This is a genomic window from Rivularia sp. UHCC 0363 (assembly GCF_034931125.1).
In the GTDB taxonomy this organism is placed as follows: domain Bacteria; phylum Cyanobacteriota; class Cyanobacteriia; order Cyanobacteriales; family Nostocaceae; genus Rivularia.
Window position 1 is genome coordinate 17038 of sequence record NZ_JAYGHM010000015.1, and the last position, 57671, is coordinate 74708.

44 protein-coding genes and 1 pseudogene (1 of these 45 running past the window's edge) are annotated in these 57671 nt (G+C 41.9%); 32 read left to right on the forward strand and 13 right to left on the reverse strand.

Annotated features, from left to right (window positions below; genetic code table 11):
- Positions 1-235 precede the first annotated feature (235 nt).
- On the forward strand, positions 236-3871 hold the full coding sequence (locus VB797_RS10700) for an ATP-binding protein (RefSeq protein ID WP_323237659.1): 3636 nt from the start codon (positions 236-238) through the stop codon (positions 3869-3871).
- Positions 3872-4192: 321 nt separating this feature from the next.
- On the opposite strand, the gene trpE is transcribed toward VB797_RS10700, so the two are convergent.
- Both trpE and VB797_RS10710 read right to left on the reverse strand, forming a co-directional pair.
- Entirely contained in the window at positions 4193-5737 is a 1545-nt protein-coding gene (trpE, locus tag VB797_RS10705; RefSeq protein WP_323237660.1) for an anthranilate synthase component I, read from the reverse strand.
- Positions 5738-5852: 115 nt separating this feature from the next.
- Positions 5853-6281, reverse strand: a complete 429-nt coding sequence (locus tag VB797_RS10710; protein ID WP_323237661.1) for a photosystem I reaction center subunit II PsaD — start codon at positions 6279-6281, stop codon at positions 5853-5855.
- Positions 6282-6287: 6 nt separating this feature from the next.
- Between VB797_RS10710 and VB797_RS10715 the strand changes: the two genes are divergently transcribed.
- Positions 6288-6449: a hypothetical protein gene (locus VB797_RS10715; RefSeq protein WP_323237662.1), complete on the forward strand. Its 162-nt coding sequence runs from the start codon at positions 6288-6290 to the stop codon at positions 6447-6449.
- Between the two features lie 81 nt (positions 6450-6530).
- Here VB797_RS10715 and VB797_RS10720 read toward each other — a convergent pair whose 3' ends face one another.
- Positions 6531-8537, reverse strand: coding sequence for a DICT sensory domain-containing protein (locus VB797_RS10720; protein ID WP_323237663.1), 2007 nt, complete (start codon positions 8535-8537; stop codon positions 6531-6533).
- 1602 nt (positions 8538-10139) lie between these two features.
- Between VB797_RS10720 and VB797_RS10725 the strand changes: the two genes are divergently transcribed.
- On the forward strand, positions 10140-11183 hold the full coding sequence (locus VB797_RS10725; protein WP_323237664.1) for a glycosyltransferase family 4 protein: 1044 nt from the start codon (positions 10140-10142) through the stop codon (positions 11181-11183).
- Positions 11184-12121: 938 nt separating this feature from the next.
- Positions 12122-14401 carry an amylo-alpha-1,6-glucosidase gene (locus tag VB797_RS10730; protein ID WP_323237665.1) on the forward strand — a complete coding sequence of 760 codons (2280 nt, stop codon included), beginning with the start codon at positions 12122-12124 and terminating at the stop codon, positions 14399-14401.
- A 156-nt stretch (positions 14402-14557) separates the two neighbouring features.
- On the opposite strand, the gene VB797_RS10735 is transcribed toward VB797_RS10730, so the two are convergent.
- On the reverse strand, positions 14558-14902 hold the full coding sequence (locus VB797_RS10735) for a DUF2973 domain-containing protein (protein WP_323237666.1): 345 nt from the start codon (positions 14900-14902) through the stop codon (positions 14558-14560).
- Positions 14903-15132: 230 nt separating this feature from the next.
- Complete coding sequence (locus VB797_RS10740) at positions 15133-15456, reverse strand: DUF2605 domain-containing protein (protein ID WP_323237667.1); 324 nt, start codon at positions 15454-15456, stop codon at positions 15133-15135.
- 446 nt (positions 15457-15902) lie between these two features.
- Between VB797_RS10740 and thrS the strand changes: the two genes are divergently transcribed.
- The 3 genes from thrS to VB797_RS10755 all read left to right on the forward strand — a co-directional run bounded on the left by thrS (position 15903) and on the right by VB797_RS10755 (position 18290).
- Complete coding sequence (gene thrS / locus VB797_RS10745; RefSeq protein WP_323237668.1) at positions 15903-17747, forward strand: threonine--tRNA ligase; 1845 nt, start codon at positions 15903-15905, stop codon at positions 17745-17747.
- Between the two features lie 70 nt (positions 17748-17817).
- Positions 17818-18006, forward strand: a complete 189-nt coding sequence (locus tag VB797_RS10750) for a hypothetical protein (RefSeq protein WP_323237669.1) — start codon at positions 17818-17820, stop codon at positions 18004-18006.
- Complete coding sequence (locus VB797_RS10755) at positions 17991-18290, forward strand: type II toxin-antitoxin system RelE/ParE family toxin (RefSeq protein ID WP_323237670.1); 300 nt, start codon at positions 17991-17993, stop codon at positions 18288-18290. Before VB797_RS10750 ends, VB797_RS10755 begins: the two co-directional genes overlap by 16 nt.
- A 453-nt stretch (positions 18291-18743) precedes the next feature.
- On the opposite strand, the gene VB797_RS10760 is transcribed toward VB797_RS10755, so the two are convergent.
- The 3 genes from VB797_RS10760 to thrB all read right to left on the reverse strand — a co-directional run bounded on the left by VB797_RS10760 (position 18744) and on the right by thrB (position 22171).
- Complete coding sequence (locus VB797_RS10760; RefSeq protein WP_323237671.1) at positions 18744-20348, reverse strand: NAD(P)H-quinone oxidoreductase subunit 4; 1605 nt, start codon at positions 20346-20348, stop codon at positions 18744-18746.
- 293 nt (positions 20349-20641) lie between these two features.
- Positions 20642-21157 carry a hypothetical protein gene (locus tag VB797_RS10765; protein ID WP_323237672.1) on the reverse strand — a complete coding sequence of 172 codons (516 nt, stop codon included), beginning with the start codon at positions 21155-21157 and terminating at the stop codon, positions 20642-20644.
- 93 nt (positions 21158-21250) lie between these two features.
- Positions 21251-22171 carry a homoserine kinase gene (gene thrB / locus VB797_RS10770; protein ID WP_323237673.1) on the reverse strand — a complete coding sequence of 307 codons (921 nt, stop codon included), beginning with the start codon at positions 22169-22171 and terminating at the stop codon, positions 21251-21253.
- A gap of 272 nt (positions 22172-22443) precedes the next feature.
- Here thrB and VB797_RS10775 point away from each other — a divergent pair.
- The 16 genes and pseudogenes from VB797_RS10775 to VB797_RS10850 all read left to right on the forward strand — a co-directional run.
- Positions 22444-24744, forward strand: a pseudogene (locus VB797_RS10775) (PAS domain S-box protein); the annotation flags it as partial.
- A 7-nt stretch (positions 24745-24751) separates the two neighbouring features.
- On the forward strand, positions 24752-25381 hold the full coding sequence (locus VB797_RS10780; RefSeq protein WP_323237674.1) for a response regulator transcription factor: 630 nt from the start codon (positions 24752-24754) through the stop codon (positions 25379-25381).
- A gap of 184 nt (positions 25382-25565) precedes the next feature.
- Positions 25566-25940 (forward strand): peptidoglycan-binding domain-containing protein, encoded by a 375-nt coding sequence (locus VB797_RS10785; RefSeq protein WP_323237675.1) that lies wholly within the window; start codon positions 25566-25568, stop codon positions 25938-25940.
- 253 nt (positions 25941-26193) lie between these two features.
- Complete coding sequence (locus VB797_RS10790) at positions 26194-26751, forward strand: DsbA family protein (RefSeq protein ID WP_323237676.1); 558 nt, start codon at positions 26194-26196, stop codon at positions 26749-26751.
- 133 nt (positions 26752-26884) lie between these two features.
- On the forward strand, positions 26885-27157 hold the full coding sequence (locus tag VB797_RS10795; protein WP_323237677.1) for a hypothetical protein: 273 nt from the start codon (positions 26885-26887) through the stop codon (positions 27155-27157).
- A 69-nt stretch (positions 27158-27226) separates the two neighbouring features.
- Complete coding sequence (locus VB797_RS10800) at positions 27227-27445, forward strand: hypothetical protein (protein WP_323237678.1); 219 nt, start codon at positions 27227-27229, stop codon at positions 27443-27445.
- Positions 27446-27847: 402 nt separating this feature from the next.
- The gene (locus VB797_RS10805) at positions 27848-28525 is read left to right on the forward strand and encodes a hypothetical protein (protein WP_323237679.1); all 678 of its coding nucleotides are present in this window, start codon (positions 27848-27850) and stop codon (positions 28523-28525) included.
- The gene (locus tag VB797_RS10810) at positions 28494-30086 is read left to right on the forward strand and encodes a GMC family oxidoreductase (protein WP_416350856.1); all 1593 of its coding nucleotides are present in this window, start codon (positions 28494-28496) and stop codon (positions 30084-30086) included. The genes VB797_RS10805 and VB797_RS10810 overlap by 32 nt, the downstream gene beginning before the upstream one ends.
- A 25-nt stretch (positions 30087-30111) precedes the next feature.
- Positions 30112-31140 carry an AraC family transcriptional regulator gene (locus VB797_RS10815; protein WP_323237680.1) on the forward strand — a complete coding sequence of 343 codons (1029 nt, stop codon included), beginning with the start codon at positions 30112-30114 and terminating at the stop codon, positions 31138-31140.
- A gap of 166 nt (positions 31141-31306) precedes the next feature.
- On the forward strand, positions 31307-32026 hold the full coding sequence (locus VB797_RS10820) for a nuclear transport factor 2 family protein (protein ID WP_323237681.1): 720 nt from the start codon (positions 31307-31309) through the stop codon (positions 32024-32026).
- Positions 32027-32119: 93 nt separating this feature from the next.
- Positions 32120-32854, forward strand: coding sequence for an SDR family oxidoreductase (locus tag VB797_RS10825; RefSeq protein WP_323237682.1), 735 nt, complete (start codon positions 32120-32122; stop codon positions 32852-32854).
- Positions 32855-33068: 214 nt separating this feature from the next.
- The gene (locus tag VB797_RS10830) at positions 33069-33803 is read left to right on the forward strand and encodes a CPBP family intramembrane glutamic endopeptidase (RefSeq protein WP_323237683.1); all 735 of its coding nucleotides are present in this window, start codon (positions 33069-33071) and stop codon (positions 33801-33803) included.
- A gap of 74 nt (positions 33804-33877) precedes the next feature.
- Positions 33878-34531, forward strand: coding sequence for a GOLPH3/VPS74 family protein (locus VB797_RS10835; protein WP_323237684.1), 654 nt, complete (start codon positions 33878-33880; stop codon positions 34529-34531).
- 119 nt (positions 34532-34650) lie between these two features.
- A complete protein-coding gene (locus tag VB797_RS10840; RefSeq protein ID WP_323237685.1) occupies positions 34651-35505 on the forward strand; it encodes an SDR family oxidoreductase in 855 nt (284 codons plus the stop codon).
- 148 nt (positions 35506-35653) lie between these two features.
- Positions 35654-35941, forward strand: a complete 288-nt coding sequence (locus VB797_RS10845) for a hypothetical protein (RefSeq protein WP_323237686.1) — start codon at positions 35654-35656, stop codon at positions 35939-35941.
- 308 nt (positions 35942-36249) lie between these two features.
- Positions 36250-38463: a prolyl oligopeptidase family serine peptidase gene (locus tag VB797_RS10850; protein ID WP_323237687.1), complete on the forward strand. Its 2214-nt coding sequence runs from the start codon at positions 36250-36252 to the stop codon at positions 38461-38463.
- Between the two features lie 564 nt (positions 38464-39027).
- Here VB797_RS10850 and VB797_RS10855 read toward each other — a convergent pair.
- From VB797_RS10855 to VB797_RS10865, 3 genes are all read right to left on the reverse strand, one after another.
- On the reverse strand, positions 39028-39378 hold the full coding sequence (locus VB797_RS10855) for a DUF1257 domain-containing protein (RefSeq protein WP_323237688.1): 351 nt from the start codon (positions 39376-39378) through the stop codon (positions 39028-39030).
- A 139-nt stretch (positions 39379-39517) separates the two neighbouring features.
- The gene (locus VB797_RS10860) at positions 39518-41029 is read right to left on the reverse strand and encodes an AAA family ATPase (protein WP_323237689.1); all 1512 of its coding nucleotides are present in this window, start codon (positions 41027-41029) and stop codon (positions 39518-39520) included.
- Between the two features lie 95 nt (positions 41030-41124).
- Positions 41125-41466, reverse strand: a complete 342-nt coding sequence (locus tag VB797_RS10865; protein ID WP_323237690.1) for a hypothetical protein — start codon at positions 41464-41466, stop codon at positions 41125-41127.
- Between the two features lie 357 nt (positions 41467-41823).
- Between VB797_RS10865 and VB797_RS10870 the strand changes: the two genes are divergently transcribed.
- From VB797_RS10870 to VB797_RS10880, 3 genes are all read left to right on the forward strand, one after another.
- Positions 41824-42978 (forward strand): NAD-dependent epimerase/dehydratase family protein, encoded by a 1155-nt coding sequence (locus tag VB797_RS10870; RefSeq protein ID WP_323237691.1) that lies wholly within the window; start codon positions 41824-41826, stop codon positions 42976-42978.
- 273 nt (positions 42979-43251) lie between these two features.
- Positions 43252-44385, forward strand: coding sequence for a glycosyltransferase family 1 protein (locus VB797_RS10875; protein ID WP_323237692.1), 1134 nt, complete (start codon positions 43252-43254; stop codon positions 44383-44385).
- A gap of 707 nt (positions 44386-45092) precedes the next feature.
- Positions 45093-47657 carry a GAF domain-containing protein gene (locus VB797_RS10880; RefSeq protein WP_323237693.1) on the forward strand — a complete coding sequence of 855 codons (2565 nt, stop codon included), beginning with the start codon at positions 45093-45095 and terminating at the stop codon, positions 47655-47657.
- Positions 47658-47679: 22 nt separating this feature from the next.
- Here the strand turns inward: VB797_RS10880 and VB797_RS10885 are convergent, their stop codons facing one another.
- Positions 47680-47934 (reverse strand): hypothetical protein, encoded by a 255-nt coding sequence (locus VB797_RS10885; RefSeq protein ID WP_323237694.1) that lies wholly within the window; start codon positions 47932-47934, stop codon positions 47680-47682.
- Between the two features lie 615 nt (positions 47935-48549).
- Here VB797_RS10885 and purC point away from each other — a divergent pair.
- The 6 genes from purC (at position 48550) to lpxB (ending at position 56716) form a co-directional block, all read left to right on the forward strand.
- A complete protein-coding gene (gene purC / locus VB797_RS10890) occupies positions 48550-49290 on the forward strand; it encodes a phosphoribosylaminoimidazolesuccinocarboxamide synthase (protein ID WP_323237695.1) in 741 nt (246 codons plus the stop codon).
- A 107-nt stretch (positions 49291-49397) separates the two neighbouring features.
- Positions 49398-51761, forward strand: coding sequence for a BamA/TamA family outer membrane protein (locus VB797_RS10895; RefSeq protein WP_416350857.1), 2364 nt, complete (start codon positions 49398-49400; stop codon positions 51759-51761).
- 570 nt (positions 51762-52331) lie between these two features.
- Positions 52332-53189: a UDP-3-O-acyl-N-acetylglucosamine deacetylase gene (lpxC, locus tag VB797_RS10900; protein ID WP_323237696.1), complete on the forward strand. Its 858-nt coding sequence runs from the start codon at positions 52332-52334 to the stop codon at positions 53187-53189.
- 193 nt (positions 53190-53382) lie between these two features.
- Positions 53383-53907 carry a 3-hydroxyacyl-ACP dehydratase FabZ gene (gene fabZ, locus VB797_RS10905; RefSeq protein WP_323237697.1) on the forward strand — a complete coding sequence of 175 codons (525 nt, stop codon included), beginning with the start codon at positions 53383-53385 and terminating at the stop codon, positions 53905-53907.
- Positions 53908-54123: 216 nt separating this feature from the next.
- Complete coding sequence (gene lpxA, locus VB797_RS10910) at positions 54124-54939, forward strand: acyl-ACP--UDP-N-acetylglucosamine O-acyltransferase (RefSeq protein ID WP_323237698.1); 816 nt, start codon at positions 54124-54126, stop codon at positions 54937-54939.
- A gap of 607 nt (positions 54940-55546) precedes the next feature.
- Positions 55547-56716: a lipid-A-disaccharide synthase gene (gene lpxB, locus VB797_RS10915; RefSeq protein WP_323237699.1), complete on the forward strand. Its 1170-nt coding sequence runs from the start codon at positions 55547-55549 to the stop codon at positions 56714-56716.
- Positions 56717-56985: 269 nt separating this feature from the next.
- Here the strand turns inward: lpxB and VB797_RS10920 are convergent, their stop codons facing one another.
- Positions 56986-57671, reverse strand: the 3' portion of a protein-coding gene (locus tag VB797_RS10920) for an aldo/keto reductase (RefSeq protein WP_323237700.1). Its footprint extends 280 nt past the window's final position; 686 of the gene's 966 nt are visible here — the last part of the coding sequence; its start codon lies beyond the right edge, outside the window; it ends in the stop codon at positions 56986-56988.

The window sequence follows — 57671 nt, forward strand, 5'->3', positions numbered from 1 at the left end:
AAAAGAATCTTGCTCGCTCGATAACAGCATCTTGCTCGCTCGATAAAAGAATCTTGCTCGCTCGATAAAAGAATCTTGCTCGATAAAAGAATCTTGCTCGATAAAAGAATCTTGCTCGCTCGATAAAAGAATCTTGCTCGCTCGATAACAGCATCTTGCTCGATAACAGCATCTTGCGATCTTGTCTTATACAAATTAAATGCATAACAACTTATAAATCATAAATTAAATCAAGATGTCATCTAAAGTTGCGGAAGAATTAGGACGTTTATTTGAAGTCGGTTTCAATATCGGAATTCTGGCTTATATCAAAGAGAAGCAGATAACGCATCGTTTTGATAATTTATATCTTGAGGAATTGCAGCAATTAAAGTTTCCTCAAATGCTTAAGCGTATCGTTAGTCAGGTTATTAGTACTCTTGAAAGAGAGATGGTACAAAAGTGGAGTACGTTTTATCTCCAAAAAGGTTTTTTCTGTGGATTAAATTTTTTTGCCGAATATTTACAGTCTATCGGTTGGAACGAACCACGTAGAATCGGAAAGGTAGAAATTTTATATTATCAATGTCAATTTTGTGGCGATAATAGTATTGGAACTTATGAAGGTAAAAATAACGTAGGGTGGTTTAAAGAACTTTTATCTCAGTTAAATATTACTTCCGATGAAGTTGAACGTTATAGCGAAGAATATTTTAGGAAAGATTTAGATTTAGGTAAAAAAGGCGAGTTTGTCAATGCAGATACTTTAATGCTGTTACGGTGTCGCAAGGAAGTAAGAATTCTCTGTGTAGACTTATCCGTGTTTTCTATAAAATCCGATCAAGAAGTTAAAAATCTGGATTTTGTCGAAATTTTAAGAAATTTATTAATTAGAGATATCAGTTATTTACGCTCGAAAAGTGTTTTTTCACAGCTTCGTATCGATACTCAGTCTTTAGGTTTCGAGTTTAACGACGATTTGAAGAGTTATTTTACCGCATTTAAATATAAGGATAAGGAAAGCGCTAAGTTAATCCAAGCTGGTGGTTACGCTTATAGTTTTTATAATTTTCTCAAAGATAACAATATTATTAATCATGAATCAATAACCTTTAATGCGGTGGGATATAGCGATCGCGGTGTAAGTGCTATGTCTGTAAAGCCGGAGAATTTAGCCGTGTTGAAAAATTGCTATGAAATCTATACTGATGATTCTAGCAGTAAGGATATAAATGAAGCTCGTAAAAAGGTTTTATATCGTGTTAGACGCAGTGCTTATAGTAGTTTTATCAAAGGAAAGAATTTTGTTGATGCTCTCTTAGATATTCCTTTTAACAATACGACTACTGTAACTCATCAAGAAAGAGTTGAAGGTTTTTTCAATTCTGTAGGTCAAGTTCCACAATATTTAATGGATAAATTAGAATTAACTGGAACTTTAGATTTACGAAATGCTCATGCAGAACTAATTAAAAGAGAACTGATTTCTGACTCTAATTATATCTTTTTAACTGGGAATCCTGGTATTGGGAAAACAACCGCGATCGCCAATTTTCTCAAAAGTCATGTTGATGAAGGTTTTCTATTCTTTTATGTTAGCCCTCGCAAGCAAGTAAATTTAGATATTATCGAAAAATTTAAGGATAAAACTTCAAATAAATTATGCGATGACAGAATTTTAGCTATTAATTCTTATAGTAATTTAATTAACGATAATCAAGGAGAATACACCGTTCAGTATTTATCCAATCAGCGTCAGGGAGATTTTAGATCGCAGTCAGTACACTTTTGTGACAGTCGCAATGTTGAATTGCGTTTACGACGTAGCGATAAACTTAATAGAAAAAATTATGATACCATTCAAGATGCCGAGAAGAGCAGTAAAGGTGTTTTAAATAGTATTTGTGAAGCAATTTCCACAGTTATAGAGCGTCAAACATCTCATAATATTATCGCTACAGCTTCAATTCAATCTCTTAAAAAAAGCTTTGATGGTACAGATACTTTAAAACACTTTGAGAAAATTTTTAGAAATGCTTACAACGATAGAGAAGGTATTGTTATACCCGAACGAATGCAAGCTATATCTAACAAAATTAAGCATTTATTCATTATGATAGATGAAATAACTGGTGATGATAGCGGTGTAGAATTTTTGCACGGTATCCATCAGATTTTATCTAAATATAAACTAACCGATTCTCAACATGGTTTTAATCTAAAGGTAATTATTGCTGATGCTTCGATAGTCGATAAAAACGTCATAAATCAACATCTTGCCGATAAAACAGCGGAACCAGATAAAATCTACTTTCGTAGAACGGACGATACATCTGAACCTCTTTCCATCGAGCATTTTACGTTTAAAGACTTACCATCTACTGTCATCAACACTAATTCTTACCCAGCTAAAAGTTTAACTATTACATACAAAGCGATCGTTGAATCTCAACTATATATAGATCAGCTTAAAGATAAAAATAGTTTAACTAAAAGCTTACAAAAAGAGATTCTTCAAGATATACAAGCATTATTAAATCGTTCCGAAGTCGAACAAATTATAGTTTATATTCAAGATAAACAAAGATTAGGCGAATTAATTGAAAAAATTGAACGGCAAAGAGAATTTAAACCTTTTAAAGATTATATCGAAATTCACGCCAATATATCCGAATCAGAAAAAGAACAAATTAATCAATGTAAAAATGATGTCAAAATCGTTTTTATGACAGCTTCCGGAAGTAGAGGTTTATCTTTTCCTCAAGCAAAACATCTTTTAGTGGAAATTCCTGGATTTCAAATTGAGAAAAACCTCATGGAAGTGATTCAGGTAATATATAGAGGTCGCGGAGATGATAAAATTGATAATCAAGATAAAGAACTAATATTTTACCTAGCTCAAAAGTCAGTTTACTATCAAGATGACCTTGAAAATCAACAATTAGCTATCCAAGAAAGCGTACTATCGTTATTAAATATACTATTAATTTTAAAAGCTTCCATCAATACCAGAATATTTGGTCATGGAAATATAGGTAGAGAAAAATTTATTATCATTCCTATCGGTGGTAAATCTATTTTTACCGCTGGTGGAACATTTTCGGCTCAGATAGCAAACCTGATCAAACAGTTAAAACAAGAACATCGTCGAAATAAAAGCGATATTTTAGTAGAACAAGTTTATACAAATTTAGAAAAACTATTAGGTACGGCAGATTTTACCGTCAGAGATAGCACAGATTTTAATTATCTCGATTTATTCAAAACTTTTAACAACAGCTTTGCCAAAATTTGTAGTAGTTTAGATAAATTATTAGATTTCGGCAATCTTGAACTAGCTTATATCAGCGGAAGTTTATTAATAGTACCAATTCCAAATAATGCTTTAGAAGAAAATTACCAAATGCGAGTACTAGATATAGCTACTTACGCAAACGAACAATTATGGCAAAATATGCAAATAATTAGTCGTCGTAAAACCTATCCCGAAAATTTACGTTTTGCTATTAAAGATGGCATAGAATTAATTAATAAACTCCAAGAAGAAGTTAATAAAACCCAAAATCTCGAACAATTGAGCCAAAATTCCGACCAATATTATGCCTTACCATTGTTTACATTTATCAGTGGTGAAGTGCTAAAAGAATATTTTACCAACGAACCAGAAGAACCTGAAGATGGGCGTTTCCGCGATATTCTCGCCACTTATATCCGCTCGCTGTATCCCGTTAATAATATTTTACCGATTGGTGATGGGTACAGAGAATTCCCATTTGTGCTTTTTAGAAGTTACAGTTTAGCAGAAATTAGAAAAAAGAGTTTTACAGACAAGTATTTGTTAACTTCTAATGAATTAAACGTATTAAATTTGATTTTGTCTAAACAACCTTAGTTTACACCTGCGATTACTCCAGTAATTACCAATATTCTTCACTGTTTGAAACACGGAGCTAAAATAGGTTGGTTAATTGACCCAACCGAGCGTTTAATATTAGTATTTCTACCAGGTCATTAGTTAATTTAACTTTTGTATAAACTGCTCCCATATCGGTTTTTTTCATGCCTAATTTTTATGAAAGTATAAATTTTTAATATTCTATGAATTCAAATAATTACCAGAAAAAATGGTGCGTGACGGCATCCGTCTTCTTATTTCGTTATGCTCGATAAATTATTTGAGCCGTCACAGCACCCTACAAGATAAAAGTCATTATTAATAATTCTTTAAACAACGTATCGCTTCTAACAAACCCCGCGCTTTATTCAAAGTCTCCTCATATTCTTTCTCCGGCTCCGAATCGGCAACCAATCCCGCACCTGCTTGCACCATCACCGTATTATCGCGGACTACCATCGTGCGAATTGCGATCGCGCTATTCAATTGTCCTTCAAAGTCATAATATCCATAAACCCCCGAATATACCCCGCGCCGACTCGGTTCTAATTCGTGGATAATTTCCATAGCTCGTATTTTCGGCGCTCCGCTAACGGTACCCGCAGGAAAGCAAGCTTTGAGTAAATCCCAAGCGTTCTTACCTGGTGCTAATTTACCCACCACATTACTAACAATATGCATAACGTGAGAGTAACGCTCAATTTTCATTAAATCATCAACTGTAACGCTACCATTTATGCAAACACGTCCTAAATCGTTACGTCCCAAATCTACTAACATGACGTGTTCGGCGATTTCTTTGGGATCTTTGAGCAAATCTTCCGCAAATTCTGCATCTTCCCGCACAGTTTTACCACGCGGACGAGTTCCGGCGATCGGACGTACCGTTGCAACAATTCCATCCCCATCGCTTTGGGCTTTCACCATCACTTCTGGACTCGAACCAATAATTTGCCAATCCTTAAAGTGGAAGTAACACATATAAGGTGAAGGATTTATCTGACGCAGGGAACGGTAAAGCGCAAAAGGTTCCCCATTATATGCAGTTGATAATCGCTGGGAAACAACAACTTGAAAAATATCTCCCGCTTTAATATATTCCTTTGCTTTGACAACGCTGGCACAAAATTCTGCTTTCGTAAAATTACTTTTATATTCTTCTGCAACATTTACATTTCTGATTCCCGGTGGAGTCCATTCCATGATGGTTTTTTCTGGTGGTAAAGGTTCGGAGAGCTTGTTCACCATCCCAGATACCATACCGCTTGCAAGCGAATAAGCCGCTTTTAAATCCACATTGGGACTGCGTAAATCCGCATAAGCAACCGCCCAAATTTTCCGCTTCATCTGGTCAAAAATCAACAGGTGATCCACCTGCATCCACAATCCATCGGGAATATTTCGCTCATCTTGCGGATGCACCTTTACCCGTGGTTCAATCCAGCGAATTAATTCATAACCCCAAAAACCAAACAAACCATTAATTCCCGGCGGTAATTGAGGTAAATTAACTGGTTGCAAAGCCGTCAAACATTCAGTTAAAGCGTTAAAAGGGTCGCCTTCAAAAATGATTCGCTTTCCATCGCGGAAAGTTTGAATCGTTTGATATCCATCAGTTTTATTTTCTTGATTTTCACCCGTAGCTTCTAAAATCCATAAAGGGTCGCAACCCACCCAACTATAACGTCCTAATTTCTCCCCACCTTCCACCGACTCCAGCAAAAAACTATAAGTTTGACCCGCACATACCTTATACCAAGCCGAAACAGGAGTATCTAAATCCGCCACCCACTCTTGATACACCGGGACAAAATTACCTTGTTTTGCTAACTCGCAGAATTCAGAAAAATCAGGAAAAATCACAGCATTACATATTAATTAAGAAATAAATAGTCGGGTTGGGGTATAGGTCAAAGGTTAAAGGTCAAAGTTAATATTCCTATGCCCGATGCCCAATGCCCCATGCCCCATGCTCTAATTAAGGATTAGGAGCGTCATAAGGTGTTACGCCACTAAACTTGAGTTTTGCAGCACTAGGATTTTCGCCTATTCTACGGTTAACCAAACGTATTTTTTCGCGACCTTCGTTGACCTTCTCAGGGAAGACACCATCAGCCGGATGTAAATACTGAGTTTCACCGCTGGGATAAATCCGGTAAATTTTGTAATCAGTAATTTTCATTTTCCGGAATTGAGCGCCCAAAGCAATGCCGTACTCTTTACGAGCAATTTCCAGCTTATTTTCGCCTTGATGCATCACCGCAGCGCCGCCAGTAGGCATTTCAAATACCTGTTCCTTGGGACTAGTCCAAGTAATCGCGTACTTTTCCTCTTCTTCCGCCTTTTTGAGCAAGCCGCCAGTGCTGCCACCAAACTTCGGAATCTGTCCGCTTAGTGTTTCTGCCATAAAAAAATGTTCTCTCAACGTTTTTACGGCATCGTAACATTGCAACCGGGGTCATATTGCGATCGCGTTAGGAAGTTTAACAGTTCTTATGAAAAATGGTCATTGGTCATTGGGCATTGGGCATTGGGAATTGGGAATTGGGAATTGGGAATTGGTCATTGGGCATAGCTCACGGAGTTAGGAGTAGTGCGAGCGTCTCGCTCGCTATCAGTCCCCCCATCTCCCCATCTCCCCATCCCCCCATCCCCCTTACTTCTTCCCAACCACCGACAATCTCTCCTCCTGGCTTCCTTCAATGCTGGGTAAGGTGAAATGAAATTTGGAACCTTTATCTTTACCTGATGATTCTGCCCAAATTTCTCCTCCCCAACCAATGACTATTTGACGACAAATTGCTAATCCTAAACCCGTTCCCCCAGTGCTGCGTCTTAAAGCTCCTTCTTCTTGATAAAAGCGGTCAAAAACTATTTCTAAACGATTGGGTTCTATTCCTCGTCCCGTGTCGGAAACGGTAACTTCAACCATTTTATTGCCGCGACGAGTCGCTTTGATGGTAATTTTTCCTTCGGGGGGTGTGAATTTACAAGCGTTATCAAGAAGTTTTGCTAGCACTTCGACTAACCAATCCCCATCTGCTCTGACTAAAGGCAAATTTTCTGATATTTTGACGGAAACTTTGGGCAAGTTTTCGGTTTTGCTGCGAGTGTTAATTCTGCTAATTGATAAATCTACACATTCTTGTAAAGTCAAAGTTTCTGGATGCCATTCGATTCGACCGCTTTCTAAATTGGAAAGGGTTAAGAAATCTTGAATCAGTTTCCGCATTCTTTCTGAGTCGGAAAGTGCCGTACTCAGCATTACTTCGCGCAATTCTAAAGGCATATCCGGTTCGGTAGCAAGGCTTTCTAAACACACCTGAATGGTGGAAAGTGGAGTCCGCAGTTCGTGTCCGGTAATGGCTATTAGGTTGCTGCGGGTACGGTCTAGTGCTTCTAATTGTTGGTTAAAATCTTCTAGGTTCGCGTAGGCTTCGGCTTGAATTAAAGCGGCTCCGATGGAAATGGCTATGGCTTTGACTAAATCTAGTTCGCCAGCTTCCCATTCATGGGGTTCATCGTCACAATATTGCAACTCTACCATGCCCAACATTCGCCCCTGAAACCACACGGGTTCCATTAACCAAGACCGAATCGCAAACTTTTTCACAAATTTTGCGACTGCGATCGCGTTTTGAATGCGAAAGTCATTAAGAGTGTCGGAAATACAAACACCGTCGCCTTTTTGGACTATTTCTTGAAATAATGGATTATTTTGTAAATCTCTGGTTTGTCCTAAAAGCGAAGAAATACCGGGACTCAAAAATTCGTGTTCGATCGTCGCACTCTTATCAGCCGCTTGAGTGCGGTAAATTAAACAGCGACTAGCCCCTAAGTTTTGTCCTAGTTCCTGTACGGCAACTTCTAATACTGATTGCGGATTTAGCGATCGCCGAATTGCTGTACTAATTGAGTTGACTAAACGTTCTTTACGTGCTTGAGCGGCAATTGACCGATAAGCTTTGTGGAGTTTATATTGACTAGCTTGTAAATAGGTAACTAAACGCTGCACAAAAGGGTTAGTATCTATGTCGCAAGCATATTCGTTGGCTTCGTCTATAATCTTCTGAGTGTGATCGTCCCCAATACGAAAGCGTTGACGCGCTTGCTCAATTTTTGAGGCTAGTTCTGGACGATAAATAAGTATTTTATCTAATAACAAATCGGCAGCTTTTAAGCTAACTCCTCTTTCTGCCGTCCAGATTCCCTCAAATCTCCGCGCAGTGTCCATATCAATACTGGGAATCAATTCCGGAAAGTCTTTTTTTACTACGGAAGTACGATATTCCCGGCAAACTAAGCAAGTAGCATAATTATAAGCAATCACCACCAAATGCCATTCTTGAGCAAGAGCATCTTTTGACCCAAAAGCGATCTTTTCGTAATGTTCCGAACTGTTGCTAAAATCTGTTTCTGGTGCAGATAAAACATACACTTGATTACTTATTTGCGCCAACCGCTGATAGCGATGAGCTTCTTGACGGTAAAATCTTTCCCTTTGAAAGCTCGCAATCACCAAAGGCTGCTCCATTGTCGCAGCCAAAACTTGATCTTCCATTGCGTGGGAGAGCGCTGTCAATGAAGCTTTAAAGTATATTTGGGGTCGCAGGTAAGGTAGTACCTGTATCAAATCACTCAGCACGGAAGTCGAAATGCTCATGAATGTCGTTAAGAAGCCACAATCTGGATTGAAATCCACGTCACAGCTGCATTGTACAAACTACAACGGAGTCTCAGGTCAAACAAACAGTTGCAATTTGTAAAGAATATTTTCATGGCTTTAAAGAGCCATATTATGTATATCTCTTTAATCGCAGCTAAAAATCTTATTTACTTGTCGCACTCTTGTCTGCAAACACGCTTATTCAGATAATAAAGCTTATTTGTCTGTCCTGACTAACCATATCGCAACATCAAACAAGCAGGTCGATGAAAGCCTATTTACATTCTGTAACATAGTAAGATTTATTTCTGCCGACTTACTTAACAAATCTATACTGTCTATGGGGCTTCGTGTCAGATCGAATGCTGTTTCCCGCGATTATCACTTATCTAAAAACCTATTTATAACTATTTTTTAGGCGTTGAACAATGCTATCATCGCTACCGTTTTACATTTAATTCAATCGCATTTGACAATAATGTAATTGTTTTTAATTTTAATAATTATTGTTTGCTTAGATTTCCAATTAATCAGCCGCTCGTTTTGTTTGTTATACCAATAACAAGATAAAATATTTGTTTTTTTATTACATAATGGCTGTACAATAATATACACACCTAATCTTTTTTCTATATATTATGGTATTTAAATAATTAGTTTTAGATAAAATTAACTATGTATTGAATAAACAACAAAATACTCGCACGATCGCGCTTTCAATAAATAAATATATACATCATTTCTGTTTGATTGCTTATAAGATATTTGCGATCAAACAGCATCTTTTGATTTATGAGCTAAAAACTGGTTAAATACGCAAATTCACAGTTTTTCTCTAGTTGATATCCATTTATCCCTGCTTTACTTCTCTATAACACATGGCGATCGCCATCAACAAAAGCAGCTTTATTACTTGATAAATATATTTTTCGCTCAACTATTAAGTCTTGAATATTCAATTTTACTATTTTTTTATACCAATTCTATAGCTATCCGGTCAAAGTTAATACTACTATTTTTTGGCAATTTTCTCTTTAAACTAAGCTATTTATACGTATAAGGTCTAAATTTATCGTACCTACTATTATTAAGTATATTGCGAAAAAATCATATTTACTGTAATATTGCTTTGTCTATGTTGAAAGATTCTCAAACTAATGTTTTGAATCTAGAATTAATGCCTAAAAAATCTACTTATTAAATCATAATTAAGTTAATAGTAAATACTTACTTAATGGCTTAATTAATATGAAGTAATAAGCGATGGTAGCAACCAACAATTACATACCAGTTGAATCAAACTGCGGTTCAATTATTCCCTTGCGGTCTTGCTATCGACATAAGCAAAGCAGCTGGTGAAGCTACCCCAAAAGGCTATTAAAGCAAGGCATAGATACTCACCGAGTAAAATTTTAAGGTCTGAGCAAGACGGATTTATCCGTGGTAATGACTCTACCGAAGCCCCTAAATTTAATTTATGGGGCATTAATTACGAATTACGAATTATACTCACCCCATCAAAATCATTGTTTTCTATCGTTTTAGAAAAAATAATGGATGCGGGCAAATATGCTTTATTTCTTACAAAATTGGTGAAACATGAGAATTGCTCAAATTTCTCCTTTATGGGAGCGCGTTCCTCCCTTTCGCTACGGTGGAATAGAACTAATCGTCAAACTTCTGACAGATGAATTGGTTCGGCGCGGTCATGAAGTCACTTTATTTGCTTCGGGTGACTCGATTGTCAAAGCAAAGTTGCACTCAGTTCACAACCAAGCTTTACGGCTCGACTCTTCTATTCAAGAGCCAGATATCTATCATCAAATGATTCTCGCCGACCTTTATCAAGAAGCATACGCCAATTTTGATATCATTCATTCCCACATGGGTTATGCGGCTCTTCCCTACAGCCGTTTTGCCAAAACTCCCACCGTACATACACTCCACGGCGCATTTACACCCGATACCGCCAAGATATTTCGGCGTTTTAGCGAGCAGCCTTTAATTAGTATTTCTAAGTCACAGCGAGAACCCTGCTTGGACTTGAATTACGTTCACACAGTCTACAACGGCATTGATACAGCAGCTTATCCCTTTTATAGCGAACCCGTACAACCTGCTTACCTAGCCTTTGTAGGGAGAATATCGCCACAAAAAGGAGCAGTAGAAGCGATAAAAATTGCGATCGCATCTGGTTTACCCTTGAAAATGGCAGGTAAAGTTGACGCAGTAGACATTGATTATTATCGAGAACAAGTCGAACCATTAATTGATGGCGAACAAATTCAGTACCTTGGTGAAGTTTCCCACGATGATAAAGTCAGCCTTTTGGGTGAAGCAACGGTAACATTATTCCCCATCACATGGCGAGAACCTTTTGGCTTAGTGATGATTGAGTCAATGGCAGCTGGAACTCCCGTAATTGCGATGAATTTGGGTTCCGTACCGGAAGTTATTGCGGATGGAAAAACAGGTTTTGTTTGCGACGACCTGAACAAAATGATTGAAATGGTTCCAAACGCTACAAAACTCGACCGTCAAACTTGTAGGGAATACGTTTTTAATCGCTTTAGTGTTGAGTCGATGACTAACGAGTATGAACAAGCTTATTCGATGGTTTTAAATTCGGCTCAAACTTTGTAAGTTATTGCCTGTAGAGATTTGAAGGTCAAGCTAGACATCAATAGCAACATAAGGCATCTCTACAACTTCAACAATTAATGCTAATGTATAGTTGCCTAAACAAAGTTTGCCTCAAGCGGACTTTGTTTTGTTATGTATTTCCTCTATTGTGCGATCTTGACAGCGAAAATTCAGCAAGATCTAAGTAAATCGGCACAAATAAACCGGGGGCTAGTTAAATTCGATCTTAATAGTTTAATAATGCAAATATATATGATTACTCCGCAGAATTTTGTTAGCGGAGCGTGCCTGGAGGGCATAAAAGACGAGCGTATATTTTAGTTTGCCTACTCCCTACTCCCTACTCCCTAACCCCTACGAGTTATATGGCTACGCCACACTTCGCGTACAAAAATCAAACCGGATTCCTATATGTACTTTTTAAAAATAATCACTTTTTGAGAGTTTTGAATTAACGATTAGTTTTATGGTATATATAAAAAAATGCATTGTTTTTTCTCTGTTAGAGATAAAAACAAATGTTTATAAGTATGGTTATATTTGCTTTACGTATATAAAAATAAACATAAAACTTGAATTATATAATATGTTTAAATAGTTTACTGGAATAGCTAATAGACAAATTATACAGAGGCTGCAACTCTATTAGTTAGAGTAAAACAGTTGAACTAATTGCTGTATGAAAGTTTTTTGTCAAATTAAGTATAAATAAATCAAATAATTAGCTGGTTTTATTTAAAATAGGTTTGCTATTTACAATACTTTTTTATATATACAGATTCATCAAGATTTTGTATGTTCACTCTTCTATGTGTCCCCTAACTTGATATGCGATTGATATTTTGCTCAATGGCTCAAATGAGTTTTTAACAGCGTCTTTTTTTTCAGAGTAACGCTCCAACAAAGAAACTATACACCCGCACACGGAATTTTTGCTAATGACACCGGATACCCTGATGACACCGGAAAAAATTGTACAAGACGGACAAACTTTCGTCCCTGCCGACCAAATTCCCATCCCAGAATGGCCTTGTGTTCTTAGTCAAAGACCCCAAGCATCTTTGACCATAAAAGATGATGACTTATTTTTAGTCACGGACACTTTGGGCAATATTGCTGGCTGTTCGCTTAATGATGTTAATCCCAGTATGGGGATGTTTTGCTGCGATACCCGCTTTTTGAGTAGATTAGAATTTCAAATTGAAGGGCAATTGCCAGTTTTGCTCAGCAGCACGGCTGATAAAGGGTTTTCGCTGTCAGTGTTGTGTACTAATCCTAAAATAGATGACCGCTTGCAAGCCGATACAGTAGGCATTCGCAGGGAGTTAGTGCTTAACGGTGCTTTATTTGAAGAAATAGAAGTTTCTAACTACAGTACGAGTACTGTCAGCTTTGAATTAAGTATTAGCTTTGATGCCGATTACGTAGATTTATTTGAAGTCCGAGGTTTTGGTCGAGAGAATCGCGGTAGATTGTTGCGTTTAGTAGAACCGCAATCGGCTCAAACAAGCAATGATGGTGTCGTATCGGTACAAGAAGACGAACCAAGGAAAGAACAAATCTTAACTCTTGCCTATCAAGGTTTAGATAACTTAATCATGGAATCCCGCATTCATTTCCAGCATCGTCAACCAGATTATTTTAAAGGTTATACCGCTGTTTGGCAGTTGGAATTGGCTACCCACGAAACCCAAAAAATGGGCTACCGGGTAAATATGTTTACAAATAATCAGCCCACCTCAATCGTTAGCGCTCCAGTTACTTTGGTTCAGGCTAGATCTGCCGAAATGATGGAGGAACAAAATTGGGTGCAAAAGATTACGAAAATTCGTGCGGATAAAGGTACTTTTAACCGAGTTATCGAACGCGGTGAACAAGATATGTACTTGTTGCGCCAATCTTTTGGCAAATCCAAAACTGTTTCTGCTGGAGTACCCTGGTTTTCCACTTTATTTGGTAGGGATTCGTTGATTACCGCTTACCAAACCTTGATGTTAAATCCGGAAATCGCCAAGGAAACTTTGACTTTACTCGCTCGTTATCAAGGTAAAGTTGATGACGATTGGCGCGAAGAAGAACCGGGTAAAATACTCCATGAGTTACGCTTCGGCGAATTGGCTCGCACTCAGGAAATTCCCCATACACCTTACTACGGTACGGTTGATGCTACACCCCTATGGCTAATGCTCTACGCTGAGTACTTTGCTTGGACTCATGATAGCGAAACCCTAGAGCAACTTTGGTCAAATGCTTTGGCGGCAATGGATTGGATCGATCGCAATCTCAAGGAGACGGGCTTTCTGAGCTACTTCCGGAAATCGAAGCGCGGTTTAGTTAACCAAGGTTGGAAAGATTCTGGAGACTGTATTGTAGACCGTAAAGGAGAATTGGCGAATGGTCCAATTACGTTGTGTGAAGTGCAAGCTTATGTTTATTCCGCAAAAATGCGCCTTGCAGAAATTGCTCGAATGAAAAAGCGACTCGATTTAGCCGATCGCTGGCAAGAAGATGCTAGAAATTTAAAAGTTATTTTTAATCGACATTTTTGGATCGAAGACCAAGATTTCTGCGCTTTATCTTTAGATGGTGATGGCAGACAGGTTGACAGCATTACCTCTAACCCCGGTCACTGCTTGCAGTTGGGTATTTTTACTCCTGAAAATGCCTATAGTGTTGCGGAGAGATTACGCGCACCCGATATGTTTAATGGTTGGGGTATCCGCACTTTAAGTAGTTTGTCTCCCGCTTATAACCCAATGGGCTATCATATTGGTTCCGTATGGCCTCACGATAACGCTATTATCGCGATGGGATTGCGTTCCCTGGGGCTGGTTGACCAAGCTTTGGAAATTTTCCAAGGTTTGATCGATATGACTACTATGCAGCCCTACCAGCGTCCACCCGAATTGTTCTGCGGTTACGAGCGTAACGGTGACGAAGCTCCTGTTAGGTACCCGGTAGCCTGTACCCCCCAAGCTTGGGCTACTGGTTCTATTTTCCAGTTACTGCAAATGATGGTTAACTTAGTTCCAGACGCACCCAACAATTGCTTAAGAATTATCGACCCTGCTTTACCAGAGTCCATAAATAGTCTTTCTTTTCATAACTTACGAGTTGGTGCTACAATTCTTGACCTAGAATTTGAGCGTTCTGGTAGTACCACCGCTTGTCGCGTTGCTAAAAAACGAGGAAACCTCCGGGTTGTGATTGAAGCCTAAATTAATTTTGGATTTTAGATTTTGAATTTTGGATTAAAAAGAAAATCTAAAAACAGGTTTCAAGCCCCCTGCATTCATGCATGGGGTTAATCTAAAATCCAAAACAAAAGCATCCTGTTAAAATCTAAAATCTAAAATCCAAAATCCAAAATTCCGTTAGCCTTCCTCAGTATCGCCTTTACTTCCTGGGGATGATTCATAAAGAGCATCAAGCTGCTGACGAGCATCTTCAACATTAATCGAACGCATTACTAATAACGGCTCTTTAACAATATTGCCAGAATTATCTAGTAGTTCTGGATGGGGTACAAACTGTTTTCTTGATGCAGATAACGGATAATTTCCTCGATTATGAATTCCTTCCAACTCAGATCTTGTGAATCGCTGTGGATAATTTCCTTCTCTACCAAAACTGAACATTATTAAATTGCGGATCAAGTTGGCAACAGCGATAAAAGCAAGGATAGTAAAAGCGAGAATGTAAAGCAGTTGTAATAGCATTGAATTTTTCCTTTAGAAGCAGCAAGTTTTTAAAATAATCATTGACCCAGATTCTTCGCAGTCTTTGTTTGCATCAACGGACAAACCCTTCCCACAGCTTAGATGCGTCCATATTTAATCAAACGAATCCGCTATACAAAAATATCTATGTAGCATTAAATACATTTTCTCTCAAACTTCATTAATATTAAAGATGTTAAGAAAAAGTATTATAAACTTTATAATTTGTCTTAGTCTACAGAATCCTGCTTAGAGCGGAATTTCATTGCAACATTCCAGCATTCTGTAACTAGTTTATGCCAAGGCATAAGCGTTGCCATATCAATGCCCACCTTACCTCCAGCCGCCGCAAACAACATTTTTGCTGCCTGCACTTCACCAGCCGCAAGCTTTACTCGCTTTAATAAGTTAGATTGCTCCTGCTTATCTAAAAAAGATAGCTGCTCTGTTTCTAGAAAGGTGCGCGATCGCGTAAACCAATACTCGAAGTCTTCCAACAATGGCTGCAAGACTGTCTTTAACAATTCAGGCTCTGGTAAATTAGAGTCTCGCATAAATGAGAAGAAAAGTCTTATTTTTATTACTAATATTAACGTTCTTTAATATTCTTAACATTTAATGCAACATATTTCTCAGTTTGATACCTTAAAATAATCTGTAAATTTAACTACATTTTACTATTATATATATTGACCTTACGATATGTACATATCCGAAAGACAGAATATGTGGGCGATTCTTGTCTTGCGGAAAAAGACATTAAACAATTTTAGATTTTAGACTACCCTGCGGGAAGACGCTTCCGCGTCAATGGATTTGAGATTATGTCCTACGGACAAGCTACACGAATCGATTTCAGTAATGGATGCTTTAGTCCTAGGTTTTAAGAAAGCATTCATACATGGGGACAATCCAAAATCCAAAATCTAAAATCCAGTGATACAGTCTACCCCAAGGTCGTTAATATAGATGCAGTTTCAAAATAAAGTAATTTTCGCCAATGGTTAAACAGCCGATATCGCCAATCGAAGAGAACGAGCAATCAGAAAAACCCGAAAAAATCAATTTACCGCGTACTAGCGAATCTGAGGAATTAAAAAAAATTCGCCATACAGCCTCTCATGTCATGGCAATGGCGGTACAAAAGCTGTTTCCTAAAAGCCAAGTCACCATAGGACCCTGGATTGAAAACGGTTTTTACTATGACTTTGATAATCCAGAACCGTTTACCGAAAAAGATTTGAAAGCCATCTATAAGGAGATGGTGAAAATCATTAATCGCAAATTACCCGTTATTAGAGAAGAAGTCAGCCGCGAGGAAGCCCAGCGTCGCATTCAAGCAATTAACGAACCCTATAAATTAGAAATTCTAGAAGATATTAAACAAGAACCGATTACTATCTACCATTTGGGGGATGAATGGTGGGATTTATGTGCTGGACCTCATTTAGAAAACACTGCGGAATTAACGCCGAAAGCGATCGAATTAGAAAGCGTCGCTGGTGCTTACTGGCGAGGGGATGAGAATAAAGCACAGCTACAGCGGATTTATGCTACCGCTTGGGAAAACCCCGAACAGTTAACCGAGTATAAGCGGCGTAAAGAAGAAGCAATGCGCCGCGACCATCGTAAATTAGGTAAAGAATTAGGATTATTTATATTTTCCGATTTAGTTGGACCGGGTTTACCGCTGTGGACTCCCAAAGGAACTTTACTGCGGACTCTTTTACAAGACTTCCTTCAGGAAGAACAGGTCAAACGCGGTTATTTACCCGTAATAACGCCTCATATTGGCAAAGTTGATTTATTTAAAAAATCCGGACACTGGCAGAAATATAAAGAAGACTTGTTTCCCATGATGGCGGAAAATGAGGAAGCAGCAGCACAAGAAGAAGGCTTTGTTCTCAAAGCGATGAACTGCCCTTTTCACATCCAAATATATAGCAACGAACTGCGTTCCTATCGAGAATTACCAATCCGTTTAGCCGAATTTGGCACGGTTTACCGTTATGAACAATCTGGGGAATTAGGTGGTTTAACGCGGGTAAGAGGTTTTACTCAAGATGATGCTCATATATTTGCTACTCCCGAACAGCTTGATGAAGAATTTCTCAACGTTGTAGATTTGATTTTATCGGTATTCAACAAACTGCAATTAAAGAATTTTAAAGCCAGACTGAGTTTTCGCGATCCAGAAAGTGATAAGTATATTGGTTCCGATGAAGCATGGAACAAAGCCGAAGGTGCTATCCGTCGGGCTGTAGAAAAGCTGGGAATGGAACACTTTGAAGGAATCGGAGAAGCTGCTTTTTACGGTCCCAAACTAGATTTTATCGTTAGTGATGCCTTGGAAAGAGAATGGCAGTTAGGAACGGTACAAGTAGACTATAACTTACCCGAACGCTTTGATTTAGAATACGTTGCTGAAGACGGTACTCGTCAACGTCCGGTAATGATTCACCGCGCTCCTTTTGGTTCCTTAGAGCGGCTAATTGGAATTTTAATTGAAGAATATGCGGGTGATTTTCCCTTATGGCTAGCACCTGTACAGGCAAAATTATTACCAGTCACTGAAGTGCAATTAGATTTCGCTAAAGATGTCGCCGCTAAAATGATTATGCTAGGTATTCGCGCAGAAGTAGATACCAGTGGTGACAGACTTGGTAAACTAATACGTAATGCCGAAAAACAGAAAATTCCCGTCATGGCTGTAATCGGACAAAAAGAGGTAGAATCCAATACTTTGAGTATTCGTACCCGTGCTTCTGGAGATTTAGGAACTATGTCCGTATCCGAAGTACTGGACAATATGAAGAATGCTATTACCAATTACAGCAACTTTTAGTAGACAATAGAGGTGGGCATCTGCCCATTTTCTATTAGCGAATTTATATAAATACCCAAAAAATAACATTATGAGTACTCCAAAGGAAAGCATCCAATCGATTTTGAAACAGTTACCGGATGATTGTTCTGTAGAAGATATTCAATATCATTTGTATGTGAGCGAAAAAGTGCGACGTAGCCTAGAAGTAGCCGATACTAGAGGAACAAGGACACACAATGAGGCCAAAGAACGTTTAAGCAAATGGCTTATCAAGTAGTATGGTCACCTAAAGCTTTAGATGATGTAGAAGCGATCGCCGTATATATCTCCCGTGATTCTGCTTCCTATACTGCCGCAGTAGTTAAGAAAATACTTGATGTTACTCGCAGTTTGAATCACTGTCCTACTTCTGGTGAAATTGTCCCAGAATTCGATGACGATAGCGTTAGACAACAGTTTGCCTATATGTATAGAATTATCTACCGTATTAAAGGTCAAACTGTTACCGTTGCCGCAGTCACTTACAAGAAGAGACTATTGGAGGAATTTGGCAAAGATTAATACATCTGTCTAAAGCATAACTTTAACGTTAAGTAAAAACTCGGCTGAATTCTACAGTCGGGTTTTTCTATTTTGGATTTTGGATTTTAGATTTTGGATTCAAGACGAATTAGCAGTTAATATTCTTGTAGGGTGTGTGACTAGGCTGTTGACTTTGATAGAATTTATTCGTTTTTGGCTCATGCATTTAACTGGTTCCCAGCCGGAGGCTGGGAACCCATGACAGTCGGCTCTGCCGACTGTCAAAAGTCAACACAAAAACTGTATGAACTTTTAGCCCAGAAAAACCACAGAATCAACAGCCTAGTCACACACCCTACAATAATAATTGTCCCAGTTGCGTGAGTCCTATTTATATAAAACTAATGAGGATGATAATTATATCACCCCCACCAAATCTTTCTATAAATATCTAATAGCACCAGCCCAGAATTTGATCAATTTGATAACTTACTACTTAGCCATATTAACCAAAGCAACTTTAGAATCTGCCACTGTTGGTGACATAAAAACTTGAGAATATAGACTTGATGATTGTTCGGATGCAACTGCTGGTAGGGCTTCTCGCGCATGAGCCGCTAATTCTTGTGTCTTCACATCATAAGTCTGTGTCGCCAATTTAGGATACAAACCAATCCCGATAATTGGCAGTAATAAACAAGCGGTGATGAAAAGTTCGCGGGGTTTGACATCGAGAACTTTTGCATCCAAATGTAATTCTTCGTTCTGCTTACCGTAAAATACTTGACGCAGTAGAGATAGTAAATAAATTGGAGTCAAAATTATGCCTACCGCACTCAGCAATATAACTACAACCTTGAAGCTGGAACTGTAGACATCGCTACTAGCAATACCGATGAATACCATTAATTCACCTACAAAACCGCTCATTCCTGGTAATGCTAAGGAAGCCATTGCACCAGCAGTATATAAAGCAAAGGTTTTGGGCATAACTAAAGCCATTCCACCCATCTTATCCATCATCAAGGTGTGGCTGCGTTCGTAAGTTACCCCGGAAAGGAAAAATAATGCTGCTGCAATTAAACCGTGGGAAATCATTTGTAACATCGCACCGCTCATCCCAATTTCGGTATAGGAACCTATTCCTATTAACACCATACCCATGTGAGCAATTGAAGAATAAGCCAAACGACGCTTCAAATTGGTTTGTGCAAAAGCACAGCAAGCACCGTAAATGATGTTAACTACACCCAAGATTATTAATACGGGAGCAAATACAGCGTGAGCGTTGGGCAGCATTTCCATGTTGATGCGAATCAACGCATAACCACCCATCTTTAATAGCACACCAGCCAAAATCATCGAACCTGGTGCAGAAGCTTCACCATGAGCATCCGGTAGCCAAGTATGAAGGGGGAAAATTGGCAACTTTACGCCGAAGGCAATTAATAAAGCTGCATACACTAGCATTTCAAAGGTTTTAGGATATTGCTTCATTCCTAAAGATGCCATGTCAAAAGTCACGGTATCTCCATAGAATGCCATCGCAAAGGCTCCTACCAGAATAAATATTGAAGCTGCTGCTGTATAAATAATAAATTTAGTTGCCGCATAGCGACGTTTTGGTCCTCCCCAAATCGAAATTAATAGATATACGGGTACTAACTCAATTTCCCACATTAAGAAGAATAACAATAAATCTTGAGCTAGGAATACGCCAAGTTGAGCGCTGTACATCACTAGCATCAAACCATAAAATAAACGCGGCTTGTTTGTAACTCTCCAAGCCGCGAAAATCGCCAAAGTATTAATTAAACCTGTGAGTAAAATCAGAGGCATTGACAACCCGTCAACTGCTACTGACCAATTTAAACCCAATTGGGGTACCCAAGCATATTTTTCAATCAATTGAAATGATGCGTTCTGAAAATCGTAACTACGCCAGAAGGCATAAATCATTAATGTAAAGTCCGCGATCGCAACACCTAAGCCATACCAACGGACTGTTTTACCATCTTTATCGGGAATCAACGGAATGAAAGCGGCTGCTAGTAAGGGTAACAGAACTATTGAAGTTAACCAAGGAAATTCGCTCATCACTGACAATCTGTTATTTTCTCGCTTTTGTTTACATTATATTAAGCAATTTATAGTTTTGTAAACAGAGTTTATCCCTAGAAAATAAAACAATCAAGTTTTTTTAGTCATAAATACTCAAAATTTTCAGTATTTTTGAGCAGATTGTAAAGAAAGGTTAACAAAAATTGCAGCCCTAATTACATTTATAGTTACATTTTGTAGCCTAAAACTCCTTTGAAAGCAAATAAATAAAGATATTCACTTTTTTGAATAGTTAGCTTCAGAAATATCAATCTAAACATTCAAGATTTTCAGACGATACGATTGACAATTGTCCAGACATCCCCATCCGAACGAACGTAAGGAACCGAGATAGTTTTAAATCCGGTGATAAAAGGTTTGTAATAAATTTGCCAGTAAAGTGGAGTCAGATTATCGGCACAAGTTTTAAGCCGATTTACTTCTGTTGCTAATTCTGCTGCTAATTGATTAATTCGCTCTGCATGAGTTTCAGCTTGGGTTTTAGCCTGTTCTAAACGTTCTTTTTGTTCGTCCAAGTTAATTCTAGTTATGTATCCTCGCTGCGATTTCAATTTGGCTTGCTTATCTGTTAATTGATTTTCTAAAGCTGCGATCGCATCATCTATACCTTTTAACTCAGCAAACAATTGCGGATTTTCTCTTGCTTGACGACGGTAGGATTCGGCTATTTCCTGGGGTGAATCATCCTCAGAAGTCGTTATTTTTACCGCAAGAGCAGCACCTTCTCCACGCAATTGATTAATTTGGGAGCGAATTTCTGCAATTTCTGCCTGAATATCCTCCATGTTTTTATCCTTATTTAGGGAGTAGCGAGAAATACTTACTATCTATAATCCAAAATCCAAAACTTGTGCTGAGCTTGCCGAAATATCTAAAATCTAAAATTCTTTAAAGGTGGTGGCTCCTTTACGATCAATTTGCAGCGCTTGTACTTGGGCAATAATACCTTTGTTTTGCCATTCGGAAGCCATTGCTGTAGCAACAGCCTGAGAATTTGCTGTATCAGTTATTGCAAGTAGCGTGGGACCTGCACCACTAATTACCATGCCATAAGCTCCGGCAGATAAAGCTGCTTCATAGATATTTTCGTAATTATGAATCAGTGATTTTCTGTAAGGCTGATGTAACTTATCTTGCAAACCAGCCCGTAGCCAATTTTTATTTCCAGTTTCTAATCCCCGCAACAGTAACCCCAAATGCGCTGTATTGAAAATGGCATCTCCACGGCTAACTTGAGTTGGTAATACTTCTCGTGCAACGCTTGTTGAAAGTTCAAAATCTGGAATTGCTAACACTGGAACGATATTATCACACCAAGGGATATCACAAATTTCCCATCCGGCATCGCTTGTCGCAGCTAAACGACATCCACCCAACAGGGCTGGTACAACATTATCTGGGTGTCCTTCCATCGCGATCGCTAATTCCATTATCTGGGTTGGAGTTAAAATATCTCCCGCGAGTATATTCGCACCAATTAATCCCCCGACAATCGCTGTTGCAGAACTACCCAAACCCCTCGCTAATGGAACCCCTAGCTTAATTTCAATTTTGACTGGGGGTGGTGTTTGTTCTATGTGTTGAAAAAATTTTACAAATGCCTGATAGACAAGATTACTTTCATCAGTTGCGACTCGTGCTGCTTCAGTTCCGGTAATGTTAATAACTAGCTTTTGATTGGCTTCTAAAATAAATTTTAGTTGATTGTAAAGCGTCAAAGCTGCACCAAAACAGTCGAAGCCAGGACCTAAATTTGCAGTTGTTGCAGGAACTGTGACGCGGACAGAAGAGACAGACATTTAAACAATCTTGAACATTTAATTATTCAGCATCTCATAGAAATCAGTGTTTACACAAAAAATCTCAATAGTATATTGACTCTTCCCTTATAGAAGGATGTTTAACGTCATAATTATTTATCAAACTCGGAGCCATTAACCAGTAACTTTGCCAATTTACGAGCGGTTAAACGGCTGTAGAAACCTTAACTCTCAGGAAATTAATTCTCTAGAGTTTGAAAAGCGATATACTTTGGGAGATGGCTAACCAACCTTCGTTGGGGAAGAATTCAATGAAAGCGGCTCAAGCCCTCTCAAAAACAACCCGTCTTGCTCGATTAATTGCCAGATTGATGCAGGCAGCGATCGAAAATGCAGGAGCCGAAACAGGTGTTCTGATTCTTCTAGAAGGCGATCAACTCAGTGTGGTGGCTCAATGCAGCAGAAGTAGACAGTGTGACCTAGAAAAGCTTGCTGTTGCCGACTGTGCAACCATTCCTGTTTCCGTCATTCACTCGGTAGAACGCACTCAAGAAACTCTGGTGTTTGATGATGCAGTTAGCGAACCATCTTTTTTGACCGATCCTTATATTCAAACCCAACAGACGCGATCGCTCCTCTGCATGCCCATTCTCAATCAAAGTCAGCTTATTGGCATCCTTTATTTGGAGAACAGTCTCAGTACTGGCGTATTTAAGCGCGATCGCTTACAAGTTCTCGAACTATTGATCGATCAGGCAGCGATTTCCCTAGAAAATGCTCGGCTGTATGAGCAGTTAGAAGACTATGCCAAAACACTCGAAAGAAGGGTGGAAGAGCAAACTCAAGCCTTACAGCAGGAGATTGCTGAACGTCAACAAACCGAAGTCGCATTGAGACAAAGTGAAGCGAACTACCGCAACCTGCTGCAAACCGCGAATTCCGTCATCATTCGCTACGATCCGCAAGGACGGATTCATTACATCAACGATTATGGGGTAAAACTCCTGGGCTATGAAGAACATGAGATTTTAGGGCGGAGCTTATTTGAAACCATCCTTCCAGACATTGAAACCTCTGGACGCGATATGAAACCCTTTGTCCGCGATTTACTTCGTCATCCTCAATTGTACCCGCATGGCGAGGGTGAAAACCTGTGTCGAGACGGTCGGCGCGTTTGGATGGAGTGGTCGAATCAAGCTATTTTCAATGAGCAGGGAGAGGTGGTTGAAATCTTATCGGTGGGCAACGACACCACCCAGCGTAAACAAGCAGAAGAGGCATTAAAACGTAGTGAAGCCAAGTTCCGCAATATCTTTGAAAACTCCCAAGTGGGCATCTACCGCACCCGCACCTGTAATGGGTTAATTCTCGATGCCAATCAACGCTTTGCCGATCTGTTTGGTTTTGATTCACCCCAAGAGATTATTGGAATTGAACACACTATAGGCTATTGGGTCAACCCGTGCGATCGTCAACGAGGTATTGAGGTGATGAAGCGAGATGGGGAAGTGCGAAACTTTGAAGCACGGATGCGAAGACGAAATGGGACGCTGTTTTGGGGGCTTTTCTCTTCTTATCTAAATGCAGGCGATGACTACATCGAAGGCGTACTTGCGGATATTAGCGATCGTAAACAGACAGAAGCAGCATTGCAAGCCTCTGAAGCAGAACTGCGGGCGCTGTTTTCAGCCATTCCCGATCCGCTATGTATCATCAATGCCCAAGGGCGATTGCTCTGCACAATCAAAGGAACTTCATCCTATGGAGAGGAGTGTACTGGCAAAACGCTGCATCAACTTTTTGCCAAAGAACAAGCTGATGAATTTCTGGATTACATTCAGCAGGCGGTGAGAACTCAACAAGTCCTCACTGTTGAATACAGCGATTGGATCGCTGGACGAGAAGTCTGGTTTTCGGCGCGCATTGCCCCGATTCAGCACGAGCAGGTGATTTGGCTGGCGCGAGATATTACACCGCAAAAGCAGGCAGAAGCCGCCTCGATTTTAGAAGAACGCAACCGCATGGCACGCGAAATTCACGATACCCTTGCTCAGGCGTTTACAGGCATTCTGGCTCAGGTCGGAGCGGCAAATCAGGTGCTAACGGATGATTTAGAAGCAACTGAGGCACACCTGGATCTGATCAAAGAATTAGCGCGAAGTGGACTGACTGAAGCGCGGCGATCGGTCGTCGCCCTCCGTCCTCAGCTTTTGGAGGAAGGCAGTTTACAGAGCGCCCTACATCGTCTCGTCGCTCAAACCAGAACTGCCGCATTGGATACTACTTTATATTATGAGATCGAGGGTGAAGTGTATTCTCTGCCCGCTGAGGTTGAGAGTAACCTACTGCGGATTGGGCAAGAAGCATTAACCAATGCGATTAAACACGCCAATGCTGACGAAATTCGAGTCGAGCTAGTCTACGATCGCGATCGAGTTTGCTTGGGCGTGAAAGACAATGGGCAGGGCTTTGGAGTTGGAAGTATTCCCTCCTCTGAGGGTTTTGGCTTACTCGGCATGAGCGAACGGGCAGAGCGCATCGGCGCACAACTGACGATTAGGAGCCAACCCGGGCAAGGAACAGAGATTATCGTCATTGTCAGTCGGGAGTAGCATCGCGATGAGCCAAGCCGCAACAATTCGGGTTCTGATCGCAGACGATCATGCCATTTTTCGGCAAGGATTAGCTACGATTATTAACCGCGATCCAGATATGAACGTGATTGCCCAAGCAGAAAATGGGGAACAAGCGATCGCCTTGTTTCGGGAACACCAACCCGATGTCACGCTCATGGATCTGAGAATGCCGGAGGTGGAAGGAGTAGCAGCTATCGGTGCCATTCGTGCGATCGCTAAATCTGCTCGAATTATTGTCCTAACTACCTATGATAGTGACGAAGAAATTTATCGGGGATTGCGCTCAGGCGCAAAAGGCTACTTGTTGAAAGAAACCGAACCTGACGAGCTTCTGAATGCCATTCGTACCGTTCATCGGGGTCAGCAGTATATTCCGCCTGATGTGGGAGCAAAGTTGGCACAGCGCCTCAGCAATCCAGAACTGAGTGAAAGAGAACTAGAAGTACTCCGCTCACTGGCACAGGGAATGAGTAATGCGGAGATTGCGGCGGCTTTGAGTATCGGTGAAGGTACGGTTAAATCTCATGTGAATCGGATTTTGAATAAGTTAGATGTTAGCGATCGTACTCAAGCTGTGATTGTTGCGGTTAAACGTGGCATTGTGAGTTTGTAGGGTGTACTTTCGCTTGATCGAATTCGGATTCTAACTTAAGTTATAGTCAGCCTTCTACTTTGCGATGGCATGGTTACTCTATCAATTTGTAGTGTAAAAAATTTAACTCACTGTAGACGACAGACTCAAGGCAATTTTCTATATTGAATTTATGCAAATAGTCATGCACTCAGGAGATAAATTTATGACCTCTACTTCCATCGTGACAGACCCAACACTACGCCAAGGCGATTCCGGTGCTGCTGTTATTGAACTACAACAATTGCTGAATGCGAAAGGAATCAACATTACAGTCGATGGAATTTTTGGCGATGCAACTCGCGCCGCAGTGGTTCGGTTTCAACAGCAGAATGGACTTGTTGTAGACGGCATCGTCGGCACTCAAACTTGGCAAGCTCTTCGTCGAGGTGGCAATGCGCCCATTCAACTGACTGATGCAGCCAGTTACTACGAGCCATCGAAATATTCTTATCAAAAAGAGGCGTTTGACTGGTTGCAATCCCAGATTTCTAGATCGGATCTAGAGGAATTTGCTCGCCGCTGGCGGAACCTAAGCTAACCCAGCAATCACCGATTTCAAAGTTATTCAGCCCAGGTTCAAATTGCTAACGCTAGGAATGCCTAAATCCAATACGGTTTTTCTCAGCTTTCATGGCAGGGTTCTGGTGGTCTGTCCTATTAGTTTTGATGGTTTAAATTATAACCGCAGAGGCGCAGAGAGCGCAGAGGAAAGAAAAAAAGAGAGATGAGAAGTTTATTTACCTATCATAATTTATGGGACAAACTACTAGGCTTGATACAGATGTAGAAGAATGAATGATGATCGCAGCCAGAGTTCCTTGCTTATACCCCCTTCAACCCAAGATTGGATGCAGGGTGTGCTAAGTGCCAAGGTCGTGCTGGTGATGTATGGAGACTATCAAGACCTCAGAAGTGCGGAGGTTTACAAGCTGATTAAAGCGCTCAAACGAGAGCTTAGTGCTGCTTTTGGAGAAGATTATTTATGTTTTATCTTCCGTCATTTTCTGCAAGCACAGATTCATCCCCAAGCTCAACGGGCTGCCCAAGCTGCCCAAGCCGCTGCTGCCCAAGGACAGTTTTGGTCAATGCACGACACTTTGTTTGCCCATCAACAGAAGTTAGAAAATGGTTATCTTGTAGAGTACGCTAACAATTTAGGGCTTGATATCCCTCAGTTTCTTAAAGAGTTGTCTAAACAAGTGCATCTCGATCGCATTAATCAAGATATCGAAAGTGGAATACGCAGCGGAGTGACCGACGCTCCAGCGCTATTTATCAATAACATTCGATATACCGGACGTTGGAGAATGACAGAGTTGATGGCAGCCATTGTTGTTGCAAGTCATTAAGTTCTTTTCATAACTTTTACACAAAACAATGAACACACTTCTCAAAAGAGCTGTATTATTCTTCGCTCTGCCTATTTGTATCTTAGGTTATTTCTCCTTTCCCGCCGCTGCTGATTCTACAGGCGCCCTCATCTTGAGTACTCAATGCCAGGGTAGTTACAACATTAACATTTGGCGAAACTATAGGTCTGGTGAACTGCTTTATCGTGCCATTAGTCCTAACGGTAATTTAAGTTTGGATAAAGGAACCAGCCAAGCGACAGAAGGCGTTCGAGTGTACAAATTTGGAAATGGCAACTATGAATATTGGATCTGGGATGGGACGTTAGATGATCCGCAGGCTGGAACATTAGAGGTCTATAAAAACAACCGTCTTTTAATGCAACAAGCTTGTAGGAGAAGCTGAACTTTATTTACTGCTGGATTGGGTATTTCTCTGAACCAGAACCTTCGTTATCTCATTGAGGATAGTTCTATGACACACTTACGATTACGCAATGAGAATTTTCCTGAGCATTTTAAAGTTACAACTCAAGCTGATTCTCCTAGTGACTTTCCAATCAATCATGCACTGATTGCGATCGCGCAAGAAGTTGCTGAGTTGCTGAAACAAACCTATTCGGTACAAGTTGATAACACTGATTATCTGGAGTCAACAACTAGGAAGCACTCTAGTCAAAATCCTCCAATGTAGTAATTTCAGCTTTTCAGTTAATGCTCGTTGAAACATAAGGAAAGCACTACCCAAATTCAAATGGAGATCGCACGATGAACAATCTACTCCGTCCTGGTTTATTTATGGCGATCGCGACTTGAACATTCCTCCAGCGGCACTGTCTTTCATGGCGAACCGCGCTAACTCAAAGGAGACCGTTGTTGTGAATGGCGCGTCCCATGTTGTGATGGTTTCCCATGCAGATGCTGTTGCCAAGCTCATCAATCGTGCTGCAACCGCGCAGTAAACAAGTGTGGATGCACTGTTGAAAAGTGTCAGAAGGCAGCAGGGCAAAAGCTGCAAAGCACTGGAAAAATCTGAAAGAAGTCAAGTATTGGAACTCAATACACTTGGAATAGATAAAACTAGGAGAATCTAATCATGGTCAAACAGCAAACTGTAGACGAACAAGCAAATTTACAAGCAACCCCTAGCCTGACACCCGCCCAAGAGTTTTTGCAAGAACTTTGGGATGAGCATCTGCGACACGAGTTTGGCACTCACAACGTTGAAGATGCTCTTGCCACGATGGTTGAGGATGCTTATGTTAATGACATTCCGGTAATGACCGGGGGAGTAGGGAAACCAGCACTGCGCGAGTTTTATTCCAAATACGGCATTCCACAAATACCGCCAGACATAGAGCTAATCCCAATCTCGCGCACGATTGGAACCGATCGGCTTGTCGATGAAATGCTGGTTAAGTTCACTCATACCATCCGAATGGACTGGATGCTACCTGGCATTGCTCCGACTCTTAAACGGGTTGAAGTGGCATTGGTAGCGATCGTTCAGTTCCGTGGCGACAAGCTAGCCCACGAACACATCTACTGGGATCAGGCGAGCGTATTGGTTCAAATCGGCTTGCTCGATCCTAGTACGTTACCCGTTGTAGGCGTTGAAAGTGCGCGTAAGGCAGTCGATCCGAGCTTGCCCTCAAATGCACTGATCGATCGTGCCAACGATTCCCTACGGGATAGCTTCGCTTCACGCGACTCAGTGAACAATGACCTCAAAAGGAGAAATCATGACAACTACATACCATCACAGTGCGGGTGAAATATCAAGTCTTAATACACCAATGCAAGCAATTTTTGATTATATTGTGATTGGTGCTGGTTCAGCAGGCTGCGTTGTTGCCAACCGTCTTACAGAAGACCCTAATACTAAAGTATTGCTGCTTGAAGCGGGTGGTCCTGATACCAAGCCAGAACTTCAAGTTCCGAACTTGTGGCCTACTACACTCTTAGGCTCGGAAGTGGACTGGGCATACTTCACTGAAGGGGAACCTTACTTAAATAACCGCAAAATTTTCTCTTCACGCGGTAAAGTCTTGGGCGGCAGCAGTTCGATTAATGGCATGGTTTATATACGAGGCAATGAACGTGACTACAATAGCTGGCAAGCATTAGGTAATATTGGTTGGAGTTATCAGGATGTCTTGCCTTACTTCAAGAAATCGGAAAACCAGCAGCGGGGAGCATCGTTATTTCACGGGGTTGATGGACCACTTAGCATCACAGATCCACTCTCTCCTGCAAAAGTGTCGCAACGCTTTGTGGAAGCCGCGATCGCACAGGGCTATGAGCAAAATACCGACTTTAATGGCGTACAGCAGGAAGGTGCAGGACTTTACCAAGTGACCGTGAAAGATGGCAAGCGCCAAAGTACAGCAGTGGCATTTCTGCGTCCGATTAAAGATCGCCCCAACTTGACTATTCAAACAGGAGCATTGGTGACTCGTTTACTCTTTGAGGGAAAGCGCGCGGTAGGGGTAGTGTATTTTCAAAACGGAACGGAGTATCAAGTTAGGGTCAACTCCGAAGTGATTTTGAGTGCTGGTGCCTTCGATTCTCCTAAGCTGCTCATGCTTTCTGGAATTGGACCTGCTGAACATCTGCGGGCATTAGGCATTCCTGTGGTTGTTGATTTGCCGGGTGTCGGCCAGAATCTTCAAGATCACCCACTTGCTGTTATTGCCTACCAGTCTACTCAGGAAGTGTCCCCGGCGCCGAGTAGTAATGGCGGAGAAGCTGGGTTGTTTCTGCATACTAACAATAATTTAGATGCGGCGCCTAATTTGCAATTTACAATTGTTCCGATTTTATATGTCGATCCTGCTTATGCACGTGCAGGTCCGGCATTCACCATTACCTTTTACATCACCCGTCCCGAAAGTCGTGGTAGTGTAACACTACGTTCCTCCTCCCCCTTTGACCCACCGTTGATTCGGGTCAACTATCTTCAGAAGGAATCTGATATGCAACTGATGGTTGAAGGACTTAAAATTTTGCGTCAGATTGTATACTCCGATGCGTTGAATGAGTTTCGGGGCGAGGAAATTGCTCCAGGGAGTTCCGTGCATAGCGACAAAGCAATCGAAGATTATATTCGGCAAACGTGCGGTACGGGATGGCATCCTGTTGGAACGTGCAAAATGGGTATTGATCGAATGGCGGTTGTCGATCCTCAACTCAAGGTACGGGGGATTGAAGGGTTACGAGTTGTTGATGCATCGATTATGCCAACTATGATCGCAGGAAACACAAATGCATCGGCAATTATGATTGGAGAAAAGGCTGCCGATTTGATAAAAGTTGGAACAAAATTGCCTCAATGATGGTGAAAGCCTCACCTAGCAAGATGTGAATCAGGAAAATCTGCTTATCATAGAGAAACGTGGCATTCGTCAGGAATCACGCATGGCTATCAAGACACTCGATCACAGAAACACGATCAGCATTTCTTCTGGTAAAGAGACTTTATCAGCGCAGCAGTCCGTGGCAGTCGCCAAATGTGCAGAGCTGGCGGCATTAGCCGATCAGCATACTAATGGCAGGGGAGAGGGTTATCATCCAACCGCGATCGCTCCTTTAGTCTTTGTCCGACAAAGCAACTCTTCCATCACTATCCAGGAAGTTAGCGAACCCCTATTCGCCATTGTGGTGCAGGGTCAAAAAAAAGTATCACTCAATGAGGAAACGTTTCAGTATGGGATTGCTCAGTATCTGATTCTTTCGGTGGATATGCCGCTGAGTGCTTGTATGGTAGAAGCAACCCCTGATCAGCCCTATCTCGGCTTAAAGCTGAAGCTAGACCCAGGACAACTCTGTGAGATTATTGCTCAAACAAAGCTGGGTATCAGTCAGAACGAAAGCCCTGTTAGAGGCTGGTGTGTCAGCGATGCCGCGCCATCTTTGATCGATTGCGTTATCCGGTTAACAAAGCTGTTAGATACACCACAGGACATCTCATTTTTAGCACCGTTGATGATTCGCGAAATCTATTACCGTTTGCTCACAGACCAACAAGGTGAAGTGGTGCGTCAGATTGCGACCGCTGGCAGTAGTATGCAGCGCATTGCTGATGTGATTAAACAGATTAAAGCTGATTTTACAAAGTCGCTGCGGGTTGAGGAGCTAGCAGAGCAGGCGAATATGTCGGCTGCATCATTCCATCGTCACTTCAAAGCTGTCACATCCATGAGTCCGCTGCAATATCAAAAGCAATTACGACTGTTAACTGCCCGACAGATGATGCTTGCCGAGGCGATCGATGCCACTCAAGCGGCTTATCGAGTTGGGTATGAGAGTCCGTCGCACTTCAGCCGCGAATATTCCCGCATGTTTGGTGCACCGCCCATTCGAGATATGGAACGGCTACGGATATCCTGAATGCTGTGCATCTTTTGAGAGGATCAGGCAAACATCTGCAAGGTTTGTGTATTCAAACTCCTGATTCGTGCTTATAGGATGAAACTATTCAAATACAACCTTCTCTAGCTGCGGTTCGGCGATTAGATCTTGCTCCTGCAATGTGCTCTATCACGGCGGCTATATTTTGACCGAGAAAGATGGGCCTTTCAACACTAAAGCAACGATGACTCGAATTGCACGAAAATTTCAGGAGATTGAAATGATGCGTTATTTAGGTCAGGTTTTCATTAGCACAGGACTGATTGGGCTGCTAGCTATTCCGGCGATGACACAAGCTCGCACGGAGGAGGCAGGTTTTCAGTCGAATACGGCTGCGTTTGAGCTAAGTAATGACTCGACCGCATTCAATAAGCCGCCTGCCCTCGATCTGTTTCCAGCACTTGTAAATTTGGCTCAGGCAACTCAGCCAAATCGAGCAGACGCACAGAAGACTCAGGCGATCGAACAGCGCAATAAAGAAATTGTCCAGCAGTATTTTGATCGCTGGCAAAATGGAACTGGCAACTTCTTCGACCTGCTTGCTTCAGAAGCAAACTGGACGATTACGGGTACTGGCACAACTGCGGGTACCTATCGCAAGCAAGCGTTAATTGATCAGGTCATTAAGCCAACCAGTGCTCGATTATCGACCCCAATTAGACCAACTGTACGCGGCATCTGGGCAGATGGCGACATGGTCATTGCCCTGTGGGATGGAGAGGCGATCGCTTGGGACGGCAGACCTTATCGGAACACCTACACCTGGTATTTCAGAATGCAGGACGGTAAAGCAGTCGAAGTGATCGCCTTTCTGGATATGCAAGTGTTCAACGACTTATGGACAAGAGTTTCACCGAGAAGCTAGTACGGGTTGCCCTAGTCAACAAACGTACAGGCAGACATCCTAAAAGCAGCCTAACTGCCAATCAGCTTTAATCACCTACAAGGAACAATCACCATGTCAACTGTTGAGAACAAAGTTATTGCGATTACTGGAGCGAGTAGCGGTATTGGTGAAGCAACTGCTAGACTGCTGGCTCATCAGGGTTTACGGGTTATGTTAGGGGCGCGACGCACCGATCGACTCGAAGCGATCGCTGCCGAAATTCGCTCTACAGGTGGCGAAGCAGAATACCGTACCCTTGATGTCACCAACCTCGAAGATATGCAAGCCTTTGTCGATTTTGCCCAAGATAAATTTGGTCGCCTTGATGTTGTGGTGAACAATGCAGGCTTGATGCCGCTCTCCAGGCTAGAGGTGCTGAAGATCGATGAATGGAACCGCATGATTGATGTGAACATTCGCGGTGTACTTCACGGCATTGCTGCTGCGCTACCCCTCTTTAAGCAGCAACGATCGGGGCAGTTTGTTAATCTATCCTCGATCGGCGGGCACAACGTCTATCCAACCGCAGCCGTGTACTGCGCCACTAAGTTTGCAGTTTGGGCGATTTCCGAAGGATTGCGGCAGGAATCGACAAACATCCGGGTTACAGTGATTTCGCCTGGAGTGACGGAAACTGAACTTGCCAGCACGATCACGGATGCTGAAGCGGCGGAATGGGTAGAGGGATTTCGTGAGGCAGTAATTCCAGCAGATGCGATCGCGCGTGCGATTGCCTTTGCGATCGCGCAACCCGCAGAGGTGGATGTGAATGAAATCATTGTTCGACCGATTGGACAAATGAGCTAAATCTCAGAAGTCGAGAAAACGCCTACATTCTTTATCAGTGTGTGTACGAAAGAATACAAAATCTAGAAGCACCACTGTTGATGATTATAGAGGCGCTAAGAGAATTTGGTAGTTGCTGGTATGAGCTAATAGGACAGAGCATCTGGAGATTAAACCAATGGCAATTCTGAAACAATTCGCGATTTTATTTGTATTAGGCAGTGTGGGAATTGTGATGTTCACGATCACGTCTATTCCTTTAGTCGAGCAAAGGTTAGCAAAACTGTCTCCAGAAATACTGGAAAAAGTGCCGCCATTGTGGATTTTAATGCTGCTGCAAGGACTACAGTATTCAACTCTACTAGCAATCAGCATTCTGATCGGAATTGGTTGTGCCTATCGTGTTGGATTAAGCTCCCATTTAATTGATCATTGGGTGTTTCACATCGCTAAATCTCCATCTTTTGCCGTTGAGATGAAGTGGAGCTTGGGTGTGGGTGCAGCAGGGGTGATCGTTGTCTTGTTGCTTGATCGGTTGATGCAACCTGCCCTACCTGAAGCGCTACAGGCAGCCAATAATAAAGAGTCAAGTTGGTTGAATTTGCTCACAGCAATGTTCTATGGCGGCATCACTGAGGAAATTTTGATGCGCTGGGGTTTAATGTCGCTGCTTGTTTGGATCGCATGGAAAGGGCTAAAACAAGGTGTTACGTTGCCAAGTCAAGGGATTTACCAGGGTGCGATCGTTCTAGCCGCGTTGGTATTTGGACTACTACACCTGCCAGCGACTGCTGCGATCGTTCCCCTCACTCCAGTTGTGATTATTCGAGCGTTGTTACTGAACGGGATTGCGGGGACTGCGTTTGGCTGGCTGTTTTGGCAATATTCGCTAGAGGCTGCAATGTTAGCCCATATCAGCTTTCATGCTTTTGCCTTTGTGCTTAACGGTTTACTGGCAAGGTTGGCTTAAGTTTTGGAATAGATATCGTAGGGCTAGCACTGCCCCCTTAAGGAACCACAGCATACTTCAATCAGGAATTTATCATGCAATATCTTTCACAGGACTTAATCCTTCTTGCACTCAATCCCGAAACTGGGAAAACTCGCTTCTCTTTCTACGCGGCGCTCGAATATGGCTTGGTCGGTTCTTTGTTACTAGACTTAATCCTACGAGACAAACTTGAGATCGACAACGACAATCGGGTGATCGGTGCGATCGCAGGCAACACAGGCGATGAATTCTTAGATCAACGCCTCAATGAGGTTCTGGCATCGTCTCGTCCTCAAACTGCAAGGTTCTGGGTGACTCGTTGGAGACGAAGATACAGATGGTTTCAGCCGATTGTGTTGCAGAACTTAGTCAATTTAGGTGTTTTGCAACGACAAGAGCAACGCATTCTGGGTTTATTCCCAACGCGGCGATATTTTCTCACCGATGAATCGATTCAGCGCGAGATTGTCCAGCAAGTTCGTGCAGCCGTGTTAGAAGGCATTGGACTGAATTCTCGCATGGTAGCCTTGATTAGTTTGATGCAAGCCTCTCACCTGACCGATGCGGTGTTCAGACCTGAAGAACGTCCCGAAGCGCGATCGCGAATTAAAGCGATCTCAGCAGGGGAGTTAGTCGGCAAAGCAGTTTCAATGGCAATTTTCATCATTCAAGCAACCACGATTTTGGGCGCAGTCAATGTCAGATGAAATCGTTAGGGATTGTATAGAACAATAGTTTGGACAATTTTTGAAAGCTTTGCTCTCCTCTCAGAATTGTCCGGCGTGTTGGAGCAGAGGAATGCTCAAAATCTAATCAGGAGATTCAAATGATCCTAGTAACTGGCGCAACTGGAAATAACGGTCTGGAAATACTTAAGCGTCTCGCCGAGCAAAACGTTCAAGCTCGTGCGATGGTGCGCGATCGCAATCGAGCCAAGGCAATTGCAAATCTAGGCATCGAAATGGTCGAGGCTGATTTTGATCGCCCTGAAACACTGCCCTCTGCCTTAACAGGGGTCGATCGAGCCTTCCTTGTTACTAACTCAACAGAACGCGCCGAAGCACAGCAACTCGCGTTTGTTGAAGCAGCGAAACAAAGCGGTGTCAAGCACATTGTTAAACTGTCGCAGTTTGCCGCCGATGCTGACTCACCCGTGCGTTTTTTGCGCTACCATGCGGCAGTCGAAGCGGCGATCCAAGCAACCCAGATGGCGTATACGTTTGTGCGCCCCAATCTGTTTATGCAGGGCTTGTTAAACTTCCGATCGTCGATCGTTGAGCAAAACGCCTTGTACGCTGCGATCGGTGATGCGAAGGTGAGCGTAGTAGATGTCCGCGACATTGCTGACGTTGCTGTAGCTGCTCTAACCGAAGCTGGGCATGAAGGAAAGATTTACGATCTCACGGGTTCGCAGGCGCTAACACATACCGAGATGGCAGAATATCTCTCCGCCGTGCTGGGTCGTCAGATTACTTTCGTCGATATTTCATCTGAAGCGATGCGGGATGCGTTGCTCGGTGTTGGCTTCCCGATCTGGCAAGCGGACGGACTCATTGAAGATTACGCCCACTATCGGCGCAATGAAGCAGCAGCGATCGCTTCAGGGATAGCAGATGCGACTGGCAAAGCGCCGCGTCAGTTTAAGGACTTTGCTCGCGATTATGCAACGGCATTTAGCTGACTTCCAAAATTGAACGATCGACAAGTGCAACTTTAGCCCAAGGCAGATTTCTGGAATTGTAAGTTAACGTGCGTGGACTGTTCTTGCAGATGAAACATGAGCTTGAATAAATGATTGCCAATTCTACAGTTTTAAGGTGGTGAATAAAATGATTAAATACAAAGATTTCGCGCCTCGGATTACGGAACGAGGACCCTTCGGCGGAGCTTCCAAATATGAAGTCTTCTCTGAGGTTGTGGATGCTGCAAATCAGTGGATTGAAAGTACAACGATACAGGTGATCAATGTTGAAACCGTTGTTTTACCCGATCGCATCGAAGGTACAAGTGATGGTGTCTACGGAGTGACGACCAGTAATGCTTTCTACCCAGTGATGATCAGTCAAGGTCTTGCAATCAAGTGCTTTCAATGTGTACGTGTCTGGTACAGAGAATAAACTTCATTGGAGAAAGATTGAATTGCATTACTCGCAAACGGTAAACATTCGCGATCAAGTGGAGATATTGCTAACTAGAACTGATCCATCAGGAGGACAATCATGAAACTTCAAACCATTTTCGGATTACTAACAATCGCTACAGGATTGCTCGGAGGTTCATTTACTCATCCAGCGATCGCGCTCAGGCAACAATGAAGGATTCTTGTCGTTCTGCGCCGACGACAATGTAATTAATTTTGTTTACCTACTTGCGATCAGTTAACTCAAGTAGTTACAGTCAACCATTTTTTATCTAGGTTAATGACATGTTCAAAACTGCAAAATCACGACAAGAAGTACTGAAATTCAAGCTGTTTGGATTTCGATTCTCATTTCAAAAGATACCGCTGCACCGCGTAGCCCTTTTCGCGATCGCCCTGCTCTTCACCACCCCTTTCGCCTCCGCCTCCTCGGAGTCCACAACAATGATGCCTATCACCTATCCTGAAACCAAGCGAGTCGATGTCGTTGAGGAACGTTTCGGGCAGACGATTGCTGACCCCTATCGTTGGTTGGAAAATGATGTTCGCAACGACAAGGAAGTCGCTAATTGGGTCGAATCGCAGAACAAAGTTACTAACGCTTATCTCAATACGCTGCCGAGTCGAGATATTTTCAAGGATCGACTCAAGCAGTTGTACAACTTTGAGCAATTTTCGATTCCGGTCAAACAGGGGGGACGGTATTTCTACCTTTATAATTCTGGACTTCAGAACCAACCAGTTCTCCATGTCCGCGACAGCGTAGACGGTGCAGGGCGTGTGCTGATCGATCCGAATCGCTGGTCAAAAGACGGAGCGACTGCACTTGCTGAATGGTCAGCATCCGACGATGGCAAGCGTGTGGCTTATGCGGTGCAGGATGGCGGCAGCGACTGGCGCACGATTCGGGTGCTGGACGTGGACACGGGCAAGGTACTGGAGGATGAGGTGAAATGGGCAAGGTTCACCAACATCGCCTGGATCAAGGACGGATCTGGCTTTTTCTACAGCCGTTACCCTGAACCGAAGCAGGGCGAAACGTTCCAGGCGGGCGTAGCCAACCATGTCGTCTATTTTCATGCGCTCGGCACACCCCAGACGCAGGATCGGCTAGTCTATGCCACTCCAGATCAGCCAACCCTAGTGCATACCGTTGATATCACCGCAGACGGGCGCTATCTCACGATCTATTCCACACCCGTTGCGATCGGCAACAAACTGACTATCGTGGATCTCCAGAGCAACCACTGGAAACCCCGCAAGTTAGTCGATACTCTCGACGATCAATGGAGCGTCGTTGGCAATGTGGGGACGAAGTTTTTCCTCAAAACCACTCAGGATGCGCCACGCTCCAAGGTGGTGACAATGGACATCGCCGCTGCCGACCCAGCGATCGCGGATGTGGTGCCAGAGCAGGATTCGATTATGGGTAATGCGTCGCTGGTCGGCGGACGGTTGCTAGTCGCCTCTCGTGTTGACGTGAAGACGGAAATTCGACGCTACACGCTGGATGGCAAGGCTGATGGTGTGGTGAAGCTGCCGGGTATCGGCACCGCTGGCGGTTTTAAGAGCGACCCGGACGACCAGGAAACTTTCTTCGTCTTCACCAGCTACAACACTCCAAGCATCATCTATCGATACGATGTCGCCAGCAACAGGTTGCGGGTGTGGGCACAACCTAAAGTGGCGATCAATCTCAACCAGATCGCGGTCGAACAGCGGTTCTACAAGTCCAAGGATGGCACCCGTATCCCGATGTTTATTGTTCGGCGTAAGGATGTGACCGCAGCCGCACCAACCCTACTCTATGCCTATGGCGGCTATGGTATCCCCATGCTTCCCGAATTCTTGCCCGCGCCACTGGGGTGGGTCGAACAGGGCGGAGTGTTCGCGATCGCCAATATTCGCGGCGGCTCCGAATATGGCAAGGCATGGCACGAAGCGGGTCGTCGTCAAAACAAGCAGAATGTCTTCGACGACTTTATCGCGGCGGGCGAGTATCTGAAGGCACAGGGAATCACGCTACAAGACGGCTTGGCGATTCAGGGCGGATCGAATGGCGGACTCTTGGTTGGTGCAGTGGTCAATCAGCGACCGGATCTGTTCGCCGCTGCGTTACCCCAGGTTGGTGTGATGGATATGCTTCGCTTCGACCAGTTCACAGGTGGGAAATTATGGTTAGACGAATATGGTTCTCCGTCACAGGAAGCGGATTTCCGTAACCTCTTAAAATACTCGCCTTATCACAACATCCAGTCCGGCAAGACCTATCCCGCGATTCTCGCCACCACCGCCGACACGGACGATCGCGTGGTGCCAGGACACACTTTCAAATATGTCGCCGCACTCCAGGCAGCAGATATCGGCGACAAGCCACACCTTGTCCGCATTGAGACGCGGGCGGGACATGGGGCAGGCAAACCTACCGACAAGATCGTCGAGGAAACGGCGGATATGTGGGCTTTTGCCGCGCACTGGACGGGGCTGGATGTAAAGTAGGCGAACTGAGTTAATTTTTGATTGTTGATGGTGGAATCACAGTAAATCGATCCATAAACAAATCAAATCACGATGCTTGCTTGAAGTGATGGTCAAATCTACAGTTTTAAGGTCAACTCGAAACATGGAGTTCGGGAGCATTATGGAACAAACACTCGAACAGAATAAAACATTCATCCGCAATCACTTTGAAGAGATTGTGAACCGCAAGAATTCTGCCATTGCTTACCAAAACTTCGATTAACGAATACTGTGGACAAGAACCAACAGAAAAATTTAAGCCAAGGTGGGAAAGAACAGGATAATGATTCATTTATCACAGAAGTTCAGCTTCCTGTTGTCCAAATTTAAAGAAGACTATAATTAATCAAAACCGGGTTTACCTAATCGATAAATCCGGTTTTTTTATCTATTGAATTACAGACAACTGAAGTTTCTGTTAAAAGATGTTAAATTCAAAGTAATTAAAGCAAAAGGGATTGGGTAAGTCCCAATCCCGAAAAGCAGGTTAACCGCTACTTATTTGTGTTAACCCATGCAGCTTTGGGAACGCACAGAAAATTTCTATTGTAATACCAACTTGACGTTAGCATTTTGCAAACCGCGCTGCTTAACTTCAGTCAAAGTCTTGTTAACAGCGTACTTTTGATTGATGGAGTTGATTAGCTCGGTCTGGTTGTGCTTCTTAGCAACGCCCCATAAGTCGGCAATCAAGTCGAAGGAACCGTCGCTGTTGCGAGACCAGCCTAAATCATATTCGCCTTCTAAAACTGCAACGATGTCAGAACGAACGCGCTGACCGTTATAACCACGAACATCAGCTTCAGACTTAACGGTGATACCTAGGTCGCTTAAAGAAGCTTTAAGAATTTCAGCGTCGGTGATTTTGGTACGTAGAGTGCTAAAATGAGACATTTGGGTTTCCTCCAAAAAGAAGATTGAGATTTAAGACAACGGTTTTTTAGGCTAAGCCGCGTTTATAATTACGCGGTTTTTTTATTTACTAGCTTTGGGTTCGCTAGTCTTTGCTCCTGCGTTAACAGGAGAAAGCTTTTTAAAACTCCATTCGCTGATATTCAGCTACGGAGGCTGCGGCTGGACGCGCTCTTTGTCTGGCCCAGTCTCTTAGCGCGGTTACTTGCTCTTGCATCGTTCGAGACAGCGGTAACGTGGCTTTGAGTGCAGCAATAATATCTAGCTGGGTGAACTCGCGATCTTGGGCAAAAGCTTCGTACATTGCCGCTACAATCGCTTGTTCAATTTCCGCCCCAGAAAAGCCATCAGACATCTTTGAAAGTTGTTCCAGATCGAATCTGGAGATGTCTTTACGGCGCTTATTTAAGTGGATCGTATAAATATCTTGCCGTTCCTGAGATGTAGGCAGATCCACAAAGAAAATTTCATCAAATCGACCTTTCCTTAAGAACTCTCCTGGCAAGCGTTCAACCCGGTTGGCTGTTGCCATCACAAACACGGGCGACTTTTTCTCTTGCATCCAAGTTAGGAAAGATCCAAATATTCGGCTGGATGTTCCTCCGTCAGAATCACCAGAACCGGAACTACCAGCAAATGATTTATCTAACTCATCAATAAATAATATTGCCGGAGAAATAGATTCTGCTGTCTTTAGGGCATTTCGCAAATTAGCTTCACTTCGTCCTACCATCGAGCCATCATAAACTCGACCCATATCCAAGCGTAACAGCGGTAGTCCCCATAATCTGGAAGTGGTTTTTGCAATCAAAGACTTTCCACAGCCTGGAACTCCCAGAATCAACATCCCTTTCGGTTGCGGCAACCCATATTCCCTTGCTTTCTCCGTAAAGGCATCAGAACGCTGCGTTAGCCACTTCTTCAACTCTTCCAAACCACCCACAGCATCTATAGTTTCATCTTCTTCAATGTAATCTAATATACCATTGCGTCGGATTAGCTGCTTCTTCTCAGATAAAACTATATCTACTTCTTGTTCGGTTAAACGCTTCGCCGTCACTTGAGCTTTACGGTATACTTTCTCCGCTTCATCTCTAGTTAATCCTAGAGCCGCTCTGAGTAACTTTTCCCGTGCTTCAGTTGTTAATCGTCGCGCACCTTGTTGACCTAGATGACTATCTAATACTTTATTTAGGTCGGACATATCTGGCAGTGGGAAGTCAAGCACTACAACTTCCTTTTCCAACTCGATGGGAACCTGCTGCATCGGCGACATCAAAATTATATTCTTTTGAGTGCCTTTGAAACTAGCGATCGCATCTCTTAATGACCTCGTTGTTGCAGGCGCTTCTATAAAAGGATGTAAATCCTTCAAGATAAACATACCTGGCTCTTTTTGCCGAATTATCCACTCAATTGCAGCTTCGGGCGAGACCGTATTATGTTGAGTTGTACTCCGGGCTTGACCATACTCAACTATACCGTGAGTTACTGTCCATACGTACAATCGACGCTGCGGCTTTGCAGATTGAGCGATGGAATTAATTGCTTGCTCTGCCCGCTCTTCCTCGGAGGTCACAAGGTAGATTAAGGGATATTGAGCTTGAATTAGTATGTTGAGCTCTTCTTTCATATAATCAACCTACTTGAGACCTAAAGACACTACAGACATCGTTATCGTTATGGTAAAGACAGAATTATGAATAATTGATTCATAATTCCAATTCGCTAACAAGGAACCAATTCGGACGAATCTTTTTGATTAACTTCTTGTTGCTCGATCTCATCTATGGAAACATCTTTACCGATCATTCCTGGTTGATTACCTAGGGCAACCAATTCCCCTTCCCGCAATAAAAGTGAACTTTCGCAATTGGGACACGAATAGACCCTGTGAGTTCTTCCACGAGAACCTTCGACTTCATCGACCAACTCTGAATTTGATAGATAAAAAACGAGGGCGCGTTCGGCAAGCTCTGACATTGGTTCGCTTTCAACTGCTGAACGTATTTTCAAACTTTTATGCAGTTCTGGGGATAGATACAAAGTAACTTTTTGCTTAGCTTGCATATAACTCTTTCACGTTCTTACCCGGGTATGTATCTCACGATATCGGCTTGCTTATTTGTTGTCAAGATGGCAAAGCGTTTTGACGGCATTTTTGTAACACTTCTTTACAATAAGGGCTGAAACCACTATTAGTGAGACTGTATTGAACGGAACTAGCCAAGTCCATCACGCCCGGTAGCGAAGTTGAAGAGAAAAAGTTAAAAATTATTTATATTGAATTTTGTCGGTTCAAAGGGGTTGTGTTTCCTCAAATTCATGTTTTATTGATCGAAAAACTTCAACTTAGTATCTTGATAATGGTTGAGAAGGGACATAAACCTGATAGATTTAGCTATCAGCGAGTATAAACTGGTGAAAATGAAAGTCCTGGTAATTGGTGGCGATGGCTATTGCGGTTGGGCAACCGCGCTTTACCTTTCAAATCGTGGTTACGAAGTTGGAATTTTAGATAACTTAGTGCGACGGCACTGGGATAACGAATTAGGCGTACAAACCCTAACGCCGATTACACCCATTGGGCAGCGTATAGAGCGCTGGAAGGATTTGACTGGTAAATCCATCCAATTGTTTATCGGCGATATTACAAACTACGAATTTCTTCAAAAAGCTTTACATCAATTTGAGCCGGAAGCCATAGTACATTTTGGCGAACAACGTTCGGCTCCTTTTTCGATGATTGACCGCGAACACGCTGTTTTAACGCAAGTAAACAACGTGGTTGGCACATTGAACATCCTTTATGCCATGCGTGAAGATTTTCCCGACTGTCATTTAGTGAAGTTAGGGACAATGGGTGAATATGGTACGCCTAACATCGATATCGAAGAAGGTTATATCACCATCGAACATAACGGACGTAAAGACACTTTACCCTATCCCAAACAACCCGGTAGTTTCTACCACTTGAGCAAGGTTCATGACAGCCATAACATCCATTTTGCTTGTCGAATTTGGGGGTTACGAGCTACTGACTTGAACCAAGGGGTAGTTTACGGTGTCTTGACCGAAGAAACGGGTATGGACGAAATGTTGATCAACCGTCTTGACTACGATGGTGTATTCGGTACGGCATTAAACCGTTTTTGCATTCAAGCTGCTATTGGTCATCCCCTTACGGTTTACGGTAAAGGTGGTCAAACCAGAGGCTTCCTGGATATCCGAGACACTGTTAGGTGTGTTGAGTTAGCGATCGCCAATCCAGCCCAATCTGGCGAATTCCGTGTATTTAATCAATTCACTGAACTTTTCAGCATCAGCGACTTAGCAATGATGGTGAAAAAAGCTGGTAATGCCATAGGGTTGAATGTAGATATCAATCATTTAGAAAACCCCAGGGTGGAGTTAGAGCAGCATTACTTTAACGCTAAAAATACGAAACTTCTAGATTTGGGTTTACAGCCCCATATGCTTTCCGATTCTTTGTTAGATTCCTTATTGAACTTTGCCGTTAAGTATCAGGAAAGAGTTGATAACAAACAAATTTTGCCAAAAGTTTCTTGGCATAGAAAGTAGAGGGACAATCGATTTTGGATTTTGGATTTACGATTTTGGATTGACCCCATGCATGAATGCAGGGGGCTTGAAACCTTTTTTTGAGATTTTTTCTTTAATCCAAAATCTAAAATCTAAAATCTAAAATTGGATTGATCCCATGCATGAATGCTTTCTTCTTAAAACAAGTACTGATTTGTTTTTTCTGAGCTAAAGAGATTTGCTCTTTAATCCAAAATCTAAAATCCAAAATTGTTTGGTAACAATTATCCGCTCAAAGTACTGTATCTAATAATGAGAATTGCCTTATTTACCGAAACATTTTTGCCAAAAGTTGACGGTATCGTCACACGTCTTCGTCATACCGTTGAACATTTGCAACGTAACGGCGACCAAGTATTAGTAATTTGCCCAGATGGCGGCATCACAGAATACAAGGGAGCTAAAATCTATGGAATTTCCGGCTTTCCTTTACCAATGTATCCGGAGTTAACATTAGCATTACCTCGTCCGGCGATTGGTGATACTTTGGAAGAATTTAAACCAGATATTATTCATGTAGTTAACCCAGCAGTCCTAGGTCTAGCTGGGATTATTCATAGTAAAATAAATAACATTCCCCTGGTGGCTTCCTATCATACTCACTTACCGCAATACCTGCAACATTATGGTTTAGGGATGTTGGAAGGATTACTTTGGGAATTACTTAAAGCAGGTCACAATCAAGCTGCTTTGAATTTATGCACTTCCACCGCGATGATTGAAGAATTGACCTCCCACGGTATAGAACGTGTAGATTTATGGCAAAGAGGAGTCGATACAGAATTATTTCATCCTAGTTTGGCAAGTGACGAAATGCGTCAGCGGCTGTCGCAAAATCATCCGTCCAGTCCTTTACTGCTTTATGTGGGACGTTTGTCTGCTGAGAAGGAAATTGAGCGCATTAAGTCAATTTTAGAAGGTATCCCCGAAGCTCGATTGGCATTAGTGGGAGATGGACCCCATCGTGAAGCCTTAGAAAAACATTTTGCCCAAACGAATACTTATTTTGTCGGTTATCTTACCGGCACAGATTTATCTTCAGCCTTTGCTAGCGCTGATGCTTTCGTTTTTCCATCTCGTACCGAAACTTTAGGATTAGTCCTATTAGAAGCAATGGCTGCTGGATGTCCCGTAGTTGCAGCACGTTCGGGAGGAATTCCCGATATTGTCACAGATGGAGTTAACGGATATCTTTTCGAGCCAACATCTGATGATGCAAGCGCGATCGCAGCAACACTTCGGCTTTTAGAAAAGACACAAGAGCGAGAAGTTATCCGTCAAAATGCTCGTCAAGAAGCAGAACGCTGGGGATGGTCTGCTGCAACTCGTCAGCTACAAACTTATTATGAAAAAGTAGTATATTCGCAAATGCCAAAAGCAGCATAATTCTAATTGATTTTAATCGCTTGAGGGCGGGCAATTAAAATAATTCGTAATTCGTAATTAAGTGTTGCAACGGGGATGACTAGTTCCCAGTCTCCGACTGGGAACTCCTGTGTGTGAGGCTCCGCCTCAAGTATATTAAGAGGCAGAGCCTAGGCTGTTGACTCTGTAGTTTTTTTGGGCTAAAAGTTCATACAGCTTTTCTGTTGGCTTTTCACGGTCGGCAGAGCCGACTGTCATCGGTTCCCAGGCTCAGCCTGGGAACCAGTTAAAATAATTCGTAATTCGTAATTAAGTGTTGCAACGGGGATGACTAGTTCCCAGTCTCCGACCGGGAACTCCTGTGTGTGAGGCTCCGCCTCAAGTATATTAAGAGGCAGAGCCTAGTACCGTTCGGCGTAAATAAGCCTACTATTTGCAAAGGCTGTAAATGCTAGTTCTTTCAAGGTTGTTAATGGTGGGTTTATTTCCGCCATGCTGTACTAGTGTGTGACCCGATGAAAAAAACCGAACATAGCAATAAGTGTTCTCAGTTATTAATATATATGTATCAATATCTAAATAGATAAACAAGACTTACTTAGATGAATTACCCAACAATCATCTGCATTCATTTACAGTTATAAATTGCGGAAATTAGATTATGATTTGGATGTAAGTATAAAATTGCACCCATCATCTAAATCGATAATCTTAAATTTAAAATTCCCATGACACTCTTGAATCCTGGTAGCGTACTAGCGACGTTAACTGAACTTACTCAAGTTAATCGTACCCACGCTCTATTGCGGCGTGTCAAAGACCTTTCTGTAAATGAATTTGTTTGCTTGTTGGACTTCATTACTGCGGAGTTCCAACAGTTTATCAGAGCAATAGAACTGATAAATAATGAAGCTTTAGAAACAATGCTAGAGAAAGTTCTTGAGGCAATTACGCTGAAAATCGGTCAAATTCTGCAAGCAGAACATACGACTATTTTCTTGGTTGACTATGATAAAGGTCAACTATGGTCAAAAGTGCCGCAAGATAATATTCACAAGTTATTAGAAATTCGGACTCCGATCAATGTGGGAATTCCCGGTCATGTCGCAAGTACGGGACAATATTTGAATATTGCCGAAACTACTACTCATCCTTTATTTAGCCCGGAATTAGAAAAGCAATTGGGCTATAAAATTCGTAATATTTTATGTATGCCGGTTTTAAGCAGCAAAAATCAAATTGTTGCAGTAGTACAATTAGCAAATAAAGCAGGAGAAATTCCTTTCGATAGCGAAGATGAAACCTGTTTTCGGGAATTTGCTGCAAGTATTGGCATTATCCTAGAGAGCTGTCAGTCTTTTTATGTTGCAGCACGCAATCAAAGAGGAGCAACGGCTCTATTACGAGCGACTCAAACACTCGGTCAAAGTTTAGATTTAGAAGTGACCTTGCAAATAGTCATGGAACAAGCCCGAATTTTAATGCAAGCAGACCGCAGTACGCTATTTTTGTATCGTAAAGAAATGGGTGAACTGTGGACAAAAGTTGCGGCTGCTGATGGTAAAACCATGATGGAGATAAGTATTCCCGGAAATCGTGGAATTGTGGGTTATGTTGCTTCCAGAGGAGAAACACTGAATATTCCCGACGCTTATAAAGATCCTCGTTTCGACCCAACTACAGATAGAAAAACTGGTTATTTTACTCGTAATATTTTATGTATGCCGGTGTTTAATTCAGCTAATGAATTAATTGGCGTTACACAGTTAATTAATAAGCAACAAGGTAGTTTTACTTCATCAGATGAAGAATTTATGCGGGCTTTCAATATTCAGGCAGGAATTGCTTTAGAAAATGCCCGTTTATTTGAAAGTGTGTTGTTAGAAAAACAATATCAAAAAGACATTCTTCAAAGTTTATCAGATGCTGTCATCTCCACAGATATGGAAGGTAGAATAGTCACTATTAATGATGCAGCATTAGAACTTTTAGGTTGTCCCTTGAGTGGAGATGCAACTATTAGAAATAGCAAGCTTCTGTGGGAAAATAATTTAGTTGGTCGGCTATTGTGGGAAGTTATCCCAATTGAAAATTTACAAACCCGATTGGAAGATAGCTTGAAGACTGGTGCGAGACATTACGTCCCCGAACAAAGTTTGGTGGTCGGACTGTATTATTTACCGGGTGAGTCGGAAGAATCGGAAGAATATATACTGGCATTGCCAAGTTCCACTAACCCAGAGATTTTTATTCCTTGGAATCATCCCCTGACTCCTCAATCTCAATTTGTGGATTCTTCTCAAGTTGAGCCAATAGAGCGAAGCACTAATCTGACAGTTAATCCCCTAACGAATCCAGAAGGTGGAGTGCGTGGTGGATTGGTGGTTTTGGAAGATATTAGTCAGGAAAAACGTCTCAAAACCACTATGTACCGCTATTTAACTCCTCACGTAGCAGAGCAAGTTATGGCGTTAGGCGAAGATGGTTTAATGGTAGGTGAGCGTAAAGAAGTCACCATTTTATTTTCCGATATTCGAGGCTACACAACGCTTACAGAAAATCTCGGTGCTGCTGAGGTGGTATCGCTGCTCAACCAATATTTTGAAACGATGGTGGAAGCAGTTTTCAACTACGAAGGTACCTTAGATAAGTTTATTGGGGATGCTGTGATGGCGGTATTTGGTGCGCCGCTACCACTAACAGAAAATCATGCTTTCCGAGCAGTACAATCGGCTTTAGATATGCGACATCGGCTTAAAGAGTTTAACGAACGGCGGATTGTTCAAGAACAGCCACAAATCAAGATTGGAATTGGAATTAGTTCTGGGGAAGTAGTTTCAGGAAATATTGGTTCTCGCAAGCGCATGGACTATACCGTGATTGGAGATGGAGTCAACCTGAGTTCCCGTTTGGAAGGAACTACCAAGCAGTACGGTTGCGACATTATCTTGAGCGAATTTACCTATCAACTGTGTAGCGATCGCATTATTGCCCGCGAACTTGATAAAATTCGAGTCAAAGGTAAACACGAAGCGGTAAAAATCTATGAATTAATCGGCGATCGCTCTACTTGTTTGGATGCTAATACCCAAGAATTTTTGTCCCATTATCATGCAGGACGCGCCGCTTATTCAACCCGCAATTTCCCGCAAGCGCTGATTTGCTTTGAAGCAGCAAAAAAGATTCGACCGACGGATACTGCTGTTAATATTCACATCCAACGCTGCAATAAATATCTAAGTCAGCCTCCAGAGCAATCTTGGACTGGAGTTTGGACGATGGTTGATAAGTAATCAATCAATTTGCAATTACCAATTACTGTGTGTTCCCATTTCCTTCTGAAGGGTCTTGACCAATCCCCAAATTATGTTTTGAATGCTTCAATTCTTTCCACAAAGCTTTGATTTCTTCATAAGCTTTTATAGAGGTTATTTTTCCCCCAGTTTCCAGATTACAAATCAAACTTACTCTTTGAGCAAACTCTTGCAAATTAGCATTAAATACTAAATTTTCTGGCTTTACCTCACCGTAGTAGCGACTGCGGGGGTAAAGGAAATCATCTTTTTCCATTTTTTTTCAGTGTTTTAGGGAGTAGGAAGTAGGGAGTAGGGAATAAAAAGCGTACTTGCCGATTTTTTCCATACTTAAATACTACTCCCAAAGCGCTCTCTCTTGAAAAGTTGCTCATTTTAGAGACCAAAAAGACCCCACTTTTCGCTTTATTTCTTTTCTCTGAGTCCTCGGAGTCTAGTACATGAAGGCAGAGGGCTTTTATAGGTAATGTGAATATCCCCAGCGTAGTAGTATTCCACCACATTAATTTTGATGGGTAAATATATTCGTAGTGCGTGTGCGTAAGCGCAGACTCACGTTAACGAAGTTTGCCCGAAGGGTAGTGTGCGCGTTCACCGCAAGGTGTTCCCGCAGGGAAGCGCACACTTCGTGAACGCTCGTTACAACCAACGAGCTAAAAGCAACCAGCGAGCAAGATGCTCGCACTACCCAAACCTGTCAAAAATGAATGATTTGGAATACTAGTAAGGTTTTTTAGTAATCTTCTACCGGGAAAGGAGTATTGAAAATAAGCTCATTCAATATCTTTGATTAATATTTACCAATTACCAATTACCAATTACCTATTACAGCATTCAGATAAAATAGTGAAGCCATAAGACAGTATTTACCATGTGTGTTACCTCTAAACTCTACGAAGGAAAAGCCAAAATTCTTTACGCAACGGATGTGCCAGAAATATTACTGGCTGACTTTAAAGATGATGCAACTGCTTTTAATGCCCAAAAACGCGGCAGTATCAGTAATAAAGGAACGATAAACTGTAGCATTTCCAGCCAACTATTCAAACAGCTAGAACAAAACGGTATTGATACTCATTATGTAGATAACCCGAAGCCAAATCAAATGCGGGTAAAGGCTGTGAAAATCTTTCCTTTAGAAGTCGTTGTGCGAAATATTGCAGCCGGAAGCATTTGTAAGCAAACAGGTTTAGGATTGGGTACCGTATTAAAACAACCATTAGTTGAGTTTTATTACAAAAATGACGCATTAGGAGACCCGTTATTGACGCGAGAACGTCTACTATTGTTAGAACTAGCTACTCAGGAACAAGTTGAGGAGATTATTCATCTAACATTGCGAGTGAACGAGTTTCTCAAGGATTTTTTTGGCAAATGCAGCATTATTTTGGTGGATTTCAAGCTAGAGTTTGGTTTGGATTCCCAACAACAGCTACTTCTGGCAGATGAAATTAGTCCCGACACCTGTCGTTTGTGGGATACCGCAACAAATGACCCCAAAGACCGAGTTTTAGATAAAGACCGTTTTAGGCAAGATTTGGGAAATGTAGAAAATGCCTACCAAGAAGTTTTAGAAAGAGTGTTAAAAACAGTAGAGGCAAATGCTGCTTAACTGTACTAAATTTTGTTTGATGCCATGCGTTGTAACTGTACTTGACAAATAAATGCTGGTTGATGACAAATGAATATCATATTAAACGATGGTGTGTGGATGTGAAAATGAATCTAAAAATAATGCGTTTATCTCCCTTTTTGGTGACGGTAATGGCACTTACTCCGACTTTAGGAGTTTCTTTAAGTGCAAATGCTCAAGGTGCTGATACTTTTAAAGAATCACAAGATATTCCTTTCTCAAGCACGAATCAAGCTGATGCAACTGTTAAAGTATTGCAGTCAGATGCCAAAAAGCTGCAAGTCGTAATTCCAACTTCCAATCCGACGATCGCACAAAATACTCCGCAAATTCCCCCTCCTGATAATTCCCCTAGCGATCGCCAACCACAACCAAATCCCACTCCTCAATCTGAAGAAGATACTCCATCTGAGATTCCAACTTTAGAAAATAGCCAACCAAATCCGACTCAACCTCAATTCCAAACTCCAGGAACGACGCAACCAAATCCTACCCAACCTCAATTCCAAACTCCGGGGACGACGCAACAAGAACAACCAGCACAAAGTCCTACCCAACCTCAATTTCAGACTCCAGGGACGACACAACCAGCACCAGCAGATGAAACTCGCGTATTAGTATCGGAAGTTTTGGTTAGGTCGGAAACCGGACAAATACCCCAAGCATTGCAAGAACAAGTTTATCGAGTTATTCGGACTCAACCGGGAAGAACAACAACGCGATCGCAATTACAAGAAGATATTAATGCTATTTTCGGAACCGGCTTTTTCTCTAACGTCCAGGTATCACCAGAAGATACACCTTTGGGGGTTAGAGTCAGCTTTGTAGTTCAACCAAACCCAGTTTTGCAAAAAGTCCAGATAGATGCAAATCCGGGTGCTAATATTCCTTCGATACTACCCGCCAAAAATATAGATGAAATATTTGGCAAGCAATACGGTCAAATTCTCAATTTGCGCGACTTGCAAGAAGGTATTAAGCTGTTAGTCAAACAGTATCAAGACCAAGGTTACGTATTAGCAAATGTGATTGGAGCGCCCAAAGTATCCCCCGACGGAGTAGTGACTCTACAAGTAGCTGAAGGGGTAGTACAAAACATTCGAGTTCAGTTTAAGAATAAAGATGGTGAAACCACGAATGAAGACGGAAAACCCGTAAAAGGAAGAACCCAGCCATATATTGTTGAGCGCGAACTACAGCTCAAGCCGGGACAAGTATTTAATCGCAACACCGTACAAAGAGATTTACAGCGGGTATTTGGGTTAGGATTGTTTGAAGATGTCAACGTTTCCCTTGACCCCGGTCAAGACCCTAGTAAAGTAGATGTAATTGTCAACGTGGTAGAACGAAACAGCGGTTCCATCGCCGCAGGTGCTGGTGTGAGTTCTGCTAGCGGACTATTTGGTACTATTAGCTACCAAGAACAAAACTTAAACGGCAGAAATCAAGATTTAGGGGCAGAACTACAGGTAGGAGCAAGGGAATTGTTGTTCGACCTCCGCTTCACAGACCCCTGGATCGCAGGCGACCCTTACCGCACTTCCTATACAGTAAACGCATTCCGTCGTCGGTCAATTTCCTTAATTTTTGACGGTAAAGATCAAGAAATCGAGACATTCGATCCGAACAACCTCGCAAACAATGACGCTCGCGATCGCCCCCGCGTTGTCCGTACTGGTGGTGGCGTAAACTTTAACCGCCCTCTCAATAAAAATCCTTTTGAAAAGTCGGAATGGGTAGCTTCTGCTGGTTTGCAGTACCAAAAAATTAACATCACTGATGGTGAGGGTGATACTAGGGAGAAAGGCGCAATTTTTGATGGTGACAACATAGTTTCGCGAGAAGTTGACCTGAGCGCTTCCGGAACAGGTAAAGACGATTTGCTACTAGTTAAACTCGGAGCATCTCGCGACAAGCGAAATAACCCATTACAGCCTACTAAAGGTTCCTTCCTGCGTTTGGGTGTAGACCAGTCTGTACCGATTGGACAAGGTAATATTTTTCTAACTAGGTTGCAGGGTAATTACAGTTATTATGTTCCTGTCAAATTTACCAACTTTAGCAAAGGGCCCCAAACCCTAGCTTTTAATCTTCAAGCTGGAACCATTCTCGGCGACTTACCTCCCTATGAAGCTTTTTCATTAGGTGGTAGTAACTCCGTCCGGGGTTATAACGAAGGTGGGTTAAGTAGCGGTCGCAGTTATGTAGAAGCATCGGTAGAGTATCGCTTCCCATTATTTTCAGTACTTAGCGGTGCATTATTTGTCGATGTTGGTAGTGACTTAGGAACCACAACCGAAACAGCAGAAATACTTAACAAAAACGGTACTGGTATCGGTTACGGTCTAGGTGTAAGAGTACAGTCACCGCTCGGACCAATTCGGATCGATTACGGTCTTAATGATGATGGAGACAGCCGAATTAATTTTGGTATTGGGGAAAGGTTTTAAATAGTTAGGAGTTAGGAGTTAGGAGTTAGGAGTTTAAATTTCCCCTTGTCTCTCAATCTTTTCAGCCCTCCGGTTATGTCTAGGAGGGTAATTTTTCTTGTAGATTGTAAAACTATTTACAACTTTTCGCTGCCATACCCCCTAAATTCCGCAAAATTGAGGGACTATAACTCCTATACCCCCCTTTTTAAGGGGGGGCTAGGGGGGATCAAAACGCTATGAAACAAAGTTAGAAGGCTTGTGTGTACACCGTAGGTCTTGGGGGCTGGGGGGCAAAGCATTGTTTCCCCTTTAGCTTGCCAATTTTTACCTTTAATTCAATACTATTACCTAAAGTATTGCTTCTGAAAGCCGATGTGTAGTTGTTCGGGAGAATATTTTTAATACATATAGCAGTTTGCAAATAAATGAGATCCATTCCCCTACTCCCTATTCCCTACTCCCTACCCCTATTCCCTACTTCCTACTCCCTTACAACTATATGTCCTTTACCTCACTCAAATGAAATAGGCTGTAATATTTCTGCTCAATTAGCCGAATTAATTATATAAAAATAAAAACCGAACAAAAATGCAACAGCATACAATAGCTAGTCAAATTATTCAAACTGGAACGGGATTACATAGCGGGGTTAATACTAAAGTCCGTATATTACCAGCAGAGGCCGGAAGCGGACGCTACTTTGTGCGCGTAGATCTACCTTCTGCACCGATAATTCCGGCGAAAGTCGCAATGGTCTCTCAAACGGTTCTCTCGACTGAATTAAGGCAAGGCGAAGCCAGTGTCCGTACTGTAGAACATTTATTAGCTTCTTTGGCTGTTATGGGCATAGATAACGCCCGCATAGAAATTGATGCTGCGGAAGTACCGCTTTTAGATGGCTCGGCACGGATATGGGCTGAGAGTATAGCCGCAGTCGGTACAGTAGAGCAAAATTCAACTACTGAAAACACTTTATTTTTAAAAGAACCAATTTGGGTACGTCAGGAAGATGCTTTTGTTTGTGCGTTACCAGCAGCAAAAACCCGTTTTACCTACGGAATTGATTTTGAACTAGCGGCTATTGGTAATCAATGGCACAGTTGGATGCCTTCTGACGAGCAGTCAAACCCTTATAAAAGCTTTATTTCAGAAATAGCTCCCGCCCGAACATTTGGCTTAATGCATCAAATCGAACATTTGCAAAAATCTGGTTTAATCAAGGGTGGAAGCTTGGAAAATGCCCTGGTATGTGGTCCAGATGGCTGGGTTAATCCACCACTACGATTTCCAAATGAACCTGTACGTCATAAGATCTTGGATTTAGTAGGAGATTTAAGTTTATTAGGAATTTTCCCTCGCGCTCATTTCTTAGCTTACAAAGCCAGCCATAATTTACACGTTCAACTGGCACAAAGAATTTTAGAGCAGGAGAATTTAGATTTGTAGATTTGATTTGTAGATTTGATTGTTAAATTTAAACACCAATCCAAAATCCGTCTTGGAAAGTTTGGCGGGACGGAAACCGACACCGCCAACTTTCCGCAAAATCTAAAATCTAAAATCTAAAATTCTCATTGGGGTAGTTCCGCACAACGATCGCCTATCAAATATCAGCAAAAATCAACCAGAGCAAAGCCAAATGTCAACTGTTACCGTTAATTCCAACAACGCGATCGCGCCAGCATCTACTGAAGATAAATTGGTTGATAGTACAACCACTTCGGAGAAAAAGACAATTTTTACAGTAGAAGAAATTCAAAAACTGTTACCGCATCGCTATCCTTTCGCATTAGTAGATCGAATTATCGACTACGTTCCAGGGAGTCTTGCTGTTGGCATCAAAAATGTTACTTTTAACGAACCTCATTTCCAAGGGCATTTTCCCGGACAGCCAATTATGCCAGGTGTACTAATTGTTGAGGCTATGGCACAAGTCGGTGGTGTCGTAATGACACAATTACCTGAGTATGAAGGCGGACTTTTCGTATTTGCTGGCATCGATAAAGTACGTTTTCACCGCCAAGTAGTTCCCGGAGACCAACTGGTAATGACCTTGGAACTGTTATGGGTTAAGCGTCGTCGTTTTGGTAAGATGCAAGGTCGCGCCGAAGTGAACGGTCAACTCGCAGCTAAAGGCGAACTGATGTTTTCTCTCGTTAATTGAGAAATAAACAAAGTTAGTAGAGGCACATCACAATTGTGCCTTTACTGAAATCTAAACTATGAGATTATTAGTAAAAAAAATAAAATAATTGAATATAGTATAGTAAAAATTCTGAATTTTCGCCGCTCTTACAATAATCCTTGCCAATCATCGATGCTTTCGGCTACTGATTACTTAAATTACTCGTGCCGCGCAAACTGTTCTGGAGATTAACCTTTGAAGACATTAATTCACCCAACTGCTGTAATTCATTCTAACGCGCAACTGCATCCGACCGTCCAAGTTGGAGCTTACGCAACGATCGAAGGAGATGTAAAAGTAGGTCCGGAAACCATTATCGGTTCTCATGCAGTGCTTGAGGGACCTCTGGAAATAGGAGCGCGAAATCGGATTTTTCCTGGTGCTGTAATTGGTTCAGAACCTCAAGATTTGAAGTATAACGGGGAATTTAGTACGGTTAGAATTGGCGACGATAATAGTATCAGAGAATACGTTACGATTAATCGCGCTACTGGTGCTGGCGAAGAAACTCGTATTGGAAACGGCAATTTACTGATGGCTTATGTTCATATCGGTCATAACTGCGTTTTAGAAAATTCAGTAGTAATTGCCAACTCAGTAGCATTAGCGGGTCATGTATATATAGAATCTCGTGCCAGACTCAGTGGAGTATTAGGCGTTCATCAATTCGTGCATATTGGCACTCAAGCGATGATCGGCGGTATGGCACGCATTGATAGAGATGTACCACCGTATATGTTAGTAGAAGGAAATCCAGCCCGAATTCGCACGCTTAATTTAATCGGACTCAAACGCGCCGGTTTTTCGATTGAAGAATTACAAATTCTCAAAAAAGCCTTTCGCATTCTCTACCGTTCCGATATAACATTCAAAGAAGCCCTAGAAAAATTAGAATTCTTAGGCGATACCGAACATTTAAAACATTTACGTCGCTTTCTACTGCTTTCTCAAATGCCTGGAAGACGCGGCTTAACTCCCGGTAGAGGTAAAGTTGCCACTCGTGAAGAATAGTTTTTATTTATTATTACTTATTTGCTATTAATTATTTGTGGTTAGTCATTGAGAGCCAACATATTCGTTGCTTATAGCGAGTAAAATTATTAGTTATAGCGAAAATTATTAGTTAAGACTTAGCAAAAAGGTATATTTTCTTGTAGGGTGCTGTGACGCTATGAAAAAAAATGAACGTAGTAATAACTGTTATCGCGTCACGCACCATCAACCATTTATGACAATATCGTAAGTCCTGTTAGTTATAGCGAAGATTATTAGTTATAGCGAAGATTATTAGTTATAGCGAAGATTATTAGTTATAGCGAAGATTATTAGTTATAGCGAAGATTATTAGTTATAACGAAGATTATTAGTTATAGCGAAGATTATTAGTTATAGCGAGCAAGATGCTCGCACTACAATAATTGAATAAACAAGGCCCAATTACCAATTACCAATTACCAATTACCAATTACCAATTACCAATTACCAATTACCAATTACCAATTACCAATTCTCAATTCCCAATTCCCAATTCCCAATTCCCAATTCCCAATTCCCAATGCCCAATTACCAATTCCCAATTCCCAATTCCCAATTCCCAATTCCCAATGCCTAAATTCTAATGCGAATATTTATTAGTACTGGCGAAGTGTCAGGCGATCTACAAGGTTCACTGTTAATAACCGCACTCAAGCAGCAAGCCATCGCAGCGGGGTTAGAGTTAGAGATTGTGGCTCTAGGTGGCGATAGAATGGCAGATGCTGGTGCATCCTTAATCGGAAATACTACTTCTATTGGTTCCTTCGGAATTTTTGAATCTTTGCCATTTGTGCTGCCAACTTTAAAAATACAGAGACAAGCGATCGCGTTTCTAAAAGAATATCCACCAGATTTAGTCGTATTTATCGACTATGCAGGACCGAATATGGCGATCGGTAAGTATATTCGTCGTCATATGCCTTCTTGTCCGACTGTTTACTATATTGCACCTCAAGTTTGGGTTAGCTCATTTGGGGAGCGAGATACCGAGCAAATTATCAATATTAGCGACAAAATATTAGCGATATTCCCCGAAGAAGCTCGTTATTTTCAAAATAAAGGTGCAGATGCAACTTGGGTCGGACATCCTTTAATAGATAGAATCCAAAATTTCCCCAGTCGAGAAGCAGCCCGTACAAAGTTGGGAATTGCCTCGGATACAATCTGTGTAGCACTTATACCCGCTTCCCGCATCCAAGAGATCAAATTTCTCGTCCCGGTAATGTTTGAAGCAGCAAGGGAAATTCAAATCAAAATGCCAGAAATTCATTTTTGGATTCCCTTGTCTATGGAAAGATATAGAGAACAAATAGAAAAAGAAGTACAAAAATATCAATTAAGAGCAACAATTATATCCAGTCAACAGCAAGAAGTGCTAGCTGCTGCGGATTTAGCGATCGCCAAATCAGGTACGGTTAACTTAGAATTGGGATTATTAAATATACCGCAAGTAGTTTTATATCGTTTACATCCCTTGACTTACTGGATTGGTAAAAACATCCTCAAAATTAAATTTCCCTTCGCTTCCCCAGTTAATTTATTAGTCATGCGGGAAATCGTCCCCGAATTCATTCAAGAAACAGCCACATCCGAGAACATTGTCCGAGCAGCAGTAGAATTATTGTTAAACGAACAGCGTCAACAGCAAATGAAAGCCGACTATCTCGATATGCAGCAGTATGTAGGAGAAATTGGAGTTTGCGATCGCGCTGCAAAAGAAATTTTACAATTATTACAATTAGGGAATTGGTAATTGGTAATTGGTAATTGGTAATTGGTAATTGGTAATTGGTAATTGGTAATTGGTAATTGGTAATTGGTAATTGGGAACGGTTAATAGTTAGGAATTAGAAATTAGGAATTAGAAGTTATTAATCAGCGTCATCAGTGTCATCCATTTAATCCGCGTTCAGAGTTAGGAGTAATTAAGGTTAAAGGTTAAAATTCTTTTTATCTCCCCATCTCCCCCTCTCCCCATCTCCCCATCTCCCCATCTCCCCCTCTCCCCATCTCCCCATCTCTTCATGTCCAAGCGCGGAAAAAGTTACCATCTTCCCAAATTCCAGCAACTTTCTGCTCGATCGCGGCTAATTGTTTATCATCCAATTTCTGGAAGCTTCGCGCTACATTGACGTTTTCTTCCAATTGTTTAATATTCTCGGCAGCAATAATACAGCAACTTACTCCAGATTGAGATAAGCTATAACCCAAAGCTTCTTGCATTCCGGATAATCCCCCCGGTTTAAATAAACGACCGTAAGCTGGTACTTTCATGGCAATTACTCCAACATTTTTTTCTCGCGCTACAGGTAAAACTACGGAAAGAAAAGGACGGGGATGATATTTATCAGCAGCGTTTACGGGAATTAAAGTAGTGTCAAAAGAATAGCGACGTAATCCTTGAGCAATAATGTCAGGTTCGTGATGTCCGGTAATACCTGCAAACCGGATAAGTTTTTGTTGTTTAGCTTCTTCTACAGCTTTAATTGCACCAGAATTAGAAAATATTGTATCCAGTTCCTCCGAGAAAGAAACGTGATGCAATTGCCACAAATCAAGATAGTCTACATTTAAACGTTTTAAACTTTTCTCCAATTCTCTCCAAGCTCCATCTCTGTCTCTAGCGGCTGTTTTACTAGCTAAAAAGATTTTTTCGCGGTGGGATGGAAGTACTTTGCCTAAGTAATCTTCACTAGGTCCATAACTTG

What these genes read in the sequence shown, in the direction of transcription:
- VB797_RS10700 (WP_323237659.1), top strand. Translation starts at nt 236, where the DNA reads ATGTCATCTAAAGTTGCGGAAGAATTAGGACGTTTATTTGAAGTCGGT.
- VB797_RS10710 (WP_323237661.1), bottom strand. Translation starts at nt 6,281, where the DNA reads ATGGCAGAAACACTAAGCGGACAGATTCCGAAGTTTGGTGGCAGCACT.
- VB797_RS10715 (WP_323237662.1), top strand. Translation starts at nt 6,288, where the DNA reads ATGTTCTCTCAACGTTTTTACGGCATCGTAACATTGCAACCGGGGTCA.
- VB797_RS10720 (WP_323237663.1), bottom strand. Translation starts at nt 8,537, where the DNA reads ATGAGCATTTCGACTTCCGTGCTGAGTGATTTGATACAGGTACTACCT.
- VB797_RS10725 (WP_323237664.1), top strand. Translation starts at nt 10,140, where the DNA reads ATGAGAATTGCTCAAATTTCTCCTTTATGGGAGCGCGTTCCTCCCTTT.
- VB797_RS10730 (WP_323237665.1), top strand. Translation starts at nt 12,122, where the DNA reads ATGACACCGGATACCCTGATGACACCGGAAAAAATTGTACAAGACGGA.
- VB797_RS10735 (WP_323237666.1), bottom strand. Translation starts at nt 14,902, where the DNA reads ATGCTATTACAACTGCTTTACATTCTCGCTTTTACTATCCTTGCTTTT.
- VB797_RS10740 (WP_323237667.1), bottom strand. Translation starts at nt 15,456, where the DNA reads ATGCGAGACTCTAATTTACCAGAGCCTGAATTGTTAAAGACAGTCTTG.
- thrS (WP_323237668.1), top strand. Translation starts at nt 15,903, where the DNA reads ATGGTTAAACAGCCGATATCGCCAATCGAAGAGAACGAGCAATCAGAA.
- VB797_RS10750 (WP_323237669.1), top strand. Translation starts at nt 17,818, where the DNA reads ATGAGTACTCCAAAGGAAAGCATCCAATCGATTTTGAAACAGTTACCG.
- VB797_RS10755 (WP_323237670.1), top strand. Translation starts at nt 17,991, where the DNA reads ATGGCTTATCAAGTAGTATGGTCACCTAAAGCTTTAGATGATGTAGAA.
- VB797_RS10760 (WP_323237671.1), bottom strand. Translation starts at nt 20,348, where the DNA reads ATGAGCGAATTTCCTTGGTTAACTTCAATAGTTCTGTTACCCTTACTA.
- VB797_RS10765 (WP_323237672.1), bottom strand. Translation starts at nt 21,157, where the DNA reads ATGGAGGATATTCAGGCAGAAATTGCAGAAATTCGCTCCCAAATTAAT.
- thrB (WP_323237673.1), bottom strand. Translation starts at nt 22,171, where the DNA reads ATGTCTGTCTCTTCTGTCCGCGTCACAGTTCCTGCAACAACTGCAAAT.
- VB797_RS10780 (WP_323237674.1), top strand. Translation starts at nt 24,752, where the DNA reads ATGAGCCAAGCCGCAACAATTCGGGTTCTGATCGCAGACGATCATGCC.
- VB797_RS10785 (WP_323237675.1), top strand. Translation starts at nt 25,566, where the DNA reads ATGACCTCTACTTCCATCGTGACAGACCCAACACTACGCCAAGGCGAT.
- VB797_RS10790 (WP_323237676.1), top strand. Translation starts at nt 26,194, where the DNA reads ATGAATGATGATCGCAGCCAGAGTTCCTTGCTTATACCCCCTTCAACC.
- VB797_RS10800 (WP_323237678.1), top strand. Translation starts at nt 27,227, where the DNA reads ATGACACACTTACGATTACGCAATGAGAATTTTCCTGAGCATTTTAAA.
- VB797_RS10805 (WP_323237679.1), top strand. Translation starts at nt 27,848, where the DNA reads ATGGTCAAACAGCAAACTGTAGACGAACAAGCAAATTTACAAGCAACC.
- VB797_RS10810 (WP_416350856.1), top strand. Translation starts at nt 28,494, where the DNA reads ATGACAACTACATACCATCACAGTGCGGGTGAAATATCAAGTCTTAAT.
- VB797_RS10825 (WP_323237682.1), top strand. Translation starts at nt 32,120, where the DNA reads ATGTCAACTGTTGAGAACAAAGTTATTGCGATTACTGGAGCGAGTAGC.
- VB797_RS10830 (WP_323237683.1), top strand. Translation starts at nt 33,069, where the DNA reads ATGTTCACGATCACGTCTATTCCTTTAGTCGAGCAAAGGTTAGCAAAA.
- VB797_RS10835 (WP_323237684.1), top strand. Translation starts at nt 33,878, where the DNA reads ATGCAATATCTTTCACAGGACTTAATCCTTCTTGCACTCAATCCCGAA.
- VB797_RS10840 (WP_323237685.1), top strand. Translation starts at nt 34,651, where the DNA reads ATGATCCTAGTAACTGGCGCAACTGGAAATAACGGTCTGGAAATACTT.
- VB797_RS10845 (WP_323237686.1), top strand. Translation starts at nt 35,654, where the DNA reads ATGATTAAATACAAAGATTTCGCGCCTCGGATTACGGAACGAGGACCC.
- VB797_RS10850 (WP_323237687.1), top strand. Translation starts at nt 36,250, where the DNA reads ATGTTCAAAACTGCAAAATCACGACAAGAAGTACTGAAATTCAAGCTG.
- VB797_RS10855 (WP_323237688.1), bottom strand. Translation starts at nt 39,378, where the DNA reads ATGTCTCATTTTAGCACTCTACGTACCAAAATCACCGACGCTGAAATT.
- VB797_RS10860 (WP_323237689.1), bottom strand. Translation starts at nt 41,029, where the DNA reads ATGAAAGAAGAGCTCAACATACTAATTCAAGCTCAATATCCCTTAATC.
- VB797_RS10865 (WP_323237690.1), bottom strand. Translation starts at nt 41,466, where the DNA reads ATGCAAGCTAAGCAAAAAGTTACTTTGTATCTATCCCCAGAACTGCAT.
- VB797_RS10870 (WP_323237691.1), top strand. Translation starts at nt 41,824, where the DNA reads ATGAAAGTCCTGGTAATTGGTGGCGATGGCTATTGCGGTTGGGCAACC.
- VB797_RS10875 (WP_323237692.1), top strand. Translation starts at nt 43,252, where the DNA reads ATGAGAATTGCCTTATTTACCGAAACATTTTTGCCAAAAGTTGACGGT.
- VB797_RS10880 (WP_323237693.1), top strand. Translation starts at nt 45,093, where the DNA reads ATGACACTCTTGAATCCTGGTAGCGTACTAGCGACGTTAACTGAACTT.
- VB797_RS10885 (WP_323237694.1), bottom strand. Translation starts at nt 47,934, where the DNA reads ATGGAAAAAGATGATTTCCTTTACCCCCGCAGTCGCTACTACGGTGAG.
- purC (WP_323237695.1), top strand. Translation starts at nt 48,550, where the DNA reads ATGTGTGTTACCTCTAAACTCTACGAAGGAAAAGCCAAAATTCTTTAC.
- VB797_RS10895 (WP_416350857.1), top strand. Translation starts at nt 49,398, where the DNA reads ATGAATCTAAAAATAATGCGTTTATCTCCCTTTTTGGTGACGGTAATG.
- lpxC (WP_323237696.1), top strand. Translation starts at nt 52,332, where the DNA reads ATGCAACAGCATACAATAGCTAGTCAAATTATTCAAACTGGAACGGGA.
- fabZ (WP_323237697.1), top strand. Translation starts at nt 53,383, where the DNA reads ATGTCAACTGTTACCGTTAATTCCAACAACGCGATCGCGCCAGCATCT.
- lpxB (WP_323237699.1), top strand. Translation starts at nt 55,547, where the DNA reads ATGCGAATATTTATTAGTACTGGCGAAGTGTCAGGCGATCTACAAGGT.